The organism is Stenotrophomonas sp. YJH_SMC_64, from assembly GCF_059371375.1.
The window spans coordinates 169,866-226,786 of sequence record NZ_JCAFUN010000006.1; the positions used below are offsets into that span (position 1 = coordinate 169,866).

Below are 56,921 nucleotides of genomic sequence, written 5' to 3' on the forward strand. Positions count from 1 at the left end.
CGCTTCGCCGAGCGGGTGTTCCTGTGCAACTCCGGCGCCGAAGCCAACGAAGTGGCGATCAAGATGGTCCGCAAGTGGGCCTCCAGCCAGGGCCGCCCGGCCGACAAGCGCGTCATCATCACCTTCCGTGGCAGCTTCCACGGCCGCACCATGGGCGCGGTGACCGCTACCGCGCAGCCGAAGTACCAGGAAGGCTACGAGCCGCTGCCGGGTGGCTTCCGCTACATCGATTTCAACGACGAAGTGCAGCTGGAAACCGCGATGGCCGCCGGTGACGTGGCGGCGGTGATGCTGGAGCCGATCCAGGGCGAGGGCGGCGTGATGCCGGCCAAGTCCGGCTTCCTCAAGCGCGTGCGCGAACTGTGCGACCAGCACGACGCGCTGCTGGTGCTGGACGAGATCCAGGCCGGCATGGGCCGCACCGGCACGCTCTTCGCGCACTGGCAGGACGACGTGGTGCCGGACATGGTCACCCTGGCCAAGGCACTGGGTGGCGGCTTCCCGATCGGTGCGATGCTGGCCGGCCCGAAGGTGGCCGAGACCATGCAGTTTGGCGCGCACGGCACCACCTTCGGTGGCAACCCGCTGGCCGCTGCGGTGGCCCGCGTGGCGCTGCGCAAGCTGGCGTCGTCGGAGATCGCCGCCAACGTCAGCCGCCAGTCGAAGGCGCTGCGCGATGGCTTCGCGCGCATCAACGAAGAGTTCGGCGTGTTCAGCGAGGTGCGTGGTCGCGGCCTGATGCTGGGTGCGGTGCTGAGCAAGGATTTCGCCGGCCAGGCGGGTGCGATCCTCGACCACGCTGCCGGGCAGGGGCTGCTGACCCTGCAGGCCGGCCCGGACGTGCTGCGCTTCGTGCCGTCGCTGAACATCACCGACGAAGAAGTGGCTGAAGGCCTCAAGCGCCTGCGCGCGGCAATTGCCGCGTTCATCGCCGCGCGCTGACGCCTTGGCGTCGGGGTCGGATCCCTCTCCTGCGGAGAGGGCTCTGGCCCCGATCAGCCCACCGCGTAACGCTTCAACACCTTGCCCAGCCCACGGCCATCGCGCACGGTTTCCGCGTGCAGGCCGGCGGCGCGTGCGCCGCGCACGTTGGCGAACAGGTCATCGACGAACAGCGTGCGCGCAGGTGCCACGTCCAGTGCTTCCAGCGTGCGCAGGAACACCGCGGGCGCCGGTTTGCGCAGGCCGAACTCCGCGCTGCAGAACACGCGCTCATGCAGGGCCGGGAACAGTTCCGGTAGCAGAGTCGGCAAGGCCTGCTGCATCAGTGCGCCATTGTTGGTCAGCACCGCCATCGGCAGCTGCAGGGCCTGCAGCCGCTGCAGCACGGCCGGCTGTGGATGGCTGGCGGCCTGTCGCGCCGCGATCCACGTGTGTACATCAACGGTGCGGCCCAGCTGTTTGCTCAGCTGCGCCAGATAGGCCGGGCCATCCAGCGTGCCATTGTCATGTGCCGCTTCCAGCCTGCTGTCGTACAGCGCGGCCTGCACGGTTTCCGGCGCGACATCCAGCGCCTGTGCCAGATGCAGCACGCGCTGCGCGCGCTGGTACTGCACCAGCACGCCGTCCACATCCAGCAGCAACAGATCGATCCGCATCAGCCGAGCATGCCATCGCGGTGGATGCGCGGAAACCCTGGAGTGCGCGTGCGACAGACGGTCGCAGACGCGGCCACAGGGGGCTGCCTAGAATGGCGTTTGAATCCGCAGGAGATGCAACGATGAAGGCTTGGATGGTGGCAGTGGGACTGGGCGCGCTGATGCTGGCGCCGTCGGCGATGGCGCGGGTGTGTGCGGTCAGCATCGACAGCACCGACCAGATGAGCTTCAGCAGCCGCGAGATCAAGGTCGCCGCCGACTGCACCGCCGTGGACCTGACCCTGCGCCACACCGGCAAGCTGGCTGTCACCGCGATGGGCCACAACTGGGTGCTGACCCGTACCGCCGATTACCAGCCGGTGGCGATGGCGGGCATGCGCATGACCCTGGCCGACAGCTACCTGCCGAAGGCCGACAAGCGCGTGCTGGCGCACACCAAGGTGATCGGCGGTGGCGAGACCACGCGCGTGCGCTTCTCCACCCAGGGCCTGCAGAAGGGCGGTGACTACACCTTCTTCTGCTCGTTCCCCGGCCACTTCGCGATGATGAAGGGCAAGTTCGTCTTCGGTTGAAAAAAAGGGGACGGAGGGGATTAAGTCGTTTGTGCACAAACGACTTAATCCCCTCCGTCCCCTTTTTTGCGATCAGCCCTTGGCAGCCCGGAACGCTACGCGTGCGGCGGCGAGGGTGGCCTCGATCACCGCGTCATCGTGGGCGCTGGACAGGAAGCCGGCCTCGTACGCCGACGGTGCCAGGAACACGCCCTGCTCCAGCATCGCGTGGAAGAAGCGGTTGAACGCCGGAATGTCACAGGCGGTGGCCTGCGCATAGGTCTCGACCTTCTCGCTGGTGAAGAACAGCCCGAACATCGCGCCCACGCGGGTGGTGGTCACCGCCACGCCGGCTTCGGCGGCGGCCGCTTCCAGGCCGGCACACAGGCGTGCGGTGCGCTCGGCCAGGTCGGCGTGGAAGCCCGGCTGCTGGATCAGCTCCAGCATCGCCAGACCGGCAGCCATTGCCACCGGATTGCCGCTCAGCGTGCCGGCCTGGTAGATCGGGCCGGCCGGTGCGATCTGCTGCATCAGCTCGCGGCGACCACCATAGGCACCCACCGGCATGCCACCGCCGATGATCTTGCCGAAAGTGGTCAGGTCCGGGGTGATGCCGTAATGCGCCTGCGCACCGCCAAGGGCAACACGGAAGCCGGTCATCACTTCGTCGAAGATCAGCAGCGCGCCATGCTTCGTGCACAGCGCACGCAGGTGTTGCAGGTAGCCCTCGCGCGGCGGGATGCAGTTGGCGTTGCCGACCACCGGTTCGATGATCAGGCCGGCGATGTCATCACCCTGCTGTTCGAACAGGGCGGTGGCCGCTTCGAAGTCGTTGTAGGGCAGGGTCAGGGTCAGTTCGCTCAGGCCGGCCGGGACGCCCGGCGAGGTCGGCACGCCCAGGGTCAGCATGCCGCTGCCGGCCTTGACCAGGAACGAGTCGCCGTGGCCGTGGTAGCAGCCTTCGAACTTGACGATGCGGTTGCGGCCGGTGGCGCCACGCGCCAGGCGGATCGCCGACAGCGTGGCCTCGGTGCCGGAGTTGACCATGCGCACCATCTCGCACGATGGCACCAGGCGGGTGATGGTCTCGGCCATGGTGACTTCGGCCGCGCACGGCGCACCGAAGGACAGGCCATTGTCGATCGCCTTCTTCACCGCCTGGCGCACGGCCGGGTGGTTGTGGCCGACGATCATCGGGCCCCAGGAACCGACGTAGTCGATGTAGCGGTTGCCATCGACGTCGTACAGGTAGGCGCCATCGGCGCGTTCAACGAAGAACGGCTCGCCGCCGACCGACTTGAACGCACGTACCGGCGAATTGACGCCGCCCGGCAGCAGCTGCTGGGCACGGGAGAACAGGGCGTGGGACTGGTCGTGGTTCATGGGGCTTTCCTGGGCATTACGCGAACTGGGCGAGATAGGCGCGCTGGGTCGCGACCGGGTCCGATGCGGCATAGATACCGCTGACCACGGCCACCAGATCGGCGCCGGCGTCGATGATGGGACCGACATTGTCCGGCGTCAGGCCGCCGATCGCCACCCGCGGCACGCCGAGTGCGGCGCTTTGCCGCAGCAGGTCGGTGTGGGCGCGGCTGCTGGTGACCTTGGTGGTGGTCGGGAAGAAGGCGCCGAAGGCCACATAGCTGGCGCCGGCCGCCACGGCCTTCTCGGCATTGGCCAGCTGGTCGTAGCAGGAGGCGCCGATGATGGCCTCGGCACCGAGCAGCGCGCGCGCGCTGGGGATGTCCCCGTCGGTGCCGCCCAGATGCACGCCAGCCGCGCCCACGGCCTTGGCCAGCACCGGATCGTCGTTGACGATCAGCGGCACGCCGTGGGCGGCGCACAGGCCTTGCAGGGCCGTCGCCTGTTCCTGCCGCAGCGCGTCGCTGGCGGTCTTGTGGCGGTACTGCAGCCAGGTGGCACCCGCGGCCAGCAGCGGCGCGGTACGGGCCAGCAGGCGCGCGGTATCGGGCTCGTCGGGGGTGATCAGGTAGACGCCGCGGGGCGCCGGGGAAGCAGAAGTCATCGATGGCTACCGGTGCGTGGGCTGCAATGGGACAATGGCCGCCCGTGAATCCAGCCCCGATTATCCGATGAGCGACGCCAGCCCCACCACCCTGCGAACCTGGATGTGCGTGGTCTGCGGCTTCCTGTACAGCGAAGCGGAAGGCTTGCCGGAGGAGGGTATTGAGCCCGGGACGCGTTGGGAGGATATTCCCGAGACCTGGACCTGCCCGGACTGCGGGGTGACCAAGGCCGATTTCGAGATGGTCGAGGTCGACTGACCGGCGGGCCACCCGGCCCATCCTGTGGGTGCGGACCGTTGGGGTGGGTGTGGACCGTTGGTCCACACACCGACACCCTCAATGCAGCCGCGGCACCGGCCCGCCGAGGTCGATCAGCTTCTCGCGCAGCCACTGCGCATCGCTGGCCTCGGGATTGCGCTTCAGGTACTGCCCCAGGTCATGGCGGGCACCGGCCAGATACTCCAGTTGCAGGTACGCCAGGCCGCGGTCGCGCAGCGCGTCGTCCTGCTCGGGCGCCAGTTTCAGCAGGCGGTCGGCACTGCGTGCGGCACGATCCCATTCACCGGCTTCGGCGTAGACACCATGCAGGTTGCGCAGCATGCGCATCAGGATCGCGCGCGCCGGCGCCGGGTCGAGGATCTGCGCCAGCACCTGGTCATCGGGCATCTGTCCGCCCAGGTGTGACTTGGCGCGTTCGCGCAGTTCGTCCACGTCCAGTGGCCGGCCACCGTTGAACGGGTCCATCACCAGTACGCCGTCGTCCACCGGCAAGCGCACCAGGAAGTGGCCGGGGAAGGACACGCCATCCAACGGTATGCCGAGCCGGCGCGCGACTTCCATCTGCACCAGCGCCAACGAGATCGGATTGCCCAGGCGCCGCTCGAACACCTGGTTGAGGTAGCTGTTGCGCGGGTCGTAATACTCGTCGTGGTCGCCGCTGTAGCCCAGCTCGTCGAACAGGTGGCGGTTGATCGCCGCCATCTTCAAGGGGCTGTTGTCGATGCTCTCCACTTCCGAACGGAGGTGGTCGACATGGCTCTGGATCAGCGCGTCGTAGGTGGACGGCTGCAGATCGGGGTATTCATCGCGCGCGATCAGCAGCGCGGTCGGCAACAAGGGCAGCGCCTCGTCTTCGAGGTCGGCCAGTGCATCCCAGTCGGGGAGTGTGATCCGGTCCTGCATGACCACAGACTGGCGTCATTCGCAGGCGGTTTCAAGCGGTGCCGCGTGAAAAATCCGGGGGTCAGATCCCTTTCGCGTGCGAAAGGGATCTGACCCCTGCAGGGTTGCCGGCCAGCGGCCGGCACTACCGCGGGCAGAACCCTGTTACTCGATGCCTGGGCCGAACTTCAGCTCCGTGCCATCCTTCAGCTTGAGCTTCTCGGCCTGGCCGGCGTTGAGCTCCAGCACGTAACGTGCCGGGCCACCGCTGGGGTAGGGCGGGCACATGTCGCCGGCCGAGCACGGCGGCACATCACGCTGCTGGCTGACCAGCTTGCGCTGGCTGTCGAAGTACAGGATGTCCAGCGCGATCCTGGTGTTCTTCATCCAGTACGCCTGCATTTCCTCGCGGTCGTGGATGAACAGCATGCCGTGGTCGGCCGCCATCTGGTCGCGGAACATCAGACCGCGTGCGCGGGTTTCATCGTTGGTGGCCAGCTCGACCTGGTAGCGGGCGCCATCCAGTTCGACCCAATGGCGGGCCGCGTCGGTGGCGCAGCCAGCCAGGGCCAGCAGCGGGAGCATCAGCAGCGAACGCAACAGCGACATCGTCAGGATCCTTCGAAAGGGTCAGAGCACGACCGGCGGCTCGCCGCCGACGATCACCACATCGGCGCGGCGGCGTGCGAACAGGCCAACGCAGACCACGCCCGGCAGCTGGTTGAGCTCGCGCTCCAGCTTTTCCGGATCGGTGATCTGCAGGTTGTGGATGTCCAGGATCTGGTTGCCGTTGTCGGTGACCACGCCTTCACGCCAGGTCGGCTGGCCGCCGGTCATGTCGCGGATCTGGCGGGCGACCAGGCTGCGCGCCATCGGGATCACTTCCACCGGCAGCGGGAACCTGCCCAGCACCGGCACCTGCTTGCTCGGGTCGATGATGCAGATGAAGCGCTCGCTGGCCTCGGCGATGATCTTCTCGCGGGTCAGCGCGGCGCCGCCGCCCTTGATCAGGCACTTGTTGGCGTCGCACTCATCGGCGCCGTCCACGTACAGCGACAGGTTGCCGCTGTGGTTCAGCTCGATCACCTCGATGCCGTGCTGCTTCAGGCGCGCGGTGCTCTGCTCGGAGCTGGACACAGCGCCCTTGATGCGGTGCTGGATGCGGGCCAGGGCATCGATGAAATAGGCCACGGTGGAACCGGTGCCGACACCGACGATCATGCCGTCTTCAACGTACTCGATGGCTTTCTCGGCGGCCAGGCGCTTGGCTTCGGACATGGGAGAACTCTCAGGCAGGGAATCAGGATTTCTTTTCCAGCGACAGCAGCAGCTTCCACTGCGCGGCGGTCACCGGGAACACCGACAGGCGGTTGCCCTTGGCAACCAGCGGGAAGCCCTCGCCGAGTTCTTCGGCGTGCAGCTTGATCTCGTCCAGCGCGATCACCTGCTTGAGCTTGCGGTCGAAGGCCACGTCCACCAGCATCCAGCGCGGGTTTTCGCGCGTGCTCTTGGGGTCGTGGTAGTCGGATTTCGGATCGAACTGGGTGTCGTCCGGGTAGGCCGTACTGGCCACGGTGGCCAGGCCGACGATGCCGGGCACCTTGGTATTGGAGTGGTAGAACAGGATGCCGTCGCCCACCTGCATGCCATCGCGCATGAAGTTGCGCGCCTGATAGTTGCGCACCCCGTTCCAGGGTTCGACCTTGACCTTGGCCAGGTCATCGATGGAGAAGGCGTCCGGTTCGGACTTCATCAGCCAGTAGCGCTTGCGGGCGGTCATGCGTTCACGGGGGCAGCGGAGGGGAACAGGGTGCCGTCTTCGGTGCAGATCGCATCCACCGGCACGTCCCACGACGCCACCGGCAAGGACTCGACCTGCTGCACCGCGAACGCAGCACCGACCAGCCAGGGCGGCGCCGGCCGGTCGTGGCGGAAGGCGAAGCTGCGATCATACCAGCCGCCCCCCATGCCCAGCCGCCGGCACTGCGTGTCGAAACCCACCAGCGGGGCCACCACCAGCGCCATCTGTGCTGGTTCCAGGGTGTCTTCCAGCGCCACGTCCGGCTCGGGAATGCCGTAGCGGTTGCTGGTCAGCGGCTGCCCCGGCCGCCACGGCGCGAAGCGCAGCACGTCGCCGGCCAGCACCGGCAGGCAGTAGGTGAGGCCTTCGGGCAACTGCAACTGCCAGCGGTGCAGGGCGATCTCGCCATCCAGCGCCCAGTAGCCGGCCACGGCGCCTTCGCGCGGGGCGAACGGCAGGGCGAGCAGGGCATCGGCAAGCGATTCGGCGGCGGCGATGCGCTCAGCGGCGGAAAGGTCGCGGCGGCGTTGCCGCAGGTCGTGGCGCAGGGCCTGGCGCGGGTCGGTCATGGCAGCGTGCGGCAAGGATCAGCCGTCATTGTGCCGGAAAGAACAAGGGCGACGCCCGAAGACGCCGCCCTTGCTGGAATATTGCATTCTCCGCAATGTCGATGCATGCGAAACGACCTTGAACCCGGGGGCTCAAGTGGGAACGCTGGAGAACCATCGGGCTTCCCGCTGCAAGGCGGACCTGCACTCCCGGCGCTGTCGCGCTCCCGGTGTCGTTCTTAAGGGACAAGGCGAATGTTTGCACATGCCGTCGAGCACCGCAGAGAACGCGTGACCATTATAGCCAGCACGCAGGATCTGGATAGGCCGTTCGTCGGCAACAGTCCGTGCCAATTCAGATATGAGAAGACGCGTTTTGCACGATCTTCAGGCGCCGCCGTCGATGGCGCGGTCCAGGCGCCGGTTCAGGTCGGCCAGCGTCTGCTGCAGCGCCACCGCCTGGCGGGCGTTCTCGTCGCGCAGCAGCTGTAGTTCGTGGGCCAGGTTCAACGCGGCCAACACGGCGACGCGATCGACCGCGGCCATGCGGTTGCTGCCGCGGATCTCACGCATGCGCGCGTCCAGCAGGCGCGCGGCGGCCATCAGGCTGTCACGTTCATCGCCGCCGACGCCCACGGTGTATTCACGATCGAGGATGCGGACACTGACCGGTTCGGCGCTCATGTGTGCTGCTCCAGGGATTTGAGCCGGCTGATCATCGCTTCCACCCGCGAGCGTGCCTGCTCATTCTTGGCCAGCAGCGTCGAACGCTCGGCCACCAGCTGTTCCTGCTGGTGGCGCAGGCTGCGGTTCTCCTCGGCCAGGCGCTGGTTGCGGTCAAGCAACGCTTCCACGCGGGCAGCGAAGTCCTGCAGCTGGGCAAGGGGATCGGCGGGTTCCATGCGGGCACGATAGGCAAGCCGGGCAAGGGCGGTCAAGCGTTGTCGCAGCAAGGCTGGACGGCTGCGGAGAGGATGCCGTCGGGTTGCTACACTACGGGGTCTCACGGGCGCGCGCGTGCGCGCCCCGGGTTTCCTTTCCGAACGAGCCGCACGATGACCGAACTTCCCTCCGTCGACGACGTTACCCGCGCCAGCCAGGCGTTGGGCCTGGGCGCCACCGCTGCCGAGCTGCACGGCGCGCTGTGCGGCTGGCTGGCTGCCGGCGGTGCCCCCGGCAACGACTGGCCGGCGCGCGTGCTGGCCGACGACAACCTGCCGCCGGTGGCTGCCGACAGCGTGCTGGGGCAGCTGCTGCAGGCCACCATCAAGCAGCTGGAAGACCGCGACTTCGCCTTCGAGCTGCTGCTGACCGACGGCGACGATGTATCCGCGCAGGCCGATGCCATGTTCAGCTGGACCCGTTCCTTCCTGGGCGGCTTCGGCCTGGGCAGCGGCGGCCGCCGCCCGACCCTGTCCGAAGAGGGCGAGGAAGCGCTGACCGACATGGCCAGCCTGGCGCGTGCCTCCAGCGAGGATTTCGAGGCCGGTGGCGATGACGACGACGAAGCCCTGTCGGAGATCGAGGAATTCATCCGCGTGGCGGTGCTCCTGCTGCACGGCGACGTGGTGCTGGCCTCGCGCCATCGTCAGCGCCTGAACTGATGGACATCAAGCAGCGCACCGGCATTGCCGCCGGCGAGTACAAGCGTCGCCGCCGCCAGCTGATGGACATGGCCGGCGAGGACGCGATCCTGGTGCTGCCGGCCGCGGCCGAGAAGGTGCGCAGCCTCGATACCCATTATCCGTTCCGGCAGGATTCGGATTTCCAGTACCTGAGCGGCTTCCCGGAGCCGGAAGCAGTGCTGGTACTGATCCCGGGCCGACGCCACGGCGAGGCCATCCTGTTCTGCCGCGAGCGCGATGCCGAACGCGAAGCCTGGGACGGCAGCCGCGCCGGCCAGGAAGGCGCGGTGGCGCAGTACGGCATGGACGACGCCTACCCGATCGATGATCTGGACGACATCCTGCCGGGCCTGCTGGAAGGCCGTTCGCGCGTCTACTACCACTTCGGCCGGGATGCCGACTTCGACCTGAAGCTGATCGGCTGGGTCAACCGCGTGCGTTCGCAGGTGCGCCACGGTGCGCAGCCGCCGCACGAGTTCCTCGAACTGGGCCACCTGCTGCACGAGCAGCGCCTGTTCAAGTCCGGTGCCGAAGTGGCGTTGATGCACCACGCCGCGCAGATCAGCGTGCGTGCGCATCTGGCCGCGATGAGGGCCGCCAGGGCCGGCATCCACGAGTACGAACTGCAGGCGGAGCTGGAACGCGTGTTCCGCGCCAACGACGCCGTGCCGGCCTATTGCAGCATCGTCGGCGCCGGCCGCAACGGCTGCATCCTGCATTACCGCGACAACAACGCGCGTTCGCGCGACGGCGAGCTGGTGCTGATCGACGCCGGTGCCGAGTACCGTGGCTACGCCAGTGACATCACCCGCACGTTCCCGGTGAATGGCCGCTTCAGCGCTGAGCAGCGTGCACTGCACGACCTGGTCGGCGATGCGCAGGCCGCTGCGTTGGCCCAGGCCAGGCCGGGCGTGCCGTACGAAGCCGGTCACCTCGCCGCAGTGCAGACCCTGACCGAGGGCCTGCTGCGGCTGGGCCTGCTGAAGGGTACGCTGGAAAAGAACCTGGCCGAAGGCCTGTACCAGCGCTTCTACCGGCACAAGACCGGGCACTGGATCGGCATGGACGTGCACGACGTGGGCGACTACCGTCTGGCGGGTGACTCGCGTCTGCTGGAGCCGGGCATGGCGTTCACCATCGAGCCCGGGTTGTACATCGGCGTGGATGACACGACGGTGGAACCGCGCTGGCGCGGTATCGGCATCCGTACCGAGGATGACGTGCTGATCACCGACGATGGCCATCGCGTGCTGACCGAAGGCCTGGCGCGCAGCGCCGACGAGATTGAAGCGGTGATGGCGGGGTAAGTGGTGTTCTGCAGGGCTTGCAGCCCTGCACCTGCTGCAATCAACGGCAACTGCCAATGCCAGAGCGGCATTCCGTGGGATGGCGGGGCGGTGTAGCTGGCCAGGACACGCCGTAAACCCATCCATGGGGGCTCGATGGCGCCATCCATGGCGCCAACGGTCCTGCCCACCCACACCGCCCCACCCCCGACAGATTCCTGTGGCTGTTGGTGGGTGCCGATCGTTGGTCGGCACATCTGTCAGATATCGAATGAATCATCCACGCATGGCGTGGATCTACGGACAATTGCGGCTGTTGGTAGGTGTCGACCTTGGTCGACACAGAGCGAGCGCAGCGAGCGACCCGCTTTTGCTTTTCTTTTTCTTTTCCGTGGTTGGACGCGCGCAGGAAACTGTCAAAGGCCGGGCGGGGTGGGTTTGCAGGACCGTTGGCGCCATGGATGGCGCCATCGAGCCCCCATGGATGGGTTTACGGCGTGTCCTGCAAACCCACCCCGCCCGGCAAAGCGCGGCTTTTGCTCCAAGCGACCAACCACGAGGGGCTCAGCCGTTCGCCGCCGCAAACGCCGGCCGCGTCAGGTTGTCCGCCTCGCCATCAGTGCACAGCACTTCGTCTTCAATGCGGATGCCACCATACGGACGGAAGAAATCCACGCGCTCCCAGTTGATCGCATCACCATGGCCGGCGTCCTTCACTTCGTTCAACAGCATGTCGATGAAGTACAGGCCTGGCTCGATGGTCACCACCATGCCCGGTTCCAGCACGCGGGTCAGGCGCAGGTAGGGATGGCCGGCCGGGCGCTCGATGCGGCCACCTTCGTCGCTGGCGGCGAAGCCGGCCACGTCGTGCACCTGCAGGCCGATCAGGTGGCCGATGCCGTGCGGGAAGAATGCGGCGCTGACGCCGGTCTCCAGCGCGGTCTGTGGCGACACCTTGATCACGCCGAAGTCCTTCAGCACGCCCATCAGCGAAAGATGTGCGTCCACGTGCAGCTGCTTGTAGTCGAAGCCCGGGCGCACCGCTGCGCACATCTGCTGCTGGGCGGCGTCGACGGCCGCAATCATCGCGGCGAATTCGTCGTGGCCCTGCGCGGCGTAGGTGCGGGTGATGTCGCTGGCATAGCCGTGCGCACTGGCGCCGGCGTCGATCAGGAAGCTGCGCAGCGGCTGCGGTGCCTTGCGGCCCAGCTCGGTGTAATGCAGCACGGCGGCGTGTTCGTTCAGTGCGACGATGTTGCCGTACGGCAGCTCGTTGGCATCCTGGCCCACCGCCTGGCAGTACGCCATGTGGATGCTGAACTCGTCGGCGCCATTGCGGAAGGCCGCCTCGGCGGCGCGGTGGCCGCGCACGCCCAGCACCTGCGCCTGGCGCATCAGTGCGATTTCATACGGTGTCTTGCTGCCGCGGTGCCATTCCAGGTAGTTCACCACCGGCGCTGGATTGTTCGGCACGTAGTTGCCCAGTGCGCTCTGCGGCTCGCCCAGGATCGCGCAGCGCGACGGGTCGGCCGGCAGCAGGGCCAGCGCCTCTTCGGGCTTGCGGATGATGTGGATGTCGAAGTGCTCCACCCACCAGCCGCTGGGGGCGTCCGGCACCACGTGCCAGTAGTCGAAGGGCTGGTGGAAGATCACCGCCGGGCGCTTGCCCGGGGTGAACACGATCCAGCTGTTGGGCACGCGGGTCAGCGGCAGCCAGGCCTTGAACTGCGGGTTGACCGCATACGGGTAGTCGCGGTCGTCGAACACCTGGTAGTGCAGGGTGCCGCTGGGCACCACCAGATGGTCGAAGCCGCCGCGGGCCAGCGCCTGTTCGGCGCGTCGGCACAGCACGGCCAGGTGGTCGGAATACAGGGCGCCGGGGTCTTGCTGGATCATTGCGGTGGCTCGACACGGAAAACGGCCCTAGATTCTGCCGCATACCGCGAAAAACCGCTGTGCCGGAACCGGCACTCAGGCCGTCGAAACCGGTCCCTCGTCGCTGTCCTCGCCCACCCACTGCCGCAGCAGCTGCCGATGTTCGCGCGACAGGGTCAGGAAGCGGAAGCCGGTCCAGCTCTGCCCGGGAACGTGTGCGGGCTCGCTCCACAGCAGATGCACGCCTACGTCGATGGCCTGCTGGCGGCCATCACCCAATGGCAAGGGAAAGCGCAGCTGGTACAGCGCATCCTCGCGCAGCGGCATGCTGGCCAGCATCAGCATGCCAGTTTCGGAGACATTGCCGAGGCGCCCGACCACGCACTCGCGCATCTGGTCGGTAACCGGCACCAGGTCCGAGACCTGGCGGCGCGGCGCGCGGCGGGTGTCCTGCGGCGGTACGGCTTTCATGCGGGGGTCTCCTGTGCGCGAGCCGTGGCCAGTGCGCGCAGCGCACCGAGGCTGGCTTCCCAGGCACGGTCGACCAGCCGGCCCTTGTCTTCGGTGACCAGCTGCGCGCGCCCGGCACTGATCTGCCGTGCCAGCGCATCCAGGTCGGTATCGGTGATCTTCTGCCCGCGCGCATTGACGAACAACGCGTGGCCGGTCAGCAGGCTGTACCAGGACAGGCGCTGGCGGCGCATCGTGCCATCGCCCATGTCGATGTCGAACCAACTGCCGAACGGCAGGCTGGACAGCTGTTGGTAGGCCGCTTCTTCGGCGCTGCTGCGCGGCGTGGCAGGTGCGGCGCCACCGTTCGTGCCGGCGTGCTCGCCCAGGCGCGCACGTGCCTTGAGGCGTGCGCTGAGCTCGGTACGCGAGGTGCTTTCATCCTCGCCGCCGGGCGTGGCCAGCCTGCGCGCGACAGCGGCGGCTTCCTCGGCGTGGTAGCCGACCTGCAGCAATGCGGCCTCCACGTCCGCTGCCAGTGCGGTATCGGTGCCGCCGGGGGCGTCGATGGCCTGCGCGGTGATGGCAGCGATGCGCTCGGTCTGTTGCAGGCGCTCCTGCCATTGCGGTGAATCGTCGCCATGGCGCAGGCGGGTGAGGGTCAGTGCATCGGCCCAGGCCTGGCGCAGCAAGGTCTGCACGAAACGCGGTGGCGACCGGGTGTCGCAGCACTGGTCGATCTGTGCGGTGGCCTGGCGACGGGCCAGTTCCAATCGTTCCTTGCCGCGCGCGGCTTCCACATGGCGGCGCTCGGCCAGTTCGGCACGATGGGCCGCCGCGCGCTGGTGCTGCTGCACGTCTTCACTGGCGGCGGCAAAGACTTCCGGCGCACGCGCATCCTGCCCCAGCAGGCCCTGCACGCTCTGCGCCATGCGCTGCAGCAGCTGCGGGTCGACATCCTCATCGCCCAGCCAGTTGGCGCCGACTTCGGCGATCTGATTGAGCAGCTCACGCGCGGGGTGTTCGTCGCGCACGAAGAAGCCCGGATCGGCCATGGCGGCGCGTGCCAGGGGTACCTGCAGGCGGGCCAGCAGCGCGGCCGGCACTGGATCGGGACGCTGCTGCTGTTGCACCTGCTGCATCAGCATGCGCAGCAGGTCAAGGTTGTCCCGGTCGTGACTGCCCAGCTGGGCCTGCGCACCATGCTCGCTGCGCAGCTGCGCGACCACGGCAGCCTGCAGGTCGGCCACACCGGTTGCCGCACTGGACTGGGCCTGCAGGCGCGCGAGTACCGCGTCGACTGCCGCGCTGGGCACCGCGCCGCTGTCCGCCGGGGCAGGGCTGCCGTGCCGTGCCTGCTGCAGCAGCTCATGCAGTGCACTGCCGGTGGAGGTGGTCACGCCCGGCGTGGCGGGGCCGGCTGCGCCGCCCTCGTGGAAGGCGTCCTGTACCAGGCTGGACCAGGAACCGGCCGGTGCCGAACCGTTCCAGCCGGTCAGGGGGGCTGAGGTGCGCTTGGCCGGCTGCGTGGTGCGGCCGCCCCCCACCGACTGGGTGATGATCCGCCGCGTGCTCGACGAGCGTGCCAGGTAGGGGGTGTAGACCAGCCCCGGCAGTACACCGGACTGGGCCAGCAGAGCATTGGCACGGTCAAGGATATCGCCCAGCCGTTCCAGCACCTGCCGTTCGAAACTGCGATACAGCGCCAGCTGTACCTCGACGCTCAGCGCGTCCTGTTCGGCAATCCGGCGCACCATCGCGCACAGTGCCTGCGGCGCCAGTGGCAGGGTGTCGGCCTCGAAGGCCGGCGCCGCCGCCAGCACGCCCAGGCGTTGGCCCAGCAGGTTCAGTGTGTTGGTTGAACGCAGGGTTTCGCGCCGCACCATCTCGGTCAGCAGCAGGTCGCGATCCACTTCGTGCTCATCAACCAGCGACAGCCCGAGCATGCCTGGCAGCGCTGGCGGCCCAGCACTGGTACTGACACCGCTGACCGGTTCGCGCAACCGCGCGAGGGCGTCGGCCACGGCATCGAGCATGCGATCGGCGAAATGGCCGGCGAAGGCGTGCAGCTGTCCACGCTGGGCCATCAGCTCGGCCTGCTGCTGCGGATTGCGTGCGCGGTCGGCGTCGTGCAGCAGGGTCTGCTCCAGCGCCTCGACGGTCAGGATCAGGGGCGCCGCCAGCGTCTGCCGGCACAGGCCGATCAGCGCGCCCAGCAGCTCACGTACCCGCGGTGGCAGATCGCTGGCGGCCAGGCGGTTCTTGTCGGCAGGAGTGATGGAAAAGACAGCTGACATCGGCAGGCGGTACCCGGATTCCCGCGGATCGATCTGGTGAATCTACCGTGTCGGCCGATGTCGGCGCTACTTTAGGCTGAACGTGAATCGCATCCGCCGGGCCTGGCCCGACCGATGAACGGTAGTGCCGGCCGCTGGCCGGCAGATATGTCTTCACCGGATTGCCGGCCAGCGGCCGGAACGATCCTTTGCCAGGCGAGGATCAATCTTCCAGGAACAGGCTCACCACATCGTTGGTGAAGCGGCGGCCCAGCTCGGTCGGCTGCACATGGCCATCGGTCACGTCCAGCCAGCCGCGCTGCACGGCCTCGGCCAGGGGAGCGTCCAGCACGCTGCGCGGCAGCCCCGTGCGCGACTCGAAATCGCGCAGGCCGAAACCTTCGTGCAGGCGCAGCAGGTTGAGCATGTATTCGAACGGCAGGCGCTCCGGCGCGATCACATCGTCGCCGCCGAACGAGGCGGGCGCGCCGGCGCTGTCCAGGTAGGCCTGCGGGTGCTTCAGCTTCCAACGCCGCAGCACATGCTCCTCGGCGCCGGAACTGATCTTGCCGTGCGCGCCGGCACCGATGCCCAGGTAGTCGCCGAAGCGCCAGTAGTTCAGATTGTGCGCGCTCTGCCGGCCGGGGCGCGCATAGGCGCTGACCTCGTACTGGCCGAAACCGGCCTGTGCCAGCAATGCCTGGCAGTGTTCCTGCATGCCCCAGGCGTTGTCTTCATCTGGAATGCCCTGCGGCGGCCGCGCGAAGAACACCGTATTCGGTTCCAAGGTCAGCTGGTAGTGGGAGATGTGTGCCGGCTGCAGCGCGAACGCGCGTTCCAGGTCGGCCTCGGCACCGGCCAGGGTCTGTTCCGGCAGCGCGTACATCAGGTCGATGTTGAAGTTGTCGTAGCCCGCGTCCTGCGCCATCTTCACCGCGCGCTCGGCTTCGCCACTGTCGTGGATGCGGCCCAGGCGCTTGAGCATGGCGTCGTCGAAGCTCTGGATGCCGAAGCTGAGGCGGTTCACGCCGGCCGCGCGATAGCGGTCGAAGCGGCCATGTTCGGCGGTGCCCGGGTTGGTTTCCAGGGTGATTTCGGCATTGGGCGCGAAACGCAGGCGTGCGCTGGCCTGTTGCAGGAAGCGGTCGATCGCCTCCGGCGGGAACAGGCTGGGCGTGCCGCCACCGAAGAACACGCTGTGCACCACCCGGCCCCAGACCAGCGGCAGGTCCTGGTCGAGGTCGCGCAGCAGCGCATCGATATAAGCGTCGAACGGCAGCTCGCCCTTGGCCTGGTGCGAATTGAAATCGCAGTACGGGCATTTGCGCACGCACCACGGCAGGTGCACGTACAACGACAGCGGTGGCGGCACCAGCCGCGGCGGGTTGTCGTGGTCGGCGGAGCAGGCTTCGCCGGGCAGGTGGTTGCAGTGGTCGTGGGCGTGCGGCATGGGCTTCTTCGGTAGTGCCGGCCGCTGGCCGGCTTCCCTGGGTCGATCGGGTAGCGTCAGTACAGCGTCGCCAGCTGCTGCTTGAGCTGCTGCAGGGCAATGGCGCGGTGGCTGATGGCGTTCTTCAGCGCCGGCTCCATTTCCGCGGCGGTCAGGCCGTGGGTGGTGTCCAGGAATACCGGGTTGTAGCCGAAACCATTGGTGCCGCGCAGTTCGCGGATGATCTGGCCTTCCCAGCGGCCTTCGCAGATCAACGGCTGCGGGTCGGTGGCGTGGCGCAGCAGCACGATCACCGCATAGAAGCGGGCGCTGCGCTGGCCATCGGGAATGTCGGCCATCGCGTCCAGCAGCTTGGCATTGTTGGCCGCAGCATTGGTCGGGTGGCCGGCATAGCGTGCGCTGTACAGGCCCGGCGCACCGCCGAGGGCATCGACGATCAGGCCCGAATCATCGGCCAGCGCCGGCAGGCCGGTCGCTTCGCAGGCCGCGCGTGCCTTCAGCAGCGCGTTCTCGACGAAGGTCAGGCCGGTCTCTTCCACATCGCCCAGCCCCAGTTCGGCGGCCGAGGTGATCTGCAGCGGCAGATCGGCAAGGATCTCCTGCATCTCCACCAGCTTGCCGGCGTTGTGGCTGGCCAGTACCAGTTTCTTCATTGACGGGGCTCCAGCAGGTCCCAGGTGTTGCCATACAGATCGCGGAACACCGCAACCGTTGCATAGGGTTCTTCGCGCGGCGCTTCCAGGAACTCGACGCCGGCGGCGACCATCGCCGCGTGGTCGCGGCGGAAGTCGTCGGTGTTGAGGAAGAAGCCGACGCGGCCGCCGGTCTGGTTGCCGATGCGGCTGCGCTGTTCCTCGTCGCTGGCGCGGGCCAGCAGCAGGGCGGCGGCGCTGCCGTCGGTCGGGCCGACCACCACCCAGCGCTTGTGGCCCTGGTCGATGTCCTCCAACAGTGCGAAGCCGAGCTTGCCGGTGTACCAGGCAATGGCTTCGTCATAGTCGGCCACCACCAGGGTGGTCAGGGCGATGCGGCGGTTCATGCCGACAGCGCCGCCTGCTGAGCGGCCAGCAGTTCGCCCACGCCCTTTTCGGCCAGGCCCAGCAGCGCATCCAGTTCATCGCGACGGAAGGCGTGGCCTTCGGCGGTGCCCTGCAGCTCGATGAAGCCGCCACCGTCGTTCATCACCACGTTCATGTCGGTGTCGCAGTCGCTGTCTTCGGCGTAGTCCAGGTCCAGCACCGGGGTGCCGCGGTACACGCCTACCGATACGGCGGCCACTGCGCCCAGGATCGGGTTGCGCTTGATGTCGCCACGCTTCATCAGCACGTTCACCGCATCGACCAGCGCCACGTACGCGCCGGTGATGGCGGCGGTGCGGGTGCCACCGTCGGCCTGCAGCACGTCGCAGTCGAGGGTGATGGTGCGCTCGCCCAGCGCGTTGCGATCCACGCAGGCGCGCAGGCTGCGGCCGATCAGGCGCTGGATCTCCAGGGTGCGGCCACCCTGCTTGCCACGGGCCGCTTCACGGTCGCTGCGGGTGTGGGTGGCGCGCGGCAGCATGCCGTATTCGGCGGTGACCCAGCCTTCGCCCTTGCCGCGCAGGAAGCCCGGCACGCGGTTCTCGACGCTGGCGGTGCACAGCACACGGGTTTCACCGAAGCACACCAGCACCGAACCTTCGGCGTGGCGGGTGAAGCCGCGTTGGATGACGACCGGGCGGAGCTGGTCGGGCTGGCGGCCGCTGGGGCGGGAATCGGACATGGTGCGGGTTCCGTAATGGCAAGGGAGTACGCCGCCACGCCCGCGGCCTTCACGGGGCGGGCAAGGGGGCTCTGGTGAGGGCGCTAGGGTACCATTCCCCCTTTGCACGCACCGGACACAATCCATGATTCGAAGCATGACCGCCTATGCCGGCGGCGAGCGGGTCACCCCGTGGGGCACGCTGGGCTGCGAGCTGCGCTCGGTCAACCACCGCTTCCTGGAGGTCGGCACCCGCCTGCCCGAGGAGCTGCGGGCGCTGGAACCGCAGCTGCGCGAGCGCATCGCCGCGCGCCTGAGCCGTGGCAAGCTGGATCTGGTGATGCGCCTGCGCGCGCCGGAAGCGGCGGCCAACCTGCAGGTGGACGAGGCCCTGCTGGGCCAGCTGGGCCGCCTGGCGCACCGCCTGACCTCCGATTTCCCCAACCTGCAGGTCAGCTTCACCGACCTGCTGCAGCTGCCGGGCGTGACCCGTGGCGAGGCCACCGACGCCGCCGCCCTGCAGGTCGAGGCGCTGGCGCTGCTGGACCAGGTGCTGGATGGCTTCGTCGAGGCCCGTGAGCGCGAAGGCGGCAAGTTGGCTGCGGCCATCAGCGAGCGTGTGGACGGCATCGAACGCATCGCCACCGAAGTCCGCACGCTGATTCCGGCCATTCGCGACGGCCAGCGCGCCAAGCTGGCCGCACGCCTGGCCGACCTGCCGCACCCGGTCGACCCCGGCCGCGCCGAGCAGGAACTGGTCCTGTGGCTGCAGAAGCTGGACGTGGATGAAGAGCTGGACCGCCTCGGCAGCCACATCGTCGAGATCCGCCGCGTGCTCAAGCAGCGCGAGCCGGTCGGTCGCCGCCTGGACTTCCTGCTGCAGGAGTTCAACCGCGAAGCCAATACGCTGGGCTCGAAGTCGGTGGACAGCCGTACGTCCAATGCCGCGGTGGAGCTGAAGGTGCTGATCGACCAGATCCGCGAACAGGTTCAGAACATCGAGTGATGTTCTGCGCAATTGCCTGGGAGGATCACAGTCCTTCCAGGTAGTCCCCGGCTATCGCGACGCAGTGGTCGAAGTCTGGCGTGTAGTCCAGCGTGTCGATGGCCTTGAACGCAATCTTCAATGTCGGATGGGGATTGCGGATCTGATCAAGAAACGTTGATCGATGGCGGACCAGTGCGTCTGCGGCGGCCGCCAGCGCGTCCGGCTCGCGTTCGATGACCAGCGCAAGATCGAACAGGTCTCGGGCCGTTGTTCGATGCCCCCGATGGAACATTTTCTTGGCGATGATTTCCGCCGACGTTTCCACCCGTATGCGCCGGCCATCGATCGTCCATTCCTCCCAGGCATCATCGAGAAGATTGGGGGCCGCGACGAAATCCACCTCGCCTTCCTCGAACTGCAGCTTTACCCAGGCGCTGGGATCTTCGCTGTAGTCGCCGGTAAGGCTCGCGGCCATATCGCTCAAGCGGGGAGTAACGAACCCCAGGTACTGGGGGTTCGGCACGAAGATGTCGATGTCCTTGCTGAGCCGGTGCCGATGTCGAAACATCAGCACCGTTCCGCCGCCCAAGGTCCAGAACGGATCGGTGATGCCGCCGTGGCGCTGGATCTCCCCGATGAGGACAAGCGCCCGAGGCAGCAGCGCCTGCCAGGCGCCGGCCGGCAATTCGCGGTTCACATCCACAGGTCCTTGCGGTGAGCAGAAAGTGTGTTGGCCATCTTCGCCACGTTGCGCCAGATACGCCGTGGTGGCATCTGCGCGCCGATTGCAGCTTCCTCGACCGCCATCACCATCATGGCGGGAGGGGCTTCATCCAGCAGGTGCGCCATCTGCGCCGCGTAGGTGGCAGGAACTTCCCCGCTGACCAGTACGCGGGCCAGCTCGCTCGCAGTCAATTCGCTTGCGTAGCTCACGTTCGCGGTTCGCGCGGCCATTTTCAGGCCTTGCTTGCGCAGCCGGTTTTCGGTGGTGGGTGCCGGAACATCCAGACCGAGCACGGCCATCAGCTGTCCCACGCGATTGACGCCCAGATCACTAAGGGTGCCCCCTTCCAGGCCGACCACGGTCTGCCGGGAAAGGCCGCTGAGATGAGCCAGTTGGCCTTGCGACAGGCCAAGCTGCTCACGGCGGGTACGAACCGCCTTGCCGATGTCGATCAGGTTCATGGCTTTAGTGTCCAATATTTTGGACATGATTCAAGTGCCCGGAAGTGGCACGTTGGCAAACCTTCACGTCTCAAACCACGCTGACGCTCGGCGCTCCTTCGCTCAAACGCCCGACCACGGCTGCCTGGCCGAACCCCGCGTCGTGGAAGCAGGCCAGCACCGCATCCGCCGCTTCCGGGGCGCACGACACCAGCAGTCCGCCGCTGGTCTGCGGGTCGGTCAGCAGCGGCTGCCAGTGTGCCGGCAACCCATCGGCGAAGCGCACCTCGGTGCCATAGGAGGCCCAGTTGCGGTTGGAGGCGCCGGTCACGCAGCCACGCTGCAGCAGCTCCAGCGCCTGCGGCAGCAGCGGCACCTGTGCACTGTCCACCTCGGCAGCGACACCACTGGCGCGGCACACTTCCAGCAGGTGGCCGAGCAGGCCGAAGCCGGTGACGTCGGTCATGGCATGCACGCCGTCCAGCGCAGCCAGCGGCACGCCCACGGTGTTCAGGCGGGTGGTCGACGCGATCATCTGCTGGTAGCCGTCGGCGTCCAGCACTTCCTTCTTCAGTGCTGACGAATACACGCCCACGCCCAACGGCTTGCCCAGCACCAGCACGTCGCCGGCGCGGGCATCGGCATTGCGCTTGAGTCGCTGCGGGTCGAGCACGCCGATCGCGGCCAGGCCGTAGATGGGTTCCACCGAATCGATGCTGTGGCCACCAGCGACCACGATGCCAGCATCGGCGCAGGCGCGTTCGCCACCCTGCAGGATGCCGCGGATCGTGTCCTGCGGCAGCGTGTTGATCGGCATGCCGACGATTGCCAGTGCGAACAGCGGGCGCGCGCCCATCGCATACAGGTCCGACAGCGCGTTGGTGGCCGCGATGCGGCCGAAGTCGAACGGGTCGTCGACGATCGGCATGAAGAAGTCGGTGGTGGCGACGATCGCCTGCCGGTCATCGAGGCGGTACACCGCAGCGTCGTCACTGGTCTCGCGCCCGACGAGAAGCTCAGCCGGAGCGGGAAGCGCTGGAACGCCACGCAGCAGTTCGCTCAGCACGCCCGGCGCGATCTTGCAGCCGCAGCCGCCGCCATGCGCGAGAGAGGTCAGTCGTTGCGGGGCATCGGCCGTTGAGGGGGCGGGGGACTGCGCGTGCGTGGCCATGCCGACATCTCCTGCGGGAACGCGAATGGCGGAAGGCAGCAGGAGTCGAACCTACCAGGGAACGATCGACGCCCCCTACTGGGTTTGAAGCCCAGCCGCATGCCCGGATGCGCATGCCTTCCGAAAGTACGGCGGTACCGGTGGGCTCAGTCGCGGGCTGCGTTCCACTGCAGGTCGCCGCGCGGCCGATGCTGGTCACCGACGCGTCGAGTGTAGCCAACGCGATTGAAGAACTCCAAGATCTGGATGCTGCGTTTGCGGCCCAGGCCGATGGCATCGCGGAACGTGGCCGCATCCACCGTGCCGCTGGCCTGTGACAGCTGCGCGACGATCGCGGCGAGTTCCGCAATGCGTGCGGGTGCATAGAACAGGTCCGGCACCACCTGGAACAGCTCGCCACGTGCGGTGGCGCGGCGCAGGACGGCGCGGACTTCGTCTTCGGCCAGGCCGATCTCGGCAGCAAGGGTGCGCACCCACGGCGGATCGAAGCCACCGGCGTGCAGTTGCGGCAGCACGCGTTCCAGCAGCAGACGCTCGCGTTCCGGTGGCGCATGGTCATGCCCGGGCAGGCGCCACCAGGCACCCACGCGTTGCACGCTGCCGTCGTCCAGCAGGTCCTGCAGCAGCGCATTCCAGAGGCTCGCTGCAAGCGCGGGCAGGGTGCTGCGCTGCAGGCGGCCGCTGTCGACACCGGGTTCGTCCGGGCGTCGCTCATGCCATCCACGCAGTGAGGCGATCACCTGCTCGCGCAATGCCTGCCAGTGCGACACAAGGATGACTACCGTGTCTTCACGGGTGACGATGCGTCGCGTGTCTGCAGGAAGATCGATCCGGTCGGCGGCGCGCCGGCAGTAGCGCTGCAGCGCGGCCATGGCAACGCCGAAGGGCGCCTGCTGCAACAGTGGACCGATTCCCGCACCCGCGGCCAGTTGCTCCAGTGCTCCCAGCCATGCGAGCCGTGCAGGACTGCGCCGGCGCCGCTGTGGCGGGTCCGGATCGAGCACGAGGCCGCCGCCCAGCGTGTGGGTGGCCGCTGAATCGCGGGCAATGAAGCGATCGCCACACATCGCACAGACCGGAGCATCGAACACCAGCTGCACCAACTGCCCATCACCGTGGTCATGGTCCTCCAGCAGCACCACATGGGCCTGCCGGTGCATCGTGCCCCAGTGGATATGCAGCGGTGCCCAGTCGCGCAACGGTGCGGCCAACGCGGACAGCCGCAACCGCACATCAACGCGGGTGGTGGCCAGCAGTGCGCGTGCGTCGGCGATCCAGTCACCGCGGCGGATGTCATCACGGGCGATGGCCGCCAGGTTCAGCGCGCAGCGCTGCCCGGCCATCGCGTGGTCACTGGCCTGGTTCTGCGCGTGGATGCTGCGTATGCGCACTTCAGTGGCGGCCGGCATCAGTTGCAGATGCTCACCCACCGAGGCGATGCCGCCGTGCACTGCGCCGGTCACCAGCGTGCCGTGGCCGGCCAGCGAGAACACGCGGTCCACCGGCATGCGGAACAGCTCGCTGCGCAGTTCGGCCTGGCGCGTGCTGGCGTCGTCCGCCGCCCACGCGTGCAGCTGGGTACGCAGCGCGTTGATGCCAGCATCGTCGGGTGCGGTGCTGTTGCAGGTGAACACAGGGGAATCCTGCAGCGGCGTGCCGGCCAGCAGGGCAGCGACCTCGATCTCGACCCGGGCCAGGCGCGCCGCATCCACACGGTCGATCTTGGTCAGCGCCACCGCACCCCGGTTCACGCCCAGCAGCTGCAGGATGGCCAGGTGCTCGCGGGTCTGTGGCATCACGCCGTCGTCGGCAGCGATCACCAGCAGGGCGACATCGATACCCGTGGCGCCGGCCACCATCGTGTGCACGAAGCGCTCATGGCCCGGCACGTCGACGAAACCCAGCGTCGCGACAGGACCTGTGCCGTCCCTGCGTTCCACAGGAACATAGGCATAGCCCAGCTCGATGGAAATACCACGCGTACGCTCTTCCTGCAGGCGATCGGTTTCGATGCCGGTCAGTGCCCGTACCAGGCTGGTCTTGCCATGGTCGATATGCCCGGCGGTGCCGACGATCATGCCTGCAGCGTGCTCCACTGGGCGAGGAAGTCGGCTTCGTCGGCCGGTTCCAGGCAGCGCAGGTCCAGCCACAGCGCGTCATCGGCAATGCGGCCCAGCACGGGTCGCGGCAGCTGACGCAGGCGCTTGGCCAGGCGATCCAGTCCGCCACGGCGCGCGCTGGTAATGCGCAGTCCGGCGCTGGCCAGCTGCGCCTGTGGCTGCGCGCCGCTGCCGATCTGGCTGTGCATCGAAGCAGGCTCGAGGCTGTAGTCCGCCGCCAGCGAGGCACGCATCGGCTGCAGCAGGCGCTGGGCCTGCGCATCAATGTCATCCTGCGTGCGCGAGAGCGTGCGCAGTGTCGGCAGCCGCTGTGCCAGCAGCTCGGGTTCGCGGTACAGGGCCAGCACCGCCTCCAGTGCGGCCAGGCCCATCTTGTCCATGCGCAGTGCCCGCTTCAGCGGGTTGCGGTTGATCCGCGCGATCAGGTCCGCGCGACCGGCGATGATGCCGGCCTGCGGGCCACCCAGCAGCTTGTCGCCGCTGAACGAAACCAGATCGGCGCCGTCCGCCAGTGTTTCCTGCACGGTGGGCTCGTGCGGCAGGCCGAACGTGGCCAGATCGCACAGGCTGCCACTGCCCAGGTCCACCACCAGCGGCAGGCCATGCTCGTGCGCGATCGTGGCCATCGCTGCGGTGTCGACCTTGGCGGTGAAGCCGGTGATCGCGTAGTTGCTGGCGTGCACCTCCATCAGCAGCGCGGTGCGCGCGCCGATGGCATTGGCGAAGTCGGCCGGGTGGGTGCGGTTGGTGGTGCCCACTTCCAGCAGCCGCGCGCCGGCACTACGCATCACATCGGGAATGCGGAAGGCGCCACCGATCTCCACCAGCTCGCCGCGTGACACCACCACGTCGCGACGGTTGGCCAGGCTGTTGAGCAGCAGCAGGACCGCCGCCGCATTGTTGTTGACCACGGTGGAGGCTTCGGCACCGGTCAGCTCGCAGATCAGTGCCTGTACCCGCGCATCGCGGTCGCCGCGACGGCCACGGATGACGTCGAACTCCAGATCGACCGGCGCGGTCATCGCGCGGGTGACTGCCTGCACCGCGGCCTCGGGCAGCAATGCGCGACCCAGGTTGGTATGCAGTACGGTGCCGGTCAGGTTGAACATCGGTTGCAGGTCCAGCCGTGCATCGGCTGCCAGTGCGGCCTCGACCGCTGCCACCAGCGCCGGGCCGTCGACCGCTTCCTGCAGCTGCGCGGTCGACAACTGGCTGGCGCTGACACGCTCACGCAGCACCTGCAGGTGCGAACGCAGCAGCTGGGTGATGCGGCTTCGACCGTGGCCTTCGATCAGTGGCGCCAGTGCAGGCAGGCGCAGCACCCGGTCCAGCGAGGGCAGGGCGGCGGCCGATGCCGGGGCGGGGGGCATGGCTGTCATCGCCTCAATCGCCGTCGGATTGCCACAGCAGAGGATTCTGGCTGGCACGCGCATAGCCTTCCTCGGCCAGCAGCAGATCCAGCGCCAGCGTGCCGAGGTCATCGGCCACCGGCTCCAGTGACGGGTCCTTTTCCAGATACAGGATCTTGCGGTAGCTGTGGCAGTGGTCGCAGGTCTCGGCACGCACCGCGCTCTCGCGCACCGCCTCGCCGCTGTCGCCGTCCACATCGGCCAGGGCGCGATAGGCGATGTCCTTGCCGGCGGCACCACACTGGCTGCACTGCACGCGCACGTAATGCCACTGGCAGGCGCACAGCGAGCACGACAGGTAACGGTAGGACGCATAGGGTGGGCGTGCCTGCACCACGCTGGTCACCGGCAACGTGCCGCACAGCGGGCACAGCCCTGGCGCATCAGCCAGCGGCTTCAGGTCGGTAGGGCGGAAGCTGGCTGCGAGCACCGCCCAGTAAACCTGCAGTGCGTTCATCACCAGCAGCGCAGCGACCGCATCCACCGACGGCGCGTCATCGCGCTCCAGCACCGCGTGCGCCTGAGCATCCAGCCAGGCGTCGTCGGCAGCCGCGACGCGTTGCAGCTCCTGCCGGGTTTCCATCGGCAGCCCGGCTTCGTCGGCACAGTGCTGGCACAGCGTGCGCAGCCAGTCGCGCCAGCATCCATCCAGCTGAAGCGTGTTGGCCGGCCGCAACGGCATGCCGGCACCGGGCGCCGCACTCGACTGCTGCGCACGCGCCTGCGACTGCAGCACCTCGCGCTGCTGCGGTGTCAGCTCATCCAGCAGCGCCTGCTGTGCATCGGCCAACGCCGCCAGCAGCTGCAGGTAGCCGCCGATGGCACTGTGCGCGGCCAGGCTGCGCAGGCGCGTCGCGCGCTCGGCGAACAGTGACTCGATATCGGGCAGGATGATGCGCGGCACATCGCGCGAGGCGAGCGTCTCGATCTCACCGGGTTCAAGGATGCGTTGTGCCATGCAGGGCCAGCCAGAAGAACCAGCCTCCATCCTCGCCGTTGTCGGCGCTCGCGTCCAGCAGGTTCAAACAACGCAGTCGAGCAAAGCAGTCGAGCACGGCTCGACTCTACAAAAACCGGTTTCGGTCGTCGCCATGTTCATCGTGTCGACCAAGGTCGACACCCACCAAGAGCAGCTCATGCCATTCCGACAGCAGCGGGAAACTGTGGAAGGCGGGGTGGATCCGGTTGCGGGGGTGTCCGCGGCATGGATGCCGCGGCCAAGCCCCCAAGGACGGGTTGACGGCGTCCCCCGCAACCGGACCCACCCCGCCACCCCTCAGGAAGCCCGCTCTTGACGTTGACGTTGACCTTGCCTCTGCGGGTGCAGGGCCGCAGGCCCTGCCGCTAACCCTCTTCCCGACGTCCGCGCAGGATGTCCCTGAACCACTGCCGGTGGTGCTTGTACGCCCACCCATAGGTCACCTTGCCCTGGGTCATCGCCCGCACCGAGCCCTTGATCCAGATCGCCGCATAGATGTGCACCACGATCGCGCACACCAGCACCCAGCCGAACAACGCATGGGCCAGCACCGAGAAGCGGATCAGCCCGATCGGGAAGAGATGGCTGAAGTATTGCCGCCAGATCACGATGCCGGTCAGCAGCAGTGCCGACAGGCAACCAATGATCGCCCAGAACAGGAGCTTCTGGCCGGCATTGAAGCGGCCTACTGGCGGCAGCTTCTCATCCTCGTTGCGCAGTACATCGCGCATGCCGCGCATCCACGCGCGGTCGTCGGCGGTCGGCAGATTGTCGCGCCACATGCGGAACGCCAGCAGCGCAAAGCCCACCACCATGGCCAGCCCGATGAACGGATGCAGGATGCGCGTCCAGGGGCCGCCACCGAACAGCTGGGTCAACGGGAACAGGGCAGGGTGGAACAGCGCCAGCCCGGACAGCGCGGTCAACACGAAGCAGATCGCCACGATCCAATGGTTGATGCGGGTCGGTGCGCGGTAGCGGATGATCTGGCGCGGGTGCGGGGCGTACTTCATGGCCGCTGCTCCTCTTCGATCTTCTTCGCCTCGTGCTCGGCTTCCTCTTCTTCCTCGTCATTGACCGTGTTGCGGCCGATGCCGATGTAATGCAGGAAGCCGGCGAAGGCGGTGGCGGCGATCGCCAGCACGCCCAGCGGCTTGGCCACGCCCTTCCACACCTCCACCATCGGGCTGATGCGCGGGTCCTTGGGCAGGTCGGCATACAGCTCCGGCTTGTCCACGTGCTGCAGCACGTACATCACGTGGGTGCCGCCGACGCCCTGCGGATCGTACAGGCCGGCGTTCTCGTAGCCGCGAGATTTCAGGTCTTCCACGCGTCCGGCCGCGTGCTCGGTCATCGCCTGCTTGCTGCCGAAGGTAATCGCGCCGGTCGGGCAGGTCTTCACGCAGGCCGGTTCCTGGCCCACCGCCACCCGGTCCGAACACAGCGTGCACTTGTAGGCCTTGTGGTCCTTCTTGGAGATGCGCGGCACGTCGAACGGACAACCGGTCACGCAGTAGCCGCAGCCGATGCAGTTCTCTTCCTGGAAGTCGACGATGCCATTGGCGTACTGGATGATCGCGCCGGGCGACGGACAGGCCTTCAGGCAGCCCGGATCGCTGCAGTGCATGCAGCCTTCCTTGCGGATCAGCCACTCCAGCTTGCCCTTCTCGTCCTCGTACTCGCGGAACTTCATCACCGTCCACGACTGGTCGCTCAGGTCGGGCGGGTTGTCGTAGCTGCCAACGCAGCTGCCCACTTCGTCGCGCAGGTCATTCCACTCCATGCAGGCGACCTGGCAGGCCTTGCAGCCGATGCACTTGCTCACATCGATCAGCTTGGCGACCTGGCCGGTGTGCGCACCACGCGCCTCCGGCGAGGGCGTGGTGGTGGCCGAGCGGCGGATGATGTCCAGGGATTGCAGTGACATGGCGTGTCTCCTACACCTTCTCGACCTTGACCAGGATGCACTTCGATTCGGGCGTCTGCGAGTTGCCGTCACCGATGGCGTTGGTCAGCGTATTGGCGATGTATCCGGGCTTGGCCGCACCGAGGAAGCCCCAGTGGATCGGCACGCCCACCTGGTGCACGGTCCGGCCATCGATCTGCAGGGCCTTGATGCGCTTGGTCACCATGGCGACCGCTTCGATGTGGCCGCGCTTGGAACTGACCCGCACGCGGCTGCCGTTGTTGATGCCCAGCTCGTCGGCCAATGCCGCGCCGATCTCGACGAACTGCTCGGGCTGGATGATGGCGTTCAACTTGCCGTGCTTGGTCCAGAAGTGGAAATGCTCGGTCAGGCGGTAGGTGGTGGCCACATGCGGGAACTCGTCCGGCGAACCGATCTGTGCGCGATCGCTGGCGAATACGCGGGCGGCCGGGTTGTTCAGGGTCAGTGCCTGGCCGGGGCTGAGCGGGTTGCTGCGCAGCGGTGTATCGAACGGTTCGTAGTGCTCCGGGAACGGGCCTTCGGCCATGCCGGCCTTGGCGAAGAAGCGGGCGATGCCCTCCGGGTTCATGATGAACGGGCCCATTCCGCCGGCGGGATCTTCGTCGGCCTTGAAGTCGGGCACGTCCACGCTGCCCCAGTTTTTCCCGTTCCACGCCAGCAGCGTGCGCCGCGGATCAAACGGCTTTCCGGCGACGTCGCACGAGGCGCGGTTGTACATCACGCGACGATTGGCCGGCCACGCCCAGGCCCAACCCAGCGTGTTGCCGATGCCAGTGGGGTCGCTGTTGTCACGCCGCGCCATCATGTTGCCGGTCGGGCCCCAGGCACCGATGTAGATCCAACAGCCGGAGGCGGTGCTGCCGTCGTCGCGCAGGTCGCCGAATGCGGCCAACTGCTCGCCGGCCTTGCGCACCAGCTTGGTTGGGTCCTTCGGATCGAACACGTCGGTCAGCGCCTTGCCGTTGTATTCCATCGCCAGTTCTTCGGGCGTGGGTACCTCAGGGTTGGCGTAGTTCCAGGCCAGGTCGCGCACCGGCTCCCACCACGCACCGCCGTCCTTCTCGTACATCGCTTTGATGCGATGGAACAGCTCGGACATGATCTCGATGTCGCTGCGCGCTTCTCCCGGTGGGTTGGCACCCTTCCAGTGCCACTGCAGCCAGCGCGAGGAATTCACCACCGCGCCGTTCTCCTCGGCGAAGGAGGTGGTCGGCAGGCGGAATACTTCGGTCTGGATCGTGCTCGGGTCGACGTCGTTCAACGCACCGTGGTTCTGCCAGAAGGCGATGGTCTCGGTTTCCAGCGGGTCCATGCTGACCATGAACTTCAGCTTGGAGAACGCGCTGATCAGCTTGCCCTTGTTCGGCGCCGAGGCCAGCGGATTGAAGCCCTGGCAGATGTAGCCGTGGATCTTGCCTTCGTTCATCAGCTCGTACGCCTGCAGCATGTCGTACGGCTTGTCGAGCTTGGGCAGGTAATCGAAACACCAGTTGTTGTCGGCGGTGGCGGCGTCGCCCCACCACGATTTCATCAGGCTGACGTGGAACTTCGGGTAGTTCTGCCAGAACGACATCTGGTTGGCGCGCAGCGGCTTCTGCGTGCGCTTGGCGATGTAGGCCTCGTAGTCCTGCTCGTCCTGTTTCGGCAGGGTCAGGTAGCCGGGCAGCAGGTCGGACATCAGGCCGATGTCGGTCAGGCCCTGGATGTTGGAATGCCCGCGCAAGGCGTTCATGCCACCACCGGCCACGCCGATGTTGCCCAGCAGCAGCTGCACCATGGTGCCGGCACGCACGTTCTGCGCGCCGATCGAGTGCTGCGTCCAGCCCAGCGCGTACAGGATGGTCATCGCCTTGTCCTTGCCGGCGGTGGACGCGATCATGTCCCAGATCTGGCGGATGCTGTCGGCCGGCGTGCCGCAGATGCGTTCGACCATCTCCACCGTGTAGCGCGCATAGTGCTGCTTGAGCAGGTTGTAGACGCAGCGCGGGTCCTTCAGCGTCGGGTCGCTGCGCACGAAGCCATCGTCACCGTAGGCGTAGTCCCAGCTGGAGCGGTCGTAGCTGCGCTTCTCTTCGTTGTAGCCCGAATACAGGCCGTCCTTGAAGGCGAACTCGTCCTTCACCAGGAACGACATGTCGGTGTAGTTCAGCACGTACTCGTGCTGGATGCGGTCCTCGGTCAGCAGGTAGTTGATCAGGCCGCCCAGGAACACGATGTCGGTACCGGTGCGGATCGGCGCGTACACGTCGGCCACCGCGGCCGAGCGGTTGAAGCGCGGATCGACCACGATCAGGCGTGCCTTGTTGTGTGCCTTGGCCTCGGTCACCCATTTGAACCCGCACGGGTGCGCCTCGGCGGCATTGCCACCCATGATCAGGATCAGGTCGGCATTCTTGATGTCGACCCAGTGATTCGTCATCGCACCACGGCCTAGCGTCGGGGCAAGACCTGCCACCGTCGGGCCGTGTCAGACACGTGCCTGGTTGTCGAATGCCAACATGCCAAGGGAGCGCACGACCTTGTGGGTCAGCACCGCGGTTTCATTGCTGGTGGCCGAGGCCGCCAGCATGCCGGTGGTCAGCCAGCGGTTGACCGTCTGCCCGGCCTCGTTCTTCTGCACGAAGTTGGCATCGCGGTCTTCCTTCATCAGCCGCGCGATGCGGTCCAGCGCATCGTCCCAGCTCAGCCGCTTCCACTCGTTCGAGCCCGGCGCGCGGTACTCGGGGTAGAGCAGGCGCGACTTGCTGTGGATGATGTCGGCCAGGCCGGCGCCCTTCGGGCACAGCGTGCCGCGGTTCACCGGATGGTCCGGGTCGCCTTCGATATGGAAGATGCTCGGCTCGGCGTTCTTGGCACCATCGCCGAGGCTGTACATCAGGATGCCGCAGGCCACCGAACAGTAGGTACAGGTGTTGCGGGTCTCGGTCGCGCGGGTCAGCTTGTACTGCCTGACCTCCGCGAGCGCGATGCCGGGCGCGAAGCCCATCAATGCCAGGCTGGAGCCGACCAGGGTTGTCCCGGTCACTTTCAGGAACTGGCGGCGGCTCATCGATGGCATGCCGTTCTCCTGGGATGGCGGGGAGGCGCAGGCCTCCGGGCTGTCGTTGGGTACGGCCCGGTTATAGCACAGGCCCCCGTACGCCCATGTGGCACAAGGCCCGGCGCCCGCCAGACGAGCGCGCGACGGGGCCGCTCTGGTAAAGTTGCGTGCCCGCCCCCCGGGGAAAGCGTCTGCCGGGCCTGGTTCCAGGATGTTCCGCGCAGCCCCCGCCGTCCTGGCGCGATCCTCCGCGCCGGATCTGGAACACCGAGGAAAAATTTTGCGAAATCAACCCGTTGGATCCCCCGCATGAGCGCCGCGTCGAAGCCGTCGGACGCCGTTGCGCGCGGCACGCTGTACATCGTTGCCGCCCCGTCCGGTGCCGGCAAGAGCAGCATCGTCAATGCCACCCTGGCGCGTGACCCGCAGATCGCCCTGTCGATCTCCTTCACCTCGCGCGCGATGCGCCCGGGTGAAGTGAACGGCCAGCACTACCATTTCGTCTCTGCGGAGAGGTTCGAGGAAATGATCGCCGCCGGCGACTTCTTCGAGCATGCCTGGGTGCACGGCGACTGGAAGGGCACCGCCCGGCAGTCGGTGGAGCCGCAGCTGGCCGCCGGCCAGGACGTGCTGCTGGAAATCGACTGGCAGGGCGCGCAGCAGGTGCGCCAGCTGGTGCCGGGCACGGTCACCGTGTTCATCCTGCCGCCGTCCAAGCAGGCCCTGCAGGACCGCATGCGCAAGCGCGGCCAGGACAGCGAGGCGGTCATCGCCCAGCGCCTGGGCGCGGCACGCGATGAAATGCTGCACTTCAACGAGTTCGACTACGTCATCGTCAATGAGGTGTTCGACACCGCCGTGGACGAGCTGTGCGCCATCTTCACCGCCAGCCGCCTGCGCCGGGAGGCCCAGAAGGTCCGCCACGCCGGCCTCATCCAGGCCCTGCTGACCCCCGATCCGGGTGCAACTGACTGATTCCAAAAGAATCGGGTGGGGGTTGGCTTGATTTTGTCCAGCCCCTGCCAGTACACTCCGTCCCCTTTCCCTCATTCGACTGAGCGGCCGACCGGTCGCCGGGAGCCCGTATGGCCCGCATCACCGTAGAAGATTGCCTGGAAGTCGTTAACAACCGTTTCGAACTGGTCATGATGGCTTCCAAGCGTGCCCGCCAGCTCGCCAACGGCGTGCAGGCCACGCTGGACAACAGCGAGACCGAGGACAAGCCGACCGTGCTGGCGCTGCGCGAAATCGCCGCCCGCAAGATCGACAACGCGCTGATCGACGAAGTCGAGAAGGCCGAGCGTGAGCGCGCCGAGCGCGAAGCGCTGGAGTGGGCTGCCGCCGAAGTGGTCGCCGACGAAGACATGTCCAAGAACGACGATTGATCGCATCGATCAACGTTATTGCTGGATCGCCGAACAGCCCGCCCCGTGCGGGCTGTTTCGCATTCAGGATTTGCCGTAAACGTCGCGCTGGAATAGGCTTCGGGCATGAACCCAGGCCCCACTGCCAAGGTCGCCGCAGCCCCCGCTGCCGCCGTACCCGACTACGTCCTCCAGCTTGAACGCGCCGCCCATTACCTGCCGCCGGAACAGCTGCCGCTGCTGCGCCGTGCCTGGGAAGTCGGTGCCTCCGCGCACGCTGGGCAGACGCGCAAGTCGGGCGAGCCCTATATCACCCATCCGGTGGCCGTGGCCCAGGTGCTGGCCGAGCTCGGCCTGGACGTGGAAGCGCTGATCGCCGCGATCCTGCACGACACCATCGAAGACACCCCGCTCACCCGCGAGGCGCTGGCTGCCGAGTTCGGCGAAGCCGTGGCCGAACTGGTCGACGGCGTCACCAAGCTGGACAAGCTGAAGTTCCGCGACCGCCAGGAAGCGGCCGCGGAGAGCTTCCGCAAGATGCTGCTGGCGATGTCGCGCGACCTGCGCGTGATCATGATCAAGCTGGCCGACCGCCTGCACAACATGCGCACGCTGGGCGCGCAGAGCCGCGAAGCGCGCGGCCGCATCGCCCGCGAGACGCTGGAGATCTACGCGCCCATCGCCCAGCGCCTGGGCATGAGCCTGGTCAAGAGCGAGCTGCAGAACCTCGGCTTCAAGGCGCTCTACCCGTGGCGCCACGCCATCATTGAAAAACACATCCGCAGCCAGCCGGTGGTGCGCCGCGAGGCGATGGCGCAGGTGGAAGTGCAGCTGTCGCAGCGCCTGGCCAAGGAGGGGATCGAGCATCGGCTGATCAGCCGCATCAAGACCCCGTGGAGCATCTACAACAAGATGCGCGACGAGAACAAATCCTTCGACCAGGTGATGGACGTGTTCGGCTTCCGCCTGGTCGTGCGCAGCGTGCCCAGCTGTTACCACGCGCTGGGTTCGGTGCATGCCACCTTCAAACCGCTGGATGGCCGCTTCCGCGACTTCATCGCCATTCCCAAGGCCAACGGCTACCAGTCGCTGCACACCGTGCTGTTCGGGCCGTATGGCTCGCCGATCGAAGTGCAGATCCGTACCGAGGAAATGGACCTGATCGCCGAGCGCGGCGTGGCCGCGCACTGGACCTACAAGTTTGGTGGCGATTCGCCCAACAGCGCGCAGAGCCGTGCCCACGCCTGGATCGTCGAGCTGATCGACTCGCAGCGCGCTGCCGGCTCCTCGCTGGAGTTCCTCGACAACGTCAAGGTCGACCTGTTCCCGGACGAGGTCTACCTGTTCACGCCGAAGGGCAAGATCCTGGCCCTGCCGCGCAATTCCACCGCGCTCGATTTCGCCTACGCCGTGCATACCGATGTCGGCAACATGGCGGTGGCCTCGCGCGTGGACAAGAAACTGGTGCCACTGCGCACCAAGCTGGTGTCGGGGCAGTCGGTGGAGATCATCACCGCACGCTCGGCCACGCCGAAACCGCAGTGGCTGGAATTCGTGGTCACCAGCAAGGCGCGCACTGCCATCCGCCACCAGCTCAAGCAGCTGGAACACGAAGATGCCGTGCAGCTGGGCCACCGCATGCTCGACCGTGCGCTGGAGGCGATGGATTCGTCGCTGGAACGGCTGCCGAAGGGGCGCCTGGATGCGTTCCTGGCCGAGCATCGTTTCCCGCGCCTGGAGGCGCTGCTGGCCGAGGTGGCGCTGGGCAACTGGATGCCGACCCAGGCCGCGCAGGCGCTGATGGCCTACGCCGAACTGCGTGGCGGCCCGCATTCGCGCCACCATTCGCAGGAGAAGATCCTGATCAACGGCAGCGAGCGCGGCGTGGTCACCTTCGCCGGCTGCTGCCAGCCGATTCCCGGCGACGAGATCATGGGCTACCACACCGCCGGCAAGGGCATCGTGGTGCACCGCATGGACTGCCCGAACCTGGCCGAGCTGCGCAAGTCGCCCGAGCGCTGGGTGCCGATCGGCTGGGACACCACCGTCTCCGGCGACTACGACACTTCGCTGGTGGTGGAAGTAGAGAACGGCACCGGCGTGCTGGCGCAACTGGCCGCCGCCATCGCCCAGAGCCATTCCAACATCGAGCGCGTGGACTACCTGGACCGCGACTTCAACGCCGCCGTGCTGGCGTTCAACATCCAGGTGCGCGACCGCAACCACCTGGCCGAAGTGATGCGCCGCCTGCGCCGCCTGTCGGTCGTGCAGTCGGTACGCCGCCAGTAGGTCCTGCGCGGACCGGTAGTGCCGGCCGCTGGCCGGCAACGTCGCGGTGCTTCCGATGTTCATGAGGTTGCCGGCCAGCGGCCGGCACTACCGGAGCGGTGCGGTAGATCCACGCCATGCGTGGATGCTCCCCCACCCGGTACAATCACCGCTCTGTTTTCCCCCAAGCACCGGAGCGACCCATGTCCCGCCAGATCATCAACACCGAAAAGGCCCCCGCCGCCATCGGCCCGTACTCGCAGGCCGTGCGCGCCGGCAACACCGTGTACTTCTCCGGCCAGATCCCGCTCGACCCGGCCACCGGCGACATCGTCGGCGCCGGCGACGTCGAAGCACAGGCCCGCCGCGCCTTTGACAACCTCAAGGCCGTGGCCGAAGCCGCTGGTGGCTCGCTGGACAAGGTCGTGCGTCTGGGCCTGTACCTGACCGATCTGGGCGAGTTCGCCAAGGTCAACGCGGTCATGCAGGACTACTTCCAGGCCCCGTACCCGGCCCGTTCCACCATCGAAGTCTCCGGCCTGCCGAAGGGCGCCAACTTCGAGGTCGACGCGGTGATGGTCATCGACTGACCGCCACGTGGCACGCAAGGCGGCGGTCACCCCGGTCCTGTCACCGTCCGGCGAAGCATCCCTGGCGATGCTCGCGGGCGTCGGTCCGGCCGTGGCCGCCAAACTGCAGGCGCGTGGCCTGGCCACCCTGCAGGATCTCTGGCTTCATCTGCCGCTGCGCTATGAAGACCGGACCCGGCTGACCCGCATTGAAGACCTGCGCAACGGCGTACCGGCGCAGGTGGAAGGGCGGGTGGTCGCGGTCGAGCGCGGCATGCGCTACCGGCCGATGCTGAAAGTGGCGGTGGAAGACGAAGGGCGGGGCACTTTGGTGCTGCGCTTCTTCCACTTCCGCCAGCAGCAGGTCGGCCAGTTCGCGGTCGGCAACCGGCTGCGCTGCTTCGGCACGCCCAAACCGGGCCAGCTCGGCCTGGAAATCGTCCACCCCAGCTACCAGGTGCTGGGCCGCAACGACGATCCCGAACTCGGCGACCGCCTCGACCCGGTGTATCCCACCGTCGAAGGCGTCGGTCCGATGACCATGCGCAAGCTGATCGGCCAGGCGCTGGACCGCCTGCCCGAGGAAAGCGCGCTGGAACTGCTGCCCAGCGGCTGGCTCGATGGCCTCGGGCTGCCGTCACTGCGCAGCGCGCTGCTGACCGTGCACCGGCCGCCACCAGATGCCGATCTGGCCGCGCTGGCCGCCGGCACCCACCCGGCGCAGCGTCGCCTGGCGATGGAAGAACTGCTGGCCCATCACCTCAGCCTGCGTCGCCAGCGCATTGCCTTGCAGGCACACCATGCGCCGCCGCTGGCCGGTCCTGGCAAGCTGGCCAAGGCGCTGCTGAAGCAGCTGCCGTTCGCGCTCACCGGCGCGCAGGCGCGCGTGTTCAAGCAGATCCGCGAAGACCTCGCGCGGCCCAGCCCGATGCTGCGGCTGGTGCAGGGCGATGTGGGCTCCGGCAAGACCGTGGTCGCCGCGCTGGCGGCGATGCTGGCGGTGGAGCAGGGCAAGCAGGTTGCATTGGCTGCGCCCACCGAGCTGCTGGCCGAACAACATCTCAACAACCTGCGCGGCTGGCTGGAGCCGCTCGGTGTGCGCATCGCCTGGCTGGCCGGCAAAGTCACCGGCAAGGCGCGCGCCAAGGTGATGGAGCAGGTCGCCAGCGGCGAAGCGCAGGTGGTGGTTGGTACCCACGCGCTGATGCAGGAGGCGGTGGTGTTCCAGGATCTGGCGCTCGCCATCGTCGACGAGCAGCACCGCTTCGGCGTGCACCAGCGCTTGGCGCTGCGCGACAAGGGCGCAGGCGGCAACAGCGTGCCACACCAGCTGGTGATGACCGCCACGCCGATTCCGCGCACGCTGGCGATGTCCGAATACGCGGACCTGGATGTGTCGGCCATCGACGAACTGCCGCCGGGCCGCACCCCGGTGCAGACCGTCGCGCTCAACAACGATCGTCGTCCCGAGCTGATCGAGCGCATCGCACTGGCCTGCCAGGAAGGGCGGCAGGTGTACTGGGTGTGCACCCTCATCGAGGAGAGCGAAGAACTGGATGCCACCCCGGCGCAGGCCACCTACGAATCGCTGCAGGCGCTGTTGCCGGGCGTGCGCGTGGGGCTGGTGCATGGTCGCCTGAAAGCCGCCGAAAAGCTGGCGACGATGGTGGCGTTCAAGGCCGGCGACATCGACCTGCTGGTGGCCACCACCGTGATCGAAGTGGGCGTGGACGTACCGAACGCCTCGTTGATGGTGATCGAGAACGCCGAACGCCTCGGCCTGGCCCAGCTGCACCAGCTGCGCGGCCGCGTCGGCCGTGGTTCGGCGGTATCGCGCTGCGTGCTGCTGTACCAGGCACCGCTCTCGCAGATGGCACGCGAGCGCCTGCAGACCATGCGCGAAACCAACGATGGTTTCGTCATTGCAGAAAAGGATCTGGAGCTGCGTGGCCCCGGCGAGCTGCTGGGTACGCGGCAGACCGGCCTGGCCGGCTTCCGCATCGCGGATCTGGCCCGCGACGCCGGCCTGCTGCCCGGCGTGCACGACCTGGCCGAGCGCCTGCTGGCCCAGCAACCCGCGCTGGCCGATCGTGTGGTGCAGCGCTGGATCGGCACCGCCGTGCGTTACGCCTCGGCGTAAGTGGCGGGGTCAGAGCCCTTTGCACAGCAAAGGGCTCTGACCCCATTTCCGGGATGCTCATCCGCGCATGGCGTGGATCTACCTCGCGCTGCGCGCGGGAGTCGGACAAGGCTCGACTCTACAGACAGCGCTTTGGATCATTTCCATGTTCATCCACGCATTGCATGGATGTGTCGACCAAGGTCGACACCCATCAACAGCCGCGGAAATCTGTCGAAGGCGGGGTGGATCCGGTTGCGGGGGCGTGAGCCGCATGGATGCGGCGACCGAGCTTACATGGACGTACTTGCAGCGTCCCCCGCAACCGGACCCACCCCGCCATCCCCCAGGAAACCAGCTTTTGCCGTTGATTCGGCGTTTGCCGTTGATTCGGCGGGTGCAGGGCGCAGCCCTGCCGAACCCCAACCCCCGTACTTGCAACGGTCATCATCCCGGTCCACACTTCGTTGCCGATCTGAAGACGGCAACGATGACCCACAAGATCCCCCTGTTGATCGACACCGACCCCGGTGTGGACGACGCCCTGGCCCTGCTGATGGCCTTTGCCGACGAGCGGCATGACGTGGTCGCCCTGACCATCGCCGCCGGCAACGTCGGCCTGCAGTACACCGTCCGCAACGCCCTCAAGCTCTGCGACATCGTCGGCCGCACCGACGTACCGGTGTTTGCCGGCAGCCCGGATCCGCTGCTGCATCCCTCCGTTGACGCTGCCCACGTGCATGGCCGTGACGGCTACGGCGACGTGGACCTGCCGCCGCCGAGCCGCCAGGCTGAAGCCGAACACGCCGCACTGGCCATCCTGCGCCTGTCGCACGAGCACGCCGGCGAACTGATGCTGGTGATGCTGGGCCCGCTGACCAACCTTGCCCTGGCACTGAAGCTGGACCCGACCCTGCCCGAGCGCATCAAGCGCATCGTGGTGATGGGCGGCGCGGTCACCTGCCACGGCAACATCACCCCGGCGGCCGAATTCAACATTGCGTTCGACCCGGAAGCGGCGCACGTGGTGTTCACCTCGTTCAAGCACCTGCTGGTGTCGGACTGGGAGGCCACTGTCGCCCATGGCCTGCCGCTGCAGGACGCCGAGAAGTGGCTGCAGGCCGATTCCGATCGCGCCCGCTTCTACGAACTGATCTCGCGCAAGACCCGTGGCCTGTCCGAAGACAGCAAGGGCGGGCGCTGGTACACCGCCGATGCGGTGGCCATGGCCTGGGCGCTGAACCCGGAAGGGCAGCTGCGGGTCGAGTCGCGCCCGCTGAACGTGGAGCTGAACGGCACGTTCAGCCGCGGCGCCACCATCGTCGATTGGAACCGCCAGACCGGCCAGCCGGACAACTGCGATCTGCTGATGGCCTACGACCAGCAGCGTTTCGAGGCCCTGGTGCGCCAGGCCCTGGGTGCGGACTGACGTCGATTGACCGGCACCGGTTGCCCCGGGCGGCAACCGGTGCTTATAATGCCGCTCTTGACCACCAGCCCATTTACGGTGTGAGCCCATGAAGGCCGATATCCATCCGAACTACCGCGACGTCGTCTTCCATGACGTCACCTCCGATTTCAAGATCCTGACCCGCTCGACCATGGCGACGAAGGAAACCATCCAGTGGGAAGACGGCAACGAATACCCGCTGGTCAAGGTTGAAATTTCCTCGGCTTCGCACCCGTTCTACACGGGCAAGCACAAGGTCATCGACACCTCGGGCCGTATCGACAAGTTCCAGAAGCGCTACGCGCGCTGATCTGTCGATCCAGCTTCGAACCAACGGCCGCGCTCTGCGCGGCCGTTTGTTTTTCCCCAACGCCAACCCAACGGGCGTTTGGATGGACGGAACACTGCGTTCGTGTGACAACGCTTTTGCCGATCCGGGCCGCTCAACGGCCGGTGTCTGGCTGCCTGTCGTATACGACTTCTGTCTAGCGCCGGGCAAATGCTGCTGTGCGATAATGACCTGATCCCCGGCACAGGCCGAGGACGTCATTCACGTGCCTGACCAATGCGCTTGGGCAGGCGCCTTCCCATGAAGGAGCGCACACAGTGTCCGATCTTGATCAGGTCACGCTCAACGCCGGCGACAAGTCGGTCGTTCTGCCCGTCATCAAACCCACCCTTGGCAACGACTGCGTCGACATCGCGAAGCTGACCAAGGAAACGGGGTTCTTCACCTACGATTCCGGCTTCACCGCGACGGCCAGCTGCAAGTCCGCCATCACCTACATCGACGGCGACAAGGGCGTGCTGCTGTACCGCGGCTACCCGATCGAACAGCTGTCGGAAAAGTCGAGCTACGTCGAAGTGGCCTACCTGCTGATCAACGGCGAGCGCCCGAGCGCCGAGCAGCTGAAGGCCTTCACCGATGAGCTGACCGCCGAAGCCAACGTCGATGAGTCGATCAACACCCTGATCGGCAGCTTCGCCAAGGATGCCCATCCGATGGCCATCCTGGCCGCTGCAATCGCGCAGCTGTCGGCCATCTACCACGACTCGCTGGACCTGTCCGACGCCGAACAGCGCCGCCAGGCCGCCGTGCGCCTGATCGCCAAGGTGCCGACCCTGTCGGCGCTGATCTACCGCCATGGCAAGGGCCTGCCGGCCAACAAGCCGGACACCTCGCTGGACTACGTCAGCCGCTTCCTGAAGCAGACCTTCGAGTCGGCTGACGGCCAGTACGACCTGAACCCGGACGTGGTGAAGGCGCTGGACCTGCTGTTCATCCTGCACGCCGACCACGAGCAGAACGCCTCGACCTCGACGGTGCGTCTGGTCGGTTCGACCGGTGCCAACCCGTACGCGTCGGTTGCTGCGGGTGTCACCGCGCTGTGGGGTCCGGCCCACGGTGGTGCCAACGAAGCCGTGCTGAAGATGCTGGAAGAAATCGGCAGCGCCGACAACGTCGAGTCCGCCGTGGTCAAGGCCAAGGACAAGACCTCCGGCTTCCGCCTGATGGGCTTCGGCCACCGCGTCTACAAGAACTTCGACCCGCGCGCCAAGGTCATCGGCGAGATGACCAGCAAGGTGCTCAAGCAGCTGGGCGTGCAGGATCCGCTGCTGGACGTGGCCGTGAAGCTGGAACAGGCCGCCCTGCAGGACGAGTACTTCGTCGCCCGCAAGCTGTACCCGAACGTCGATTTCTACAGCGGCATCATCTACAAGGCGCTGCAGATCCCGACCGAAATGTTCACCGTCATGTTCGCCCTGGGCCGTACCTCCGGCTGGGTCTCGCATTGGCTGGAACAGCAGGTTGATCCGGAAATGAAGATCGGCCGTCCGCGCCAGGTCTACACCGGCAGCGACGTGCGCGACTACCAGGGCTGATCGCCCCGCGTAGGTTGTGCCGAGAACGCCCCGCATCCGCGGGGCGTTTTTTTTTGAGCGGACCTGGTGGGTGCGGACCGTTGGTCCGCACGATTTCGGCGCCCGCGAAAAATCATCCACGCACGGCGCGGATCTACCACCGCAACCGCCTTCGGTAGGTGCCAACCTTGGTTGGCACGCTTTCCCATCCACGCATGGCGCGGATCTACCGCCGCACCCGCCTTCGGTAGGTGCCAACCTTGGTTGGCACGCGCTTCATCGTGCCAAGACCGCGTGATTCAAGGGTCTCGCCAGCTTCACAAGCGCTCGCGCAGCCTCAGGACGCCAGCTGCATCCGCAGCACCTGAAATGGAGCGTCCATCCCGATGAGTACCCGATTCGACCCACCCGAGCGCGGACCGCTCGGCCCTGACGTCGCCGCCGTCGTCACCGCCCCGATCGTCGCCCCTCCCAGCGAAAGCGCCGTTTCCTGGGGCGCGATCTTCGCTGGCGCCACCGCTGCCGCTGCACTCTCCCTCATCCTGCTGATCCTCGGTGTTGGCCTCGGCCTGTCGTCGGTGTCGCCATGGTCGTTCGAAGGCGTCAGCAAAGAGACCTTCGGTTGGTCCAGCATCATCTGGCTCACCTTCACCGCATTGGCCGCGTCCGGCCTGGGTGGCTATCTGGCGGGCCGCCTGCGTACCAAGTGGACGCAGATCCATGGCGATGAAACCTATTTCCGCGATACCGCGCATGGCTTCGTGTCGTGGGCCGTCGCCACGCTGCTGACCGCGGGCTTGCTCACATCGGCAATCGGTGGCGTGCTGGGCGCCGGCGCAAAGGTGGCCGGTGCCGCCGCGGGCGTTGCCGCATCCACGGCCGGCGTTGCTGCCGCGGGCGCGGGCAGCACTGCCGCGGCGGCCCCGGAAGGCGACCTCAACTACTGGGTGGATTCATTGTTCCGCAACGCTACCGATGCGGGTCCGGCAGCTGCAGGCGCGCCGCCGGCCCCGGGCGCGCCTGATGCAGCGTCCGGCGTGGCGGCGACAGATCCGGCCCCACCGCCGCCGGCTGCAAGCGTCGGGCCGCGCGATGTGCGCGTAGGCCTGCCGCCGCGCCCGATGCCGGGTAATGGCCCGATGGGTGACCGCCGCGAAGTGCGTGCCGAAGTGAACCGCATCATCGTCAACAGCCTGCAGGGCGATGGCCTGGATCCGGCCGACACCCAGTACCTGGCGCAGCTGATCGCGCGCGAAACCGGCATGAGCCCGGCCGAAGCGCAGGCGCGCGTGACCGATGTGCAGACGCGCATGCGTGCGGCGCTGGAGAAGGCCAGGAACACTGCCAAGCAGGCCGCCGACGATGCCCGAAAGGCGACCGCCTATGCCGCGTTGTGGCTGTTCATCACCCTGCTGATCGGTGCGTTCTTCGCCAGCCTCAGCGCCACCTGGGGCGGCCGCCGCCGCGATCTGTAACCCGCCTTCCACGCAAGGAGACCTGCAATGAAAATGATTCTGCTCTGGTTGTTGGGCGTACCGATTCCGCTGCTGATCCTGTACGCGATCTTCTTCTGATCGTGCGCCAACGCGATGTCTCATCAGGCCGCCGAAGGGCGGCCTGATGCCATCCAGCAGATCCACGCCATGCGTGGATGACCCGCTGTAGAGTCGAGCCGTACTCGACTCACGCGCGCAGCGTGTGTGCTTCGCGCAGTATCGGAAGAGCAGTCGACTAACAGCCGACTCTACAAACCCAAGGCAATGAGGTTTATTGCATTCAAGCAGTGAGGGAGTTTGCATAACCCTCAAACATTGAGCGCCTTCAAGAATCCTCCTTAACCTCCAACGTTTTAGGAATGCTTGAATGGCCTGCATGGCAATGGATTCCTAACATTCTCTCCGTCGCCCGCAACCACCTCTGCGGGCGGCGCCTCCCTCCCTTTCTCCTTAGGGGAGGGGGGCTTTCATATTCCCCCTGTCCGAGAGAGACACCCATGCACGCCATTATCAAGAAGGCCGCGCTCGCTGCAGCGCTGGCCACTGCTTCGCTGTCCGCGCACGCCGTGGAAACCAAGATCTCCGTCTACGCCGACGTCGACCCGACCCTGGCGCTGCTGCGCGATGACGGCACCCCGCTGCCGGACATGGTCACCCTGACCCACGATCCGCTGCGTGGCCTGATTCCGAACACGCAGCGCGTGCGTATCCATTCCAACGATGACAAGGCGGATATCGAAGCGCGTATCGATGGCAGCTTCTTCCTGGCCAACGAGACCGGCACCGTGACCGTGCCGATGACCATCAGCCTGAACAACCGCGCGCTGGGTGCAGCCGCCATCGAGTACAAGGCCGCTGACCTGTTCAACGGTGCGGGCTCGACCCCGGGCGCCTCGATCTCGATGCCGCTGACCATCGCACAGACCACGCCGGCGCCGATCCTCACCAAGGGCGCGTACAGCGGCCTGGTCAACGTCGTGCTGAACCAGAAGGCGGCTACGCCGTAATCCCCCGCGCCGGCCCGCATCCCGGGCCGGCCGCTTGCAGCGGTGCCCCCATGACCCTACACGCCCCCGCCGTCACCCGGCTGGCGGTCGCGCTCGCCCTGGCGTTGTCCACTCCGCTGGCGGCCGCGCGCGGCGTCCCGCCCGGTTTTGAAGATCTGGTCGAAGGCCAGACCGAACAACTCGACATCCAGCTGTTCGGCCGCTCGGCCGGGCTGTCGCCGGTGCGCGTGACCCTGGAGCACGTGCAGCTGGAAGATCCCGCGCGCGTGCTGCAGTCACTGGACCTGCCTGCCGAGGCGCAGGCCGCCCTGCTGCCTGCGCTGTCGCAGCCGCTGCCGCGCAACAGCCATCTGGCCTGCCGCTTCGGTGGTGCCAGTGCCGGCTGCGGCTACATCGATCCGCCGGAAGCTCCCGACGAGGTGCGCGCGCTGTATGACGAAGGCGAGGGCGCGGTGCGCTTGTTCGTGGCGCGCCAGTGGATTCCCGGCAAGCCTGCCGCCGAGCGTTTCCACACGGTCACCGCCAATGCCGAGAACGCGTTCCTGCATCAGCAGACGCTCAACCTCAGTGGTGGCCGTGACTACCAGTCGCTGTCGGCACGCGGCGTCGGCACGCTGGGCCTGTTCGATCGCGGCCACCTGTCGGCCGAGTGGTACTACAACCAGCAGCGCTATCGCAGCCACAGCGACGACGATTTCCAGTTCGACAACGTCTATTACCGCCACGACCTGGGGCCGGCGCACTACCTGCAGGCCGGGCGCATGGACCGCCGCAACCTGTCCAGCCCGCAGGGCGGCACTTTCAGCTTCAGCATGCTGCCGCTGGACCGCTTCCAGGGCGCACGCCTCGGTACCACCCAGGCCTATGTGGACACCGACGCGGCGGTGCAGGCCAGCCCGCTGACCGTGCTGCTGGCGCGCGATGCGCGGGTGGACGTGTTCGATGGCGAGCGCCTGCTGCAGACCTTCTACCTGCAGGCCGGCATCAACCAGATCGACACCCGCAATTTCCCGTTCGGCAACTACCTGGTGCGCATGCGCATCTACGAGGACGGTGTGCTGGTGCGCACCGAGGAGGCGCCCTTCGACAAGGGCGGCGACTGGACCAACAGCCAGTGGCAATGGTTCGTGCAGGGTGGCCACCGCAACGAACGCCGCAGCGATGCTTTCGATGGCGAGCGCATCGCGATGGCCGGCGTGCGCGTGCCGCTGGGCCGCGACGCGGCCATGACCGCCGGTGCCGCCACGTTCGGCGGGCACCGCTACGGTGAGCTGCGCCTGGACCTGCGCCGGGTGATGGCCACGCAGGAAGTCCGCGTCACCTTCAGCGGCATGCGCGGCAGCGACGGCAGCAATGGGCAGCAGCACCAGCTGTCGTACCGGCGCACGGCGTCGTGGAACCTCTACCAGCAGCGCATGCGTGGCAAGGCCTGCCAGTTCGAGGCCGAGGCGCGCGACCAGTTGGGGTGCACCAACGCGCTCAGTGGTTCGATGTCGCTGCCGCTGGCGGGCGGCAATGTTTACGTGGGCTACACCCGGCGCCAGACCTGGCGCACCGGCTGGCACCGACCGGCGTTCGAGCAGGATCCGTTGTTCGGGCTTGAGCCGTTGTTGCCGCCGGGGCCGTTGGAACCGCGCCGCGAGCCGCTGCTCAGCCGCACCTGGCAGGCCAGCTTCAGCCGCAGCCACCGTTGGCAGGATTTCAGTGTCTCCACGCGCGTGGGCGTGTGGCGGCAGAACAGCACCGACAGCCTGCGTGGCAGCACCGAGCGCGACCGTGGCATCTACGTCAACCTCAGCCTGAGCCGTCGGCACCGCAGCGCTGCCGGCGATGGGCAGCGCCGCTACGCGGTGGACGTGCGCCAGCCGCAGCATCAGCGCCCGGCGATCGATTACAGCGTCGGCCAGAGCCTGCGCCAGGAACTGGATACACAGTACCGCGAGCTGTCCGCCGAGCTGCGCGCCAACAACAACGAGCGCTACAGCGCTTCACTGGGTGGCCAGCTGCAGAATGGCATCGGCCACACCAGCGCCAGCGTGGCGCGCTACCAGCAGCGTGGCCGCAGCGAGACCGGCTACAGCGGCGCACACAGCTCCGGCTTCGCGCTCGGCCGTCGCGGTTTCTACTGGAGCGGTGCCAACGGCGCCGACGCCGGCCTCGCCGTGCAGGTGGCCGATACCGATGACGCCGACCTGCGCGGCGTGGCCGCCGAACTGCAGGTGGGCGGGCTGCGCAGGCAACGCCTGCAGATCGGCGAACGCCGGCTGCTGCCGCTGCCGGCCTATCAATCGCAACGTGCCGAAGTGCAGGACGCCAGCACGCTGGACAGCATCGCCGCCATCCGCGTGACCGGCGTGGGCGGTGCACGACCGATGTTCCTCACGCCCGGCAAGCTGATGCGCATGCCGGTGCCGATCGAAGTGACCTACACCTTCATCGGCCATGCCCGCGACCTGGCCGGTGCGCCGCTGGGCGGCGCCCGCATTCTCAACGCGCCGGTGCCCGGCACCAGCGCCAACGGCGGCTTCGTCGCCGATTTCCCGCGTCGCGAAACGACGCTGTACCTGTTGCAGGACGACCGCCTGCTGCACTGCCCGCTGCAGGTGCGCGAGCGCCGCCAGGTGGTGCTGCTGGTCGGCGCCGTGCACTGCGAGCCGCTGGCCGTGGCCCAGCTGCCGGCCGAGATCCGCCAGCAGGCCCGCGTGACCCGGCTGCTGCAGGAACGCGCGTTGATTGCCGCCACGCCCCGGACCGCTGCTGCAGGAGGTACGCCATGAACCGGCGTTGGATGTTCGTGTTGATGCTGGTGTGTGCGCTGGTGCTGGTGATGCCGCAGGCATGGGCGCAACGGCCTCCGGATACCGATCCGCCCAGTGGCGTCATTACCCAGGACATTGTCATGAGCTGGGATCGCTCAGCGATGCCCGGAGATATTGAGATATGGGCGCCAAAGACTTTGATCGCGTACGACATAGATCTGAGTAAGCAGTACGGCGAGCTATTTCTGACGTGTGAATCGTCCACTGATCCCGCATCTGGAATGTGCCGTACCGAAGACACGGAGGCAGAAAGTGGTGGTGTAACGAGTGTGATACCGGTGCGTGCGATAGAAGAGCGTACGGGAACCCCGGGAGCGATCAATTTCGCTGCCTCAATCTATAGAGCGGATTCCATCCAAGTTTGCTCACTCGACTACTGGCGAGATACCAGATATGCGATCTGGTCGTCGCATTCCAGGCCTTGTGGCATCGACTACGCGGTCGGTACGGGTCTGGCTGTCTCAATTGCTGGGGATAGCGTTGCACGCCTGGTGGCTGGCCGTTGGAAAGGTAGTCTCGTACTTAATCTAAGAATGCCACCAGGTAGGCATTTGGCGAAGTACGTCTTCAACTTCGATTTCACCGTCACCGACTACGACGCGATTTCGATCTACTTCCCGACCTTCGACACCGTCGCGCCGCTGGTCAATCTCGACCTGCGCTACGACCCCATCCAGAAGGTCGTGGGTGGCAGGAAACAACTGGACATGTGCCTGTACGACGGCCTGGGTTCGCAGAGCGAGTACCTCGACGTCACGGTTCGCGACAGCGGTCCCCGCCCACCTGCGGGCTCGGATTTTTCGCTCTGGCACCGCGATGGAGGCGGTGATGCCAGCCAGCGCCTGGACTATCGGGTCCACCTGGACTACGGCGGCCATCGCCTGGCGATGAAGCACAACGTCAAGCAGCAGCTGCGCGGCATCGACAGCGCACAGCTGCGGCTGGTGATGCTGCCGGGCATCAGCCAGCCGGTGTACTGCGTGCCCACGCCGCTGACCCTGGAAACGCCGCCCACCCCTGTCGCCAGCCAGCGCCCCGGCCTGTACGAGGGCGAGCTGACCGTGGTGCTCGACGTCCCCACCGCCAAACCCTGATCCCGAGGAGCCTGCCATGAAGAAGCTGTTGTTCTGCCTGCTGCCGGTGAGCGCCCTGCTTGCACTGCCGGCACGCGCCAACCTTTCCATCCACCCGATGCGCGCAGCGGTGGATGCCAAGCGCGGCACCCAGATCCGCGTGTACTCGCAGTCGACCATTCCGCAGTACGTGCAGACCCGCCTGCGGCGCATCGTCAATCCTGCCACGCCTGCCGAAGAAGAACAGGAGATGGAAGCCTCGGATGCGGCGATTGCCATCACCCCCGGCAAGTTCGCACTTTCCGGCGGCGGCAACCGGCTGATCCGGGTGATTCCGCTGCAGCAGGTCCAGAAGGAAACGGCCTACCGCCTCTACTTCGAAGGCGTGCGCGGGCCGGATGACGCTCCCCTCGAAGACGGCGAAGGCGCACAGGCAAACATCGGCGTCAGCCTGGTCTGGGGGGCGCTGGTCAACGTCACCCCCGACGACGGTGTGGTGGATCTGCGCCTCCAGGACAACACGCTGCACAACACCGGCACGCTGCGCGTGGGAATCATCGGTGCCGAGGAGTGCACGGCCGCGGGCACCTGCACGCCACACCCCGTGTCGCACAGCCTCTATCCCGATGCCGCACTGACGCTGCCGTTCCAGCTTCAGCCGGGCAACTCGCTGCAACTGCGTTACCGGCTCACCCGCGATGGCTATCGCGAACACGTGCGGACGATCGAACCGACGGCGACCTGAGCCCGCACTTTGCCCGCCCCGTGCCCGGAACGGGGCCTCACTTTCCTTGTCCTGTTAAGGAGAAACACATGAATCGAATCTATCGTCGTATCTGGAATCACGCCAAAGGCTGCTGGGAGGTGGCCAGCGAGTTGACCAGGCCCTGTGGCAGGAAATCGAGCCGCGCAACCGGCGCCGGTGGACTGCTGATGGTCGCGCTGCTGTTGGCGGGCGGGGATGCGCACGCCAAGACCCGTTACTACATTGGGTGCGATCCCTTCAATCTGGGAAATGGCGAGTTTGTTTCCTGCTCGCCCATTGCTGGCCGCTATGACGACACCATGTTCGTCGGCTATGCACTGACCAACGGCCTGAACTCGCTTGGCTACGGCGCAGGCGTGAACATGAAAGGCGACAACACCACCGCATTTGGCATTGGTGCCCGGATCAACGGTCAGAACAGCGCTGCCTTCGGATTCAAGGCAAGCACCTATGCCGTGGATAGCGTGGCGGTGGGCTACAACGCCAGAACCACCGCTGATGGCGGCCACAACGTGGCCGTTGGTGCCAATGCCTATGCCGCCTACATTGGTGCCACTGCCTTGGGGAACAAGGCAGAGGCCAGGGCAGCAAATGCCATCGCACTCGGCAGCGGCTCGTCGTCGCGTGGCGTGGATGCCCTTGCGCTCGGTGCCAACTCCAGCACTTCGGCCGCGGGTTCGATGGCGGTTGGTGCAAAGGCGTCTGCCAGCCGTACAAATGCCATCGCCCTGGGGTTGAGTTCCGTGGCGCAGCAGGAGGACGCAGTTGCCCTGGGCGCGAGCACGATCGCAAACGGTGCTGGTGGGGTGGCGCTTGGTGCCAAGGCAATGGTCGACACCGGTGCAGGCACGGGTGGTGTCGCCATCGGTGGCGGTGCCCGTGCGGGAAGCCTGGGCTACACCGGTGCCATCGCCATCGGCGGCGATACGCGCGCGTACATCGACGGCGTTGCGCTGGGCTATGCGGCGTCTGCGTCCGCACAGGGCGCTGTAGCCCTGGGTGTCCGCTCGGTGGCCACGGAAGCCAATACGGTGTCGGTAGGCAGCGCCTCGGTGCGCCGTCGCATCGTGAACGTGGCCGATGGTCGTGTCACCGCCTCCAGCACCGATGCGGTCACCGGTAAGCAGCTGCATGCCATGAACGAGCGGGTTGACGGCATGATCAAGCAGGATTCCGCAGGCGGCATCGTACGCATCGCCAACAGCAACACCGGCTCGGAAGTCAGCATGCGCAACGCGGTGCTGGCCACGCGCAAGGTGAGCGGCGTGTCCGATGGCGCGCTGACGACGACCAGCACCGACGCTGTGAACGGACGCCAGCTCAACACGACCAATGGTAATGTCACCAAGGCGCAGACCGCTGCGGATGCGGCCAAGGCTGATGCCAGCAAGGCGCTGGCCCAGGTCACCACGGTGACCGGCCTGATCGGCCAGACTTCGTCCACCAGCAGTGTCCGCTTGGGCGAGAAGAACAGCGGTACCTCGCTGGATGTCCGCAACAGTGCCAATGCCAACCGCAAGGTGACCGGTGTGGCCGATGCCACGCTGAGCACCTCCAGCACGGAAGCGGTGACCGGCAGGCAGTTGAACACGACCAATGAGAATGTTGCCAAGGCACAGACTGTTGCGGGAGAGGCCAAATCTGATGCGAGCAACGCGCTGACTCAGGTCGTGACGCTGGGCGGCCTGGTCGGGCAGGTGTCTGCAACCGGCAATGTCCGCCTGGGTGAGAAAAACAGCGGAACGGTGCTGGATGTGCGCAATAGCGCCAATGCGAACCGGAAACTGACCGGCGTGGCAGATGGGGTGGTCAGCGCCAGCAGCTACGAGGCCCTCAACGGCAGGCAGCTCAATGCCACTAATGACAAGGTGGCGGCGGTGGAGAGTATTGCCAGGGCTGCGGGCACAGAGGCGGCGGCGGCAAAGACGGATGCAGCCAAGGCGTTGGTCGAGACTGCAGCGCTTGGCGGGCTTGTGGCACAAGTGTCTGCGACTGGCAATGTGCGTCTGGGTGAGAAGAACAGCGGAACGACGTTGGATGTTCGCAACAGCGCCGATGCCAACCGGAAGATCAGTGGTGTGGCGGATGGCTTGGTGGAGATTGGCAGCAGCGATGCGGTGAATGGTGGTCAACTGTATATCGTAGAGCAGTCTGCGCAGGCGGCAAAGACTGTTGCGGACGAAGCTATGAAGGGAATAGAAGGTCTTGTTGAGAGCTCTCGATACTTTGCGAGTGGCAAAGGTGGACCTCAAGGAGCAGCTCGAGCAGGACTGATTGGTGTCGCTATTGGTGATTCCGCCGAGGCCTCAGTTTCAAGTGAGGGCGCAGTTGCCGTCGGTAGCTTCTCCGCAGCTCTCGGTAAGAACTCCGTTGCTTTGGGCAGGGCTGCGCGGGTAAATGAGGCTGCGGACAATGGATTTGCTCTAGGTGTTCTCGCTTCAGTCCAAGAAGTGGGTGGTGTATCGCTCGGGTCGAACAGTATTGTCAAGAAGGGGGCGACCAGTGCATTGGCTCTGGGAGATTCTTCGGTCGCCGATGAGGCTTACACGGCATCTTTTGGTAGCGCCGAAGCCCAACGTCGTCTTACCAATGTCGCTCGTGGCACTGCCGACCACAACGCGACCACGGTTTCTCAGCTCAAGGACGCACTCGCCACCTTCGGCGCTGGCGCGGGTATGGACGCCAGCGGCAACATCATCACACCGACCTACTCGGTGCAGGGTGGAACGCAGAACACCGTCGAGGATGCGCTGATGGCACTCGATGGTGCCGTCATCACTGCAAGCCGTAGCGCGGATAAGGTGGAGGGCAAGCTCAGCTCGATCTTTCAGGGCACACCCTCGGCCCGTGCCGATGGCATGAACCAGATCGCGCTCAGTGGCGTGAACGGGATGGTGCTGACCAACTTGGCTGACGGTCGGGTAGCGCCAGGAAGCCGTGATGCCGTGACCGGTAGCCAGTTGTACGCCGCAGAGCAGAAGATCTCGCAGAATCGGAATGATCTGGAGGCGATGCGCAAGGAGAGGGAGATGGGGCGGCAGGCGATGCGTGGATTGGATGCGAGCGTCATCGACTACGGCGGTGCGCGTTTGACTGGCGTGTCAGATGGAGAGGTTTCAGACGGCAGTCGGGATGTAGTCAATGGCGGACAGCTGCATGGCGTCAGCGACCGAGTCTCAACGATTGAGAAGCAGGCGCGATTCTTCAAAATTGATACTGATGGTCTTAGTAGAGATGCAATTGCCGGCCGACTAGGCGTTGCAATCGGCGACTCTGCTCGAGCGGATGGGGAGGGTGCAACTGCAGTAGGCGCATTTGCCACATCTCTGGGGCGGAATGGAATCGCACTTGGTCGTGCATCCAGTGTTTCTGAGATGGCGGTGAATGGCTTTGCAGTGGGAGCAGGTTCGAATGTTCACGCTTCCAATGGCGTTGCAGTAGGTTCTGGAGCCAAGGTTTCATTGGGGGCTGAAGGTTCTCTCGCTCTTGGGGCCGGCTCTGAGGCCACGGATGCCGGCACCGCTTCCTTTGGTGCATCAGGAGTGGGGCGCCGCCTCGTAAACATCGCCAGCGGCACCGCCAACCACAACGCCGCCACCGTCGGCCAGCTGCGCGGCGCGCTGTCTGCGCTCGGCGGTGAGGTCGATGCCAACGGCAACATCGTCGGTCCCAGCTTCACCGTGCAGGGCCAGTCCCAGTCCACGCTCAATGGTGCATTGGAAGCGCTCGACGGCGCAGTGGTCAGCAACCGCTCGCGGGTGAACCAGGTCGAGGCGCAGCTGCGCAGCGTGTTCCAGGACACGCCCTCCGTCCGCGCCGACGGTCTCAACCAGCTCACCCTGGCCGGAACCCACGGCATGGTCATTTCCAACGTGGCCAATGGCCTGATCGCGGCCGGCAGCCGTGATGCGGTCAATGGTGGCCAGCTGCATTCGATGCAGCAGCAGCTCAACGGCCGCATGGACGGGCTGGAGCAGCGCATCGATGCGCCGCAGCCGCAGGCAATGGCGGTGGCTTCAGTGCCCGAACCGGAAGCGCCGGTGCCGCAGGCCGAAGGCGGCCAGCAGGTGGCGTCGGTCGGCGAGGGTGAGAAACCTGCAGCGCAGCCGAAGACGAAGAAGGAGGATACCCCGAAGCCGCAGGTCGATACCGCTGAACTGGAGAAGATGCTGGCACGCGCCAACGAGTATACCGATGGCGCGATCAGTAACTTCGAGCGTCGCCTGGACAAGATGGACAAGCGCTTCAACCGCATGGCGGCGATGAGCAGCGCGCAGACCGCGATGGCGATGAACACCGCCGGCCTGGCCACCTACAACCGCCTGGGTGCGGGCGTGGGCTACAGCGAGGGTGAGTCGGCGATGGCGGTGGGCTACCAGCGTGTGCTCAACGAGAAGGGCTCGGCCACCTTCAGCCTCAATGGCGCGTTCACCAACAGCGGCGAACGCAGCATGGGTGTCGGCGTGGGCATCGGCTGGTAAGCCATGCGGCCCCGGCGTGGTGCGCGTAATGAACCCCGCCGCGCCGGGGTCCTTGCCGAGGAGAAGGCAATGTACAGATGGGTAAGTGGAATCGTCAGCTATCGCACGTTCTATATCTGGCGGGCGCGCTTTCGCTACTACACCCGGAACCTGGACCTGTGGACGCTGATGAGCGGGCTATGCATCGCCGGTCTGCTGCTGGTGCTGTGGTACCTGTGGCAGATGCTGGGCGTGCCGCCGCCGCGCGTGCATCCTCAGGCAGCGGCGCTGCGGATCGACGGCGTCACCAGCGAGGCGATCCATCGCATCGTGCTGGTGCGCCACGCGGGCAGCACGCCGGGGGCCCCGTTCACTACGCCGGAAGAGGTGCGGGCAAGCACGTTGCGCACGATGCGGGTACGCCAGGTGATGGACAGCGAAGTGGTGTGGCGGCTGAAAGCCGACATGCTGGCGGATATTGCTGACTACATCACCGCCACGGGCGGGTGCTTCCCGTACAACTGCCGGCGGGTCCTCGATCGATTGGACTACGTGCGCCAGGCGGGGGTTGAGAACGCGCAGATCAACGCGGCGCTGTCGACAGTCCTGGAGGTGCCGCTGGACCAGATGCCGCCGTTGGAGGCAGACGAGCATGAGCGTGTGAAGAGCGGGTGGTCGGATGGGTTCAACGACATCTATGACCAGATCGGGTTGCTGCGGGGCCTGCAGGTCATGCATGCACAGATGATGCGGGAGTATCCGCAGCGAGCTCCTGCCCCGTGGTTGCCGCGGTTGTTAAGCGACCCGCTGCGCGATACTCGTTTTGTCTGGTAGTGGGAGCAAGATTGGCGTCATCTGCCAGCGCAGGTAGCGCAGCTTTTGTAGAGTCGAGCCGTGCTCCACTGCTCTCCGGCCAGCAATCGAAATGCCTGAAGCACAGTGCGGACCAACGGTCCGCACCTACCGAACACGGGTGCAGCGCTTCTGTAGAGTCGAGCCGTGCTCGACTGCTCTCCGGCCAGCAATCGAAATGCCTGAAGCACAGTGCGGACCAACGGTCCGCACCTACCGAACACGGTGCAACGCTCCTGTAGAGTCGAGCCGTGCTCGACTGCTCTCCGGCCAGCAATCGAAATACCTGAAGCACGGTGCGGACCAACGGTCCGCACCCATCACTGGCAGGTACCGCTGCGCTCGCCGGCCATGGGCCGGCGCTACCGTCATCCGCCGATGTACGCGCTGATCTCCGCTTCGGCCAGCACCTGCCGCAACTGCGCCACGGACGCACGTCGCATCGGCTTCTCATCCACTGGTGACAGTGGGGCCTGGCGCAGGGCGTCGTACGGCAGCACCGCTAGGTCGAAGGTCAGCTCCTCGGCACTGAACACCCACACCGGCACGTCCAGGCAGCGTTCGCGGTCCATGCGCAGGCGGCGCGTCCGCGATTCGGCGGGAATGCCGTGCTCGTCCAGGAAGCGGTGCACGGCTTCCGGGTCGTCGCTGTGCAGGTGCAGCTGCACGGGACTGTTGGCGTCGGCGGTGCCCTCCAACACTGGGCCAGCCAGGCGCGGGGAGAAGCCGTGCAGGAACTCCAGCGCACGCATGGCGGCCTCGCGGCGGCGCTGCAGTTCGCTGCCGTGCTGGGGGCCAGCGAAGAGCCGCTGGTATTCGCGCAGGGCGTCTTCGATCTCGGTGTTGCGGGGCAGGGAGGCATCGTCGTGGATGCCGAGCCGGCTGGCGGCCTTCAACTTGGCCTGGTGATAGTCGCGGATGCCGCCTTCGGCCATCAGGCGGGCGGCTTCGTGGGCGAGGCGGTGGCGCCGCTCGCGGGTCTGGCTGGCAGCATGCTGACGAGCGCGGTGCATGCGATGACTCCCTGTTGCGACCTGGCTACAGATTAGCGCACGGATGTGACATCTGCGTGGGTATGGCGCGGAGATGCCAACCAACGGTTGGCACCCACCAACGCTCTGGTAGGTGCCGACCTTGGTCGGCACGGGGCGCCAACCAAGGTTGGCATCTACCAGAGCAGCGCGGGACCGTGCCCGGCGGATGCATCGGTGCCAACCAAGGTTGGCACCCACCGACGCTTTGGTAGGTGCCGACCTTGGTCGGCACGAGGCGCGAACCAAGGTTGGCCTCTACCAGAGCAGCGCGGGACCGTGCCCGGCGAATGCATCGGTGCCAACCAACGGTTGGCACCCACCGATGCTCTGGTAGGTGCCGACCTTGGTCGGCACGAGGCGCCAACCAAGGTTGGCCTCTACCAGGGCCGCATCGGTGCCAACCCACGGTTGGCACCCACCGGACCGTTCCTCAGAAGATATCGAACGCGGCGGCGTCGGCCTGTGGCGTATTGAGGTTCAGGTCGTAGTCGGTCAGGCGGTCCATGTCTTCCACCTTCACCCATTCGGTTGCGCCGTTGAGCGTGGCCTGGACCATGCCGCTGGGCGGTTCGTTCTGCGCGACCGGGGTGTCCTTCAGCGCGGTGCGCATGTAGTCGATCCAGATCGGCAGGGCGGCCTTGCCACCGTATTCGCGGTAACCCAGCGAGCGGAAGTCGTCGCGGCCCACCCACACGGTGGTCACGTACGGGCCACCGAAGCCGGAGAACCAGGCGTCGCGGTGGTCGTTGGTGGAGCCGGTCTTGCCGCCCACGTCCTCGCGTCCGAGCACCTTGGCCTGCACGCCGGTACCGCGCTGGACGACGTCGCGCATCATCGATACCAGCTGGTAGGCGGTGCGGGCGTCGATCGCACGCGGAGCGGTGCGGGCATCGGGGTTGACCGGCGCGGCCGGGGTTTCGGTCTTGGCTTCGGCCTTGGCCGCAGCGGCCGGGTCCACCTTCGGGGCCGGGGCGCCGAAGTTGAAGCCGTCCACCACCTGGTTCACCGGCTGGTCGCTGCTGCCGGCGCAGTCGCGGCAGGCCAGCGCCGGGTTTTCCTTGAACACCAGGTTGCCGTCGCGGTCATTGACCTGGTCGATCAGCCAGGTGTCCACGCGCGAGCCGCCGTTGGCGAACACAGCGTAGCCACGGGCCACCGACAGCGGGGTCAGCGAGGCGGTACCCAGCGACATCGACAGGTTCGGCGGCAGTTCGGATTCGGCGAAACCAAATTCGCTGATGTACTTGCGCGCGTAGTCCACGCCCATGCCATCGAGCAGGCGCACCGAGACCAGGTTGCGCGACTGCACAAGCGCCTCACGCAGGCGCATCGGGCCGCGGAAGCCGCCGCCGTCGTTCTGCGGGGCCCAGGTCTTGCCGCGGCGGTCGCGGAACACGACGGGCGCGTCGAGCACGATCGAGGCCGGGTTGTAGCCCTTGTCGAAGGCCGCGGCGTAGATGAAGGGCTTGAAGCTCGAACCCGGCTGGCGGCGGGCCTGGGTGGCGCGGTTGAACTTGTTGCCGGAGAAGCTGAAGCCACCGACCAGCGCCTTCAGGGCGCCGTTGTGGGCATCCAGCGAGACCAGCGCGGACTGGCCGCGCGGGATCTGGTCCAACAGCCACTCACCTTCCTTGGCACCGGCGCGCACGCGCACGATGTCGCCGCGCTGCACCAGCTTGCCCGGGGTCTTGTTGGTCCACTTGGCGGCACTGGCCGGCAGCACGATCTCGCTGCGGTTGGCCAGCACCACGGTGGCGCTGCCATCGGCGCCGGTGCTGGCGACGATCGCCGGCAGCAGGCCGGCCTGGCCGTACATGCCGCGCAGGTGCTCGGCCAGGGCGGCGGCGTCTTCACCCGCACCCACCTGCACCTGCTTCTCCACGCCGTGCCAGCCGTGGCGGTGGTCGTACAGCAGCAGGCCGTCGCGCACCGACTGGTTGGCGGCGGTCTGCAGGGTGGAGTCGATGGTGGTGGTGACGTGGTAGCCCTTGTTGACCACATCCCCGCCGAAGCGGGCGATCATTTCCTGGCGCACCAGCTCGGCCACGTACGGCGCGTCGACCTGCACCGGCGGCTCATGGGCGGTGGCGTGCATCGGCACGGCCTTGGCCGCGTCGGCCTCGGCCTGGCTGACGAACTTCAGGTCGGCCATGCGCTGCAGCACATAGTTGTCACGACGCTGGCGGGCGCGCTCCGGGTTGGAGATCGGGTTGCCCGAGGACGGGAACTTGGGGATGCCGGCCAGCGAGGCCATCTCGTCCAGGTCCAGCTCGTTCAGCTTCTTGCCGTAGTAGAACTCGGCCGCGGCGGCCACGCCGTAGGCGCGGTTGCCGAAGAAGCTCTTGTTCAGGTACAGCTCGAAGATCTCATCCTTGCTCAGCTCGGACTCGATCTTCCGCGCCAGCAGGATCTCGGCCAGCTTGCGGGTGTAGCTGTACTCGGAGCTGAGGAAGAACTGGCGGGCCACCTGCTGGGTGATGGTGGAACCACCCGGCACGCGCTTGTCGTTGGTGGTGGCCAGCAGCCACACCGCACGGCCGATGCCCATGTAGTCCACGCCGCCATGCTCGTAGA

The 56,921-nt window shown here is 66.7% G+C and carries 49 protein-coding genes, 1 tRNA gene and 1 other RNA gene (2 of these 51 cut by a window edge); 21 read left to right on the forward strand and 30 right to left on the reverse strand.

Annotation, left to right across the window (positions count from 1 at the left end):
- A protein-coding gene (locus AC5P9L_RS08190; RefSeq protein WP_005414378.1) for an acetylornithine transaminase crosses the window boundary here: on the forward strand, positions 1-942 show its 3' portion. Its footprint begins 285 nt before the window's first position; the window shows 942 of its 1,227 coding nt (coding positions 286-1,227); its start codon lies beyond the left edge, outside the window; its stop codon occupies positions 940-942.
- 53 nt (positions 943-995) lie between these two features.
- Here the strand turns inward: AC5P9L_RS08190 and AC5P9L_RS08195 are convergent, their stop codons facing one another.
- Complete coding sequence (locus AC5P9L_RS08195) at positions 996-1,598, reverse strand: HAD-IA family hydrolase (protein WP_111150277.1); 603 nt, start codon at positions 1,596-1,598, stop codon at positions 996-998.
- A gap of 122 nt (positions 1,599-1,720) precedes the next feature.
- Between AC5P9L_RS08195 and azu the strand changes: the two genes are divergently transcribed.
- Positions 1,721-2,170: an azurin gene (azu, locus tag AC5P9L_RS08200; RefSeq protein ID WP_005410908.1), complete on the forward strand. Its 450-nt coding sequence runs from the start codon at positions 1,721-1,723 to the stop codon at positions 2,168-2,170.
- 72 nt (positions 2,171-2,242) lie between these two features.
- Here azu and hemL read toward each other — a convergent pair whose 3' ends face one another.
- Positions 2,243-3,532, reverse strand: a complete 1,290-nt coding sequence (hemL, locus tag AC5P9L_RS08205) for a glutamate-1-semialdehyde 2,1-aminomutase (protein ID WP_227415631.1) — start codon at positions 3,530-3,532, stop codon at positions 2,243-2,245.
- Positions 3,533-3,548: 16 nt separating this feature from the next.
- Positions 3,549-4,175, reverse strand: a complete 627-nt coding sequence (gene thiE / locus AC5P9L_RS08210; protein ID WP_049460853.1) for a thiamine phosphate synthase — start codon at positions 4,173-4,175, stop codon at positions 3,549-3,551.
- Positions 4,176-4,209: 34 nt separating this feature from the next.
- Here thiE and AC5P9L_RS08215 point away from each other — a divergent pair, with 34 nt between their 5' ends.
- Positions 4,210-4,434 (forward strand): rubredoxin, encoded by a 225-nt coding sequence (locus AC5P9L_RS08215; RefSeq protein ID WP_005410905.1) that lies wholly within the window; start codon positions 4,210-4,212, stop codon positions 4,432-4,434.
- 78 nt (positions 4,435-4,512) lie between these two features.
- Here the strand turns inward: AC5P9L_RS08215 and AC5P9L_RS08220 are convergent, their stop codons facing one another.
- From AC5P9L_RS08220 to AC5P9L_RS08255, 8 genes are all read right to left on the reverse strand, one after another.
- A complete protein-coding gene (locus AC5P9L_RS08220; protein WP_005410904.1) occupies positions 4,513-5,358 on the reverse strand; it encodes a SirB1 family protein in 846 nt (281 codons plus the stop codon).
- A gap of 144 nt (positions 5,359-5,502) precedes the next feature.
- A complete protein-coding gene (locus AC5P9L_RS08225) occupies positions 5,503-5,946 on the reverse strand; it encodes a DUF192 domain-containing protein (RefSeq protein ID WP_005410903.1) in 444 nt (147 codons plus the stop codon).
- Between the two features lie 21 nt (positions 5,947-5,967).
- On the reverse strand, positions 5,968-6,615 hold the full coding sequence (gene rpiA, locus AC5P9L_RS08230) for a ribose-5-phosphate isomerase RpiA (RefSeq protein ID WP_005410902.1): 648 nt from the start codon (positions 6,613-6,615) through the stop codon (positions 5,968-5,970).
- Positions 6,616-6,637: 22 nt separating this feature from the next.
- Positions 6,638-7,117, reverse strand: coding sequence for an EVE domain-containing protein (locus AC5P9L_RS08235; RefSeq protein ID WP_005410901.1), 480 nt, complete (start codon positions 7,115-7,117; stop codon positions 6,638-6,640).
- On the reverse strand, positions 7,114-7,707 hold the full coding sequence (locus AC5P9L_RS08240) for a 5-formyltetrahydrofolate cyclo-ligase (RefSeq protein WP_033834478.1): 594 nt from the start codon (positions 7,705-7,707) through the stop codon (positions 7,114-7,116). The genes AC5P9L_RS08235 and AC5P9L_RS08240 overlap by 4 nt, the downstream gene beginning before the upstream one ends.
- A gap of 83 nt (positions 7,708-7,790) precedes the next feature.
- A non-coding RNA gene (gene ssrS, locus AC5P9L_RS08245) (6S RNA) lies at positions 7,791-7,976 on the reverse strand.
- Positions 7,977-8,073: 97 nt separating this feature from the next.
- Positions 8,074-8,370 carry a cell division protein ZapA gene (locus AC5P9L_RS08250; protein ID WP_006467013.1) on the reverse strand — a complete coding sequence of 99 codons (297 nt, stop codon included), beginning with the start codon at positions 8,368-8,370 and terminating at the stop codon, positions 8,074-8,076.
- Entirely contained in the window at positions 8,367-8,588 is a 222-nt protein-coding gene (locus tag AC5P9L_RS08255) for a TIGR02449 family protein (RefSeq protein WP_043034082.1), read from the reverse strand. Before AC5P9L_RS08255 ends, AC5P9L_RS08250 begins: the two co-directional genes overlap by 4 nt.
- 153 nt (positions 8,589-8,741) lie before the next feature.
- Here AC5P9L_RS08255 and AC5P9L_RS08260 point away from each other — a divergent pair, with 153 nt between their 5' ends.
- Both AC5P9L_RS08260 and AC5P9L_RS08265 read left to right on the forward strand, forming a co-directional pair.
- Complete coding sequence (locus AC5P9L_RS08260) at positions 8,742-9,290, forward strand: YecA/YgfB family protein (RefSeq protein ID WP_005410897.1); 549 nt, start codon at positions 8,742-8,744, stop codon at positions 9,288-9,290.
- 5 nt (positions 9,291-9,295) lie between these two features.
- On the forward strand, positions 9,296-10,618 hold the full coding sequence (locus tag AC5P9L_RS08265; protein WP_086016280.1) for an aminopeptidase P N-terminal domain-containing protein: 1,323 nt from the start codon (positions 9,296-9,298) through the stop codon (positions 10,616-10,618).
- A 543-nt stretch (positions 10,619-11,161) separates the two neighbouring features.
- Here AC5P9L_RS08265 and pepQ read toward each other — a convergent pair.
- From pepQ to rph, 7 genes are all read right to left on the reverse strand, one after another.
- Positions 11,162-12,493 (reverse strand): Xaa-Pro dipeptidase, encoded by a 1,332-nt coding sequence (gene pepQ, locus AC5P9L_RS08270; RefSeq protein ID WP_012481166.1) that lies wholly within the window; start codon positions 12,491-12,493, stop codon positions 11,162-11,164.
- A 75-nt stretch (positions 12,494-12,568) separates the two neighbouring features.
- Entirely contained in the window at positions 12,569-12,943 is a 375-nt protein-coding gene (locus AC5P9L_RS08275) for a PilZ domain-containing protein (protein ID WP_005410894.1), read from the reverse strand.
- Complete coding sequence (locus AC5P9L_RS08280; RefSeq protein WP_227415632.1) at positions 12,940-15,219, reverse strand: DUF1631 family protein; 2,280 nt, start codon at positions 15,217-15,219, stop codon at positions 12,940-12,942. Before AC5P9L_RS08280 ends, AC5P9L_RS08275 begins: the two co-directional genes overlap by 4 nt.
- Positions 15,220-15,421: 202 nt before the next feature.
- Positions 15,422-16,648: a radical SAM family heme chaperone HemW gene (gene hemW / locus AC5P9L_RS08285; RefSeq protein WP_227415633.1), complete on the reverse strand. Its 1,227-nt coding sequence runs from the start codon at positions 16,646-16,648 to the stop codon at positions 15,422-15,424.
- A 56-nt stretch (positions 16,649-16,704) separates the two neighbouring features.
- On the reverse strand, positions 16,705-17,301 hold the full coding sequence (gene rdgB / locus AC5P9L_RS08290; RefSeq protein ID WP_005410891.1) for an RdgB/HAM1 family non-canonical purine NTP pyrophosphatase: 597 nt from the start codon (positions 17,299-17,301) through the stop codon (positions 16,705-16,707).
- The gene (locus tag AC5P9L_RS08295; RefSeq protein WP_005414366.1) at positions 17,298-17,687 is read right to left on the reverse strand and encodes a VOC family protein; all 390 of its coding nucleotides are present in this window, start codon (positions 17,685-17,687) and stop codon (positions 17,298-17,300) included. Before AC5P9L_RS08295 ends, rdgB begins: the two co-directional genes overlap by 4 nt.
- Entirely contained in the window at positions 17,684-18,409 is a 726-nt protein-coding gene (rph, locus tag AC5P9L_RS08300; protein WP_005410889.1) for a ribonuclease PH, read from the reverse strand. Before rph ends, AC5P9L_RS08295 begins: the two co-directional genes overlap by 4 nt.
- Before the next feature lie 124 nt (positions 18,410-18,533).
- On the opposite strand from rph, the gene AC5P9L_RS08305 reads away from it, so the two are divergent.
- Positions 18,534-19,394: a YicC/YloC family endoribonuclease gene (locus AC5P9L_RS08305; protein WP_005410888.1), complete on the forward strand. Its 861-nt coding sequence runs from the start codon at positions 18,534-18,536 to the stop codon at positions 19,392-19,394.
- A 25-nt stretch (positions 19,395-19,419) separates the two neighbouring features.
- Here AC5P9L_RS08305 and AC5P9L_RS08310 read toward each other — a convergent pair whose 3' ends face one another.
- The 10 genes from AC5P9L_RS08310 to fdnG all read right to left on the reverse strand — a co-directional run bounded on the left by AC5P9L_RS08310 (position 19,420) and on the right by fdnG (position 31,225).
- Entirely contained in the window at positions 19,420-20,073 is a 654-nt protein-coding gene (locus AC5P9L_RS08310; RefSeq protein ID WP_227415634.1) for a nucleotidyl transferase AbiEii/AbiGii toxin family protein, read from the reverse strand.
- Complete coding sequence (locus AC5P9L_RS08315; RefSeq protein WP_227415635.1) at positions 20,070-20,561, reverse strand: helix-turn-helix domain-containing protein; 492 nt, start codon at positions 20,559-20,561, stop codon at positions 20,070-20,072. The genes AC5P9L_RS08310 and AC5P9L_RS08315 overlap by 4 nt, the downstream gene beginning before the upstream one ends.
- 70 nt (positions 20,562-20,631) lie before the next feature.
- Positions 20,632-21,711 (reverse strand): selenide, water dikinase SelD, encoded by a 1,080-nt coding sequence (gene selD / locus AC5P9L_RS08320; RefSeq protein ID WP_227415636.1) that lies wholly within the window; start codon positions 21,709-21,711, stop codon positions 20,632-20,634.
- A 26-nt stretch (positions 21,712-21,737) separates the two neighbouring features.
- Positions 21,738-21,833 (reverse strand) — tRNA-Sec (locus AC5P9L_RS08325).
- 24 nt (positions 21,834-21,857) lie between these two features.
- The gene (gene selB / locus AC5P9L_RS08330; protein WP_495230598.1) at positions 21,858-23,789 is read right to left on the reverse strand and encodes a selenocysteine-specific translation elongation factor; all 1,932 of its coding nucleotides are present in this window, start codon (positions 23,787-23,789) and stop codon (positions 21,858-21,860) included.
- On the reverse strand, positions 23,786-25,210 hold the full coding sequence (selA, locus tag AC5P9L_RS08335) for an L-seryl-tRNA(Sec) selenium transferase (protein WP_087802387.1): 1,425 nt from the start codon (positions 25,208-25,210) through the stop codon (positions 23,786-23,788). The genes selB and selA overlap by 4 nt, the downstream gene beginning before the upstream one ends.
- 4 nt (positions 25,211-25,214) lie before the next feature.
- Complete coding sequence (gene fdhE, locus AC5P9L_RS08340; protein ID WP_495230600.1) at positions 25,215-26,198, reverse strand: formate dehydrogenase accessory protein FdhE; 984 nt, start codon at positions 26,196-26,198, stop codon at positions 25,215-25,217.
- A gap of 386 nt (positions 26,199-26,584) precedes the next feature.
- Entirely contained in the window at positions 26,585-27,232 is a 648-nt protein-coding gene (locus tag AC5P9L_RS08345; protein ID WP_227415638.1) for a formate dehydrogenase subunit gamma, read from the reverse strand.
- Entirely contained in the window at positions 27,229-28,146 is a 918-nt protein-coding gene (gene fdxH, locus AC5P9L_RS08350) for a formate dehydrogenase subunit beta (protein WP_005410881.1), read from the reverse strand. Before fdxH ends, AC5P9L_RS08345 begins: the two co-directional genes overlap by 4 nt.
- 10 nt (positions 28,147-28,156) lie before the next feature.
- A complete protein-coding gene (gene fdnG / locus AC5P9L_RS08355; RefSeq protein ID WP_143568549.1) occupies positions 28,157-31,225 on the reverse strand; it encodes a formate dehydrogenase-N subunit alpha in 3,069 nt (1,022 codons plus the stop codon).
- Positions 31,226-31,516: 291 nt separating this feature from the next.
- Between fdnG and gmk the strand changes: the two genes are divergently transcribed.
- From gmk to AC5P9L_RS08430, 15 genes are all read left to right on the forward strand, one after another.
- Positions 31,517-32,182: a guanylate kinase gene (gene gmk, locus AC5P9L_RS08360; protein WP_005414359.1), complete on the forward strand. Its 666-nt coding sequence runs from the start codon at positions 31,517-31,519 to the stop codon at positions 32,180-32,182.
- Positions 32,183-32,292: 110 nt separating this feature from the next.
- The gene (rpoZ, locus tag AC5P9L_RS08365) at positions 32,293-32,592 is read left to right on the forward strand and encodes a DNA-directed RNA polymerase subunit omega (RefSeq protein ID WP_005410877.1); all 300 of its coding nucleotides are present in this window, start codon (positions 32,293-32,295) and stop codon (positions 32,590-32,592) included.
- Positions 32,593-32,697: 105 nt separating this feature from the next.
- Positions 32,698-34,860 (forward strand): RelA/SpoT family protein, encoded by a 2,163-nt coding sequence (locus AC5P9L_RS08370; RefSeq protein ID WP_005410876.1) that lies wholly within the window; start codon positions 32,698-32,700, stop codon positions 34,858-34,860.
- A gap of 182 nt (positions 34,861-35,042) precedes the next feature.
- On the forward strand, positions 35,043-35,429 hold the full coding sequence (locus AC5P9L_RS08375) for a RidA family protein (protein ID WP_005410875.1): 387 nt from the start codon (positions 35,043-35,045) through the stop codon (positions 35,427-35,429).
- A 7-nt stretch (positions 35,430-35,436) separates the two neighbouring features.
- Positions 35,437-37,548: an ATP-dependent DNA helicase RecG gene (recG, locus tag AC5P9L_RS08380; protein WP_171956635.1), complete on the forward strand. Its 2,112-nt coding sequence runs from the start codon at positions 35,437-35,439 to the stop codon at positions 37,546-37,548.
- 469 nt (positions 37,549-38,017) lie between these two features.
- Positions 38,018-38,956: a nucleoside hydrolase gene (locus AC5P9L_RS08385; RefSeq protein WP_005410872.1), complete on the forward strand. Its 939-nt coding sequence runs from the start codon at positions 38,018-38,020 to the stop codon at positions 38,954-38,956.
- Positions 38,957-39,044: 88 nt separating this feature from the next.
- Positions 39,045-39,287 (forward strand): type B 50S ribosomal protein L31, encoded by a 243-nt coding sequence (locus tag AC5P9L_RS08390; RefSeq protein WP_005410871.1) that lies wholly within the window; start codon positions 39,045-39,047, stop codon positions 39,285-39,287.
- A gap of 296 nt (positions 39,288-39,583) precedes the next feature.
- On the forward strand, positions 39,584-40,861 hold the full coding sequence (locus tag AC5P9L_RS08395) for a citrate synthase (protein ID WP_005410870.1): 1,278 nt from the start codon (positions 39,584-39,586) through the stop codon (positions 40,859-40,861).
- A gap of 365 nt (positions 40,862-41,226) precedes the next feature.
- Positions 41,227-42,315, forward strand: a complete 1,089-nt coding sequence (locus AC5P9L_RS08400; RefSeq protein WP_012481150.1) for a membrane protein — start codon at positions 41,227-41,229, stop codon at positions 42,313-42,315.
- A gap of 518 nt (positions 42,316-42,833) precedes the next feature.
- Positions 42,834-43,343 (forward strand): CS1 type fimbrial major subunit, encoded by a 510-nt coding sequence (locus AC5P9L_RS08405; protein WP_012481149.1) that lies wholly within the window; start codon positions 42,834-42,836, stop codon positions 43,341-43,343.
- A 50-nt stretch (positions 43,344-43,393) separates the two neighbouring features.
- Positions 43,394-46,120: a TcfC E-set like domain-containing protein gene (locus AC5P9L_RS08410; protein ID WP_227415640.1), complete on the forward strand. Its 2,727-nt coding sequence runs from the start codon at positions 43,394-43,396 to the stop codon at positions 46,118-46,120.
- Between the two features lie 50 nt (positions 46,121-46,170).
- Positions 46,171-47,256, forward strand: coding sequence for a CblD like pilus biogenesis initiator family protein (locus AC5P9L_RS08415; protein WP_495218084.1), 1,086 nt, complete (start codon positions 46,171-46,173; stop codon positions 47,254-47,256).
- Between the two features lie 16 nt (positions 47,257-47,272).
- Positions 47,273-47,980, forward strand: a complete 708-nt coding sequence (locus AC5P9L_RS08420; protein ID WP_227415642.1) for a pilus assembly protein — start codon at positions 47,273-47,275, stop codon at positions 47,978-47,980.
- A gap of 68 nt (positions 47,981-48,048) precedes the next feature.
- A complete protein-coding gene (locus AC5P9L_RS08425) occupies positions 48,049-52,482 on the forward strand; it encodes an ESPR-type extended signal peptide-containing protein (protein WP_495230601.1) in 4,434 nt (1,477 codons plus the stop codon).
- Positions 52,483-52,551: 69 nt separating this feature from the next.
- Positions 52,552-53,295: a hypothetical protein gene (locus tag AC5P9L_RS08430; RefSeq protein ID WP_227415644.1), complete on the forward strand. Its 744-nt coding sequence runs from the start codon at positions 52,552-52,554 to the stop codon at positions 53,293-53,295.
- A 386-nt stretch (positions 53,296-53,681) separates the two neighbouring features.
- Here the strand turns inward: AC5P9L_RS08430 and AC5P9L_RS08435 are convergent, their stop codons facing one another.
- The gene (locus tag AC5P9L_RS08435; RefSeq protein WP_060380571.1) at positions 53,682-54,326 is read right to left on the reverse strand and encodes a hypothetical protein; all 645 of its coding nucleotides are present in this window, start codon (positions 54,324-54,326) and stop codon (positions 53,682-53,684) included.
- A 451-nt stretch (positions 54,327-54,777) separates the two neighbouring features.
- Positions 54,778-56,921 carry the 3' portion of a penicillin-binding protein 1A gene (locus AC5P9L_RS08440; protein ID WP_495230602.1) on the reverse strand. 280 nt of this gene lie beyond the right edge of the window, so only the last 2,144 of its 2,424 coding nucleotides appear in the window; its start codon lies beyond the right edge, outside the window; its stop codon occupies positions 54,778-54,780.

Bases quoted from the DNA above. Each gene is read 5' to 3' on its own strand.
- AC5P9L_RS08195 (WP_111150277.1), bottom strand. From the start codon at position 1,598: ATGCGGATCGATCTGTTGCTGCTGGATGTGGACGGCGTGCTGGTGCAG.
- azu (WP_005410908.1), top strand. From the start codon at position 1,721: ATGAAGGCTTGGATGGTGGCAGTGGGACTGGGCGCGCTGATGCTGGCG.
- AC5P9L_RS08400 (WP_012481150.1), top strand. From the start codon at position 41,227: ATGAGTACCCGATTCGACCCACCCGAGCGCGGACCGCTCGGCCCTGAC.
- selB (WP_495230598.1), bottom strand. From the start codon at position 23,789: ATGATCGTCGGCACCGCCGGGCATATCGACCATGGCAAGACCAGCCTG.
- selD (WP_227415636.1), bottom strand. From the start codon at position 21,711: ATGGCCACGCACGCGCAGTCCCCCGCCCCCTCAACGGCCGATGCCCCG.
- AC5P9L_RS08345 (WP_227415638.1), bottom strand. From the start codon at position 27,232: ATGAAGTACGCCCCGCACCCGCGCCAGATCATCCGCTACCGCGCACCG.
- AC5P9L_RS08430 (WP_227415644.1), top strand. From the start codon at position 52,552: ATGTACAGATGGGTAAGTGGAATCGTCAGCTATCGCACGTTCTATATC.
- AC5P9L_RS08280 (WP_227415632.1), bottom strand. From the start codon at position 15,219: ATGTCAGCTGTCTTTTCCATCACTCCTGCCGACAAGAACCGCCTGGCC.
- AC5P9L_RS08415 (WP_495218084.1), top strand. From the start codon at position 46,171: ATGCCGCAGGCATGGGCGCAACGGCCTCCGGATACCGATCCGCCCAGT.
- fdxH (WP_005410881.1), bottom strand. From the start codon at position 28,146: ATGTCACTGCAATCCCTGGACATCATCCGCCGCTCGGCCACCACCACG.
- AC5P9L_RS08305 (WP_005410888.1), top strand. From the start codon at position 18,534: ATGATTCGAAGCATGACCGCCTATGCCGGCGGCGAGCGGGTCACCCCG.
- AC5P9L_RS08390 (WP_005410871.1), top strand. From the start codon at position 39,045: ATGAAGGCCGATATCCATCCGAACTACCGCGACGTCGTCTTCCATGAC.
- AC5P9L_RS08215 (WP_005410905.1), top strand. From the start codon at position 4,210: ATGGCCGCCCGTGAATCCAGCCCCGATTATCCGATGAGCGACGCCAGC.
- AC5P9L_RS08435 (WP_060380571.1), bottom strand. From the start codon at position 54,326: ATGCACCGCGCTCGTCAGCATGCTGCCAGCCAGACCCGCGAGCGGCGC.
- rph (WP_005410889.1), bottom strand. From the start codon at position 18,409: ATGTCCGATTCCCGCCCCAGCGGCCGCCAGCCCGACCAGCTCCGCCCG.
- selA (WP_087802387.1), bottom strand. From the start codon at position 25,210: ATGACAGCCATGCCCCCCGCCCCGGCATCGGCCGCCGCCCTGCCCTCG.
- rdgB (WP_005410891.1), bottom strand. From the start codon at position 17,301: ATGAAGAAACTGGTACTGGCCAGCCACAACGCCGGCAAGCTGGTGGAG.
- AC5P9L_RS08220 (WP_005410904.1), bottom strand. From the start codon at position 5,358: ATGCAGGACCGGATCACACTCCCCGACTGGGATGCACTGGCCGACCTC.
- fdhE (WP_495230600.1), bottom strand. From the start codon at position 26,198: ATGGCACAACGCATCCTTGAACCCGGTGAGATCGAGACGCTCGCCTCG.
- AC5P9L_RS08405 (WP_012481149.1), top strand. From the start codon at position 42,834: ATGCACGCCATTATCAAGAAGGCCGCGCTCGCTGCAGCGCTGGCCACT.
- hemW (WP_227415633.1), bottom strand. From the start codon at position 16,648: ATGCCGCACGCCCACGACCACTGCAACCACCTGCCCGGCGAAGCCTGC.
- AC5P9L_RS08375 (WP_005410875.1), top strand. From the start codon at position 35,043: ATGTCCCGCCAGATCATCAACACCGAAAAGGCCCCCGCCGCCATCGGC.
- AC5P9L_RS08370 (WP_005410876.1), top strand. From the start codon at position 32,698: ATGAACCCAGGCCCCACTGCCAAGGTCGCCGCAGCCCCCGCTGCCGCC.
- AC5P9L_RS08260 (WP_005410897.1), top strand. From the start codon at position 8,742: ATGACCGAACTTCCCTCCGTCGACGACGTTACCCGCGCCAGCCAGGCG.
- AC5P9L_RS08240 (WP_033834478.1), bottom strand. From the start codon at position 7,707: ATGACCGACCCGCGCCAGGCCCTGCGCCACGACCTGCGGCAACGCCGC.
- AC5P9L_RS08250 (WP_006467013.1), bottom strand. From the start codon at position 8,370: ATGAGCGCCGAACCGGTCAGTGTCCGCATCCTCGATCGTGAATACACC.
- AC5P9L_RS08295 (WP_005414366.1), bottom strand. From the start codon at position 17,687: ATGAACCGCCGCATCGCCCTGACCACCCTGGTGGTGGCCGACTATGAC.
- rpoZ (WP_005410877.1), top strand. From the start codon at position 32,293: ATGGCCCGCATCACCGTAGAAGATTGCCTGGAAGTCGTTAACAACCGT.
- AC5P9L_RS08315 (WP_227415635.1), bottom strand. From the start codon at position 20,561: ATGAACCTGATCGACATCGGCAAGGCGGTTCGTACCCGCCGTGAGCAG.
- gmk (WP_005414359.1), top strand. From the start codon at position 31,517: ATGAGCGCCGCGTCGAAGCCGTCGGACGCCGTTGCGCGCGGCACGCTG.
- AC5P9L_RS08255 (WP_043034082.1), bottom strand. From the start codon at position 8,588: ATGGAACCCGCCGATCCCCTTGCCCAGCTGCAGGACTTCGCTGCCCGC.
- rpiA (WP_005410902.1), bottom strand. From the start codon at position 6,615: ATGTCCGAAGCCAAGCGCCTGGCCGCCGAGAAAGCCATCGAGTACGTT.
- AC5P9L_RS08425 (WP_495230601.1), top strand. From the start codon at position 48,049: ATGAATCGAATCTATCGTCGTATCTGGAATCACGCCAAAGGCTGCTGG.
- AC5P9L_RS08420 (WP_227415642.1), top strand. From the start codon at position 47,273: ATGAAGAAGCTGTTGTTCTGCCTGCTGCCGGTGAGCGCCCTGCTTGCA.
- AC5P9L_RS08235 (WP_005410901.1), bottom strand. From the start codon at position 7,117: ATGACCGCCCGCAAGCGCTACTGGCTGATGAAGTCCGAACCGGACGCC.
- thiE (WP_049460853.1), bottom strand. From the start codon at position 4,175: ATGACTTCTGCTTCCCCGGCGCCCCGCGGCGTCTACCTGATCACCCCC.
- pepQ (WP_012481166.1), bottom strand. From the start codon at position 12,493: ATGATCCAGCAAGACCCCGGCGCCCTGTATTCCGACCACCTGGCCGTG.
- AC5P9L_RS08275 (WP_005410894.1), bottom strand. From the start codon at position 12,943: ATGAAAGCCGTACCGCCGCAGGACACCCGCCGCGCGCCGCGCCGCCAG.
- AC5P9L_RS08410 (WP_227415640.1), top strand. From the start codon at position 43,394: ATGACCCTACACGCCCCCGCCGTCACCCGGCTGGCGGTCGCGCTCGCC.
- AC5P9L_RS08385 (WP_005410872.1), top strand. From the start codon at position 38,018: ATGACCCACAAGATCCCCCTGTTGATCGACACCGACCCCGGTGTGGAC.
- hemL (WP_227415631.1), bottom strand. From the start codon at position 3,532: ATGAACCACGACCAGTCCCACGCCCTGTTCTCCCGTGCCCAGCAGCTG.
- AC5P9L_RS08225 (WP_005410903.1), bottom strand. From the start codon at position 5,946: ATGTCGCTGTTGCGTTCGCTGCTGATGCTCCCGCTGCTGGCCCTGGCT.